The organism is Rhizobium sp. LjRoot258 (genome assembly GCF_964254185.1).
GTDB lineage: Bacteria > Pseudomonadota > Alphaproteobacteria > Rhizobiales > Rhizobiaceae > Rhizobium.
On sequence record NZ_CAXUST020000001.1, the window covers coordinates 2352858 to 2408896 of the forward strand.

Genomic DNA, 56039 nt, shown 5'->3' on the forward strand with positions numbered 1-56039 from the left:
TCGAGGATCGAAATGCCGCTGATCGTCAGAACCTGATCGACGCCCGGTGTCGCCTCAGCGATCTCGCTGACCCGCAGCATCACGGCATCGGTGCGCTCCTTCGACGCACCATCTGGCAGTTGCGCGCTGATCAGCACGTAGCCTTGGTCCTCGATGGGAAGGAAGGCCGTCGGAAGCCGGGCGAGCCCCCAGAAGGCAACACCAATCAGCGCCAAACCCACGAGGACTGCGATCGCACTATTGCGCACAAGGCCGCCAACAAGCCGGGAATAGCCGTTCTCCGCGGCATCATAGATACGGTTGAAGCCGCGATAGAAAATGTTGCGCTTCTCGGGCGGAACGGGCGGCCGCAGCCAAAGGGCGCATTGCGTCGGTTTCAACGTTATCGCGTTGATGGCGCTGATCAAAGCGGTCGCGGCAATGACCAGCGCAAATTGTCGGTACAGCTGCCCCGTCAACCCAGGCAGGAAGGCAGCCGGAATGAAGACTGCCATGAGAACCAGCGTAATACCGATGACCGGGCCGAGAAGCTCGTCCATCGCCTTCTCTGCCGCTTGCCTGCCGGGCATCCCCTCCTCGACGTGACGTGACACGCCCTCGACGATGACGATCGCGTCATCGACAACGATGCCGATCGCAAGGACGATCGCAAACAATGTCGACAGATTGACGGTGAACCCAAGGGCTGCCATCGCCGCAAAGGCACCGATGATCGTCACCGGAACGGTCGTCGCCGGCACGAGCATGGCGCGCCAATCCTGCAGGAAGAGCAGGATCACGATCAGCACCAGAACACCGGCCTCGATCAGCGTCACGTAGACTTCGCGAATCGACGCCTTCACGAATTTCGTCGTATCGAACGGCATGTTGTATTCGAGGCCAGGCGGAAAGCCCTTTGAAAGCTCCGCCATCTTCACCCTGACGGATTCGGCGACCGCGATGGCATTTGCTTCCGGCAACTGGAAAATGCCGATGCCGGTGGCGGGGCGCCGGTTCTGCAGGAATGACTGGCTATAGGTTTGAGCGCCAAGCTCGACACGCCCAATGTCGCGCACCCGCGTTATCCGGCCGCCACTGTCGGAATCGACCTTGACGATGATGTCTTCGAAGTCGGCGACTTCGTTGAGACGTCCGCTGATATTCAACGTGTACTGAAAATCCTGGCCGCTTGGCACTGGCGGTAATCCCACCTGCCCGGCCGTGACCTCCTGGCTCTGCTGCTGAATGGTGTTGACGACGTCCTGCGGCGTCAGTCCCCGGGCCTGCAGGAGACCCGGGTCCATCCAGATACGCATTGCGTACTGGCCCGCGCCGAAGACGCTGACATTGCCGACGCCCGGAAGCCGGGCGAGTTCATTCTGCAGGTTGATGACAGCATAATTTGACAGAAAGAGGCTATCGTAGCGGCTATCTGGCGAGGTGAGGCTGACGAAACCGAGGATCGATGTCGACTTCTTCTGCGTCGTCACGCCTTGGACCTGCACCGCCTGTGGCAGTGAGGGCATGGCAATGGCGACACGGTTCTGCACGAGGACCTGCGCCTGGTCGGGGTCCGTGCCGATCGCGAAGGTGACGGTCAACGAATAGGTGCCGTCGCTGGCGCTGGTCGACTGCATGTAGAGCATGTTTTCGACGCCGTTGACCTGCAATTCGATTGGCAGTGCAACGGTGTCCACCAGGGTCTTGGCGCTCGCGCCCGGATAGCGCGTCGTCACCTGCACGGTGGGCGGAACCACATTCGGATATTGCGCAACCGGCAACTGGAAGAGCGCGACGGCACCAATCAGGACGAAGACCAGAGCAAGGACATTTGAGAGCACCGGCCGCTCGATGAAGAAGCGCGAAATCATCTTGTTCGCCTCCTGGATCGGGTCCGGTGCCGTCTCATGGGAGCTTCGATCCGCTGGGACCCCCTGTTGCGGCGGCGGCGTCTATCGTGATTTTCTCTGGCGTGACCTTCATGTCGGGTACGGCCCGCTGGATGCCGGCCATGACAACCCAGTCGCCAACGTCGATACCCTGCTCGATGACCCGCATCGAGCCGTCGCGCTGGCCGATCTTGACCGGTCGCTGTTCGATCACGTCGTCCTTGCCCAGCACGAGCACATAGTTCCCCTGCTGATTGGTGCCGATCGCATCATCGCGAACGAGAAGCGCCTTGTCCTGATGGGCCACCGGAACACGAACCCGAACGAAAAGGCCCGGCAGGAGGGCGTGGTCCTTGTTGTCGACAATACCCCGAACCGAAAGCGTGCCTGTCGAGGCATCGATCTGCGGAGCGACATAGTCGAGATGGCCCTTGTGCGGATATCCCTCCTCGTTCCCCAGCCCGATTTCCACCGGTATGGTTGGGAGATCGACTTGTGTCAGCTTGCGCCCTGCCTTTGCGAGGCTCTGCTTGATCGTCAGCACCTGCGCTTCGCTGACGTTGAAATAAACGTACAGCGGATCGGTTTGCACGATGGTGGCAAGCTTTGTCGGGCCGGACACTCCGACCAGCGCGCCGACATCGACGAGATGATCGGTCACCGTGCCATCGAAGGGCGCCACTACCTCGGTGTATCCAAGATTGATGTTTGCAAGATCGAGGCTGGCCTGCGCGTTCAGAATGGAGGCGTTTGCCTCATCGAGCGTCGCCTTGGCGCTGTCGACAGCCGTCTGCGTCGTCACCTGCTGCTTGTTGAGATTGAGTTGCCGGTCGTATTCCTGCTTCGCACCGACCTGCGACGCCTGCTGCGAGGCCAACTGCGCCTGAGCTTGATCGACCTGCGCCTTGTAGGTATCCCGCTGGATGCTGAAGAGCTTGTCGCCCTTCTTCACTGCAGTGCCATCCTTGTAGTCGACCGACTCAAGAAAGCCCTGGACGCGCGCTTCGATATCGACGGCGCTGATAGCATCCGTATTGCCTGTCAGCTCGAAGTATTCAACTACCGGCTGTTGCAGGGGTTGCGCGACATTGACCTTGGGCGGCGGCGGCGGCACATACGCATTGCCCCCGCTGTCGCACGCCGACAAGCCGGCGACCACTGCCAAAATCCCGACGAACTGTAGCCCTCGATACGATCTACCACGCATTTCCCTGCCCCGATGAATGCACGAGCTTCGGATTTCATGCGTGCCTCGCAGTGGATCCCAACACTCCTGGGGCCGAGGCGGAGTGTAGTATGGGACAATATTTCCGCGAAAGGCAATAGCAACGCACGCGATAAATAGTTGCCGATACAAGCCGGGATGTGCGAGAAGTAATGAACTTACAGTTACATTTCGGCAGCAAGAAAAAGAAACGTGCAGTAGCTGCGCCTGCGTCCGATCGGGCGGAGGTTGCCGAGCCGTTTTCGAGTGTCTCAAGGCAGGTCTAAAGGAGTGGGCTCGCCGACGCCTTGCTAGCGATGGCAATGCCGCCGGCAACCTTAACGTACCCAGCATTGAACGCGTACCCAATCAACCGTTGCCAAAGTGAGGGCCGTGACATGTCGAAATTCATCTTGCCGACGCGCTTCAAGCTACTGGTTGGCGTGTGCGCGGTAACCGCCGGATTGAGCGGCCCGACCGGGGCATGGGCGGACGACTCGAAGGAACTGCTGAAGGCAATGTCCGACTATATGGCGGCTCAAAAAACGTTCTCCTTCGACTATGTCTCGTCGGTGGAAGCCGTGACGCCGGCTTTTGAGAAGCTAAAGTTCATCAGCTCCGGCACCGCAACGGTCAGCCGGCCGGACAAGATTCGGGTGACACGGACGGGAGGCTTTGCCGACCTTGACGTGAGCTTCGACGGGACGAAATTCACGGTTCACGGAAAGAATCTCGATGCTTACGCCCAGGTCGACGCGAAAGGCAGCCTCGACGAACTCTTCGACCGGCTCGAGAATGCGGGCGCCGAGATTCCAGGTGCCGACCTCTTGCTGTCGAACAGTTTCGATACGCTGATGGACGGTGTCACCGAGGCCAAGCACATCTCAAGCGCCGTCGTCGACGGCATCGAATGCGAATACCTGACCTTCCGAAAGAATGATGTCGACTGGCAGATCTGGATCGAGACGGGCTCGAAGCCGATTCCGAAGCGCTATGTCGTCACCAGCAAGCATGTCGTGCAGGCACCCGAATACACGCTTGAGGTCCGGAATTTCCGCACGGGAGAAGATGTGAAGCTGGCAAGTTTCGCGATCGACATTCCTGGCGATGCAAAGAAGGTCGACCTCAGTGAACTCGGTCAGATCGATGAGCTGCCGGCGCCGGCAGGCCCAATGGGAGACGCACAATGAAAACTGTCGTACGGATTTTCGCCTTTGCGCTCGCAGTCGCCTTTGCCTCTCTTGACGTCAGCATTGAGGGCAATGACCTGACAACCCTGACCTTCAGGGCGTCCACCCCGGCCGAGGCCGTGATCGGACGCCCGCTGACGCCGCTCTCCTACGCGGGCGTCGCCCGCCGGACCACCCGCCGTGTCGTGCGCAGGACAAACGTCTACATCAGCACTCTGCCTGCGGGCTGCGTCTATGGAGCGTATTATGGGGGCTACTATTACCGCTGCGGATCGCTCTACTACGCCAAGAGCGGCGCTACCTATGTGCAAGTGGTGATCGAATAGAGCTCGCCAGGTTTCCTGGTGGCAGTCGGTATAGGTTGCCACTGCTGGGCTCGGAACCAGCGACGGCGATGGCGTTTCATGCTCACTGTGGGCAAAAGAGCGACCTATAAACAGCAACTTGACGAGAAACTGGCGGCCACGCTCAGCCAGGCATCGGCTCTAGCGATCTGGTTTTCATCGCGAACCTGGAGACCTGTATAACCAGGCGGGCCGGCAAGAATGGATTTCCCTTTTACCACCAAAGGCACGCGCATCAGCGATCCGACGGAACTCGAGAGACTCTCGGCTTTAACCATTCCACCCGCCTACACCGAGGTTCTTACCTCTGCCGACGAAAATTCGCACCTTCAAGCTTGCCAAGCTCGCCGGTGCCCGGTTGCCGAAGCGCCAGGTTGTTGCGCTGGATGGACCAGGGTAAAATCCTTTTGCTAGGCTGGTTGAAAGGCCTCAACGGGCGCTGATAGCGGCTGTTCCCTGCATTCGCACGCTTCACGACGATTGCAATGGAACCAAACCGCACCTCAGGCCGTTATGGGCCATTGCCGCGAATGCGGCCACGGGAGATGGCGCCAGGGCGCCAGGGCGCAAATGGCACGTCAGACCTATTGGAAGGGCTATCTCAAGCTGTCACTCGTCACCGCCGCGGTATCGCTGACGCCGGCGACAACAGACAGCAACCAGCTTCGATTTCATGTCCTGAACCGAAAGACGAAGAACCGCGTCGAAAGCCGCTACGTCGACAGCGTCACCCACAAGCCGATTGCCGACAGGGATCAGGCCCGAGGATACCCGCGCGGCGAGGACGACTATGTCATTCTCGAAGACAAGGAACTCGAGGAAGTCGGGTTGGAAAGCACGAAGACAATCGACATCGATACGTTCGTGCCGCGCGGCTCAATCGACTGGATCTGGTACGACAAGCCACATTTTCTCACCCCGGAGGACAAGGTCGGCACCGAAGCTTTCTGCGTGATCCGCGAATCGATGAACGCAAACGATGTCGTTGGCATCGCCCGGCTCGTCCTCTACCGGCGCGAGCGGGCAGTCCTGCTCGAGCCGCATGGCAAGGGCATCATTCTCTGGACGCTGCATTTCGGCGACGAGGTTCGCCCGCCGGCAGCGACACTGGACAGCCACAGCAAGGTGGATGACACCGTGCTCTCGCTGATGAAGAAGCTGGTCAAGGACCGGACCGAGGAATGGCAACCGGCCATGGTGCAGGATCCCATCCAGAAACGGCTGAGAGCAATGATCCGAGCGAAGCAGAAGAGCCTCGTCAAAGCCACACCGCCATCCTCCAAGCGGCTGCCACCGAAACCGACGGGCAACGTCGTCAATATCATGGACGCACTGAAGAAAAGCCTCGCCAAGGAAACAGGCCGTCCGAAATCTCACTGAGACATCGCAACCAGCGGTCCGTTACTTTTGCTTCTGGAGCGGGACGGCGGCGGCAAAGAAGTCCGCCCACGGATCGCTTCGCAAGGTATAGAGACGGGCCGGAGCGTTGTCGACCGTGAAATAGGCCGGACCGATTTCCTCGGTCAGCTCGTTCCACTCAAGCGGCATGGAGACGGCAGCCCCCGGGCGCGCACGCGTCGAATAGGCGGCAACTGCCGTGTTGCCGCGTCCATTGCGCAGATAGTCGATGAAGATCTTGCCGTTCCGCTTCGCCTTCGTGGCGGTCGCCAGATATTTATCCGGCTGATCTTTCGACATACCATCGGCGAGCGCCTTGGCGAAGGCCTTGACCTGCGCCCAGCTGGCCTTCGGTTTCAGCGGCGTCACGACATGCAGTCCCTTGCCGCCGGAGGTCTTGACGAAGGCCGCGAGACCGGCCGCTTCGAGACGCTCCTTCAGTTCATGGGCGGCGGCGATCACATCCGTCCAGCTGACGCCATCGGCCGGGTCAAGATCCATCGTGATCATGTCGGGCCGTTCCCAACTGCCTGTCGTGGCACCCCAGGGATGGATCTCCAGCACCGCGGACTGGACAAGCGCAATGATCCCGTCGAAGTCCATGATGCGCAGCAATTTCTCGCCGCCCTTGTCCTTCGGATCGGTGATCTGTTCGATATTCGAATTCATGCCCTTCCAGGCATGCTTCTGAAAAAACCGCTGTCCGCCGATACCATCAGGACAACGCAGCAGCGCCAGCGGCCGCTTGGTCACATAGGGTTCGATGAAGCGCCACACCCGCGCATAATAGCTGGCCAGCCCCTGTTTCGTGATGCCCTCCTCCGGCCAGTAGATGCGATCCGGGTGGGTGAGCGTGACGCTGGACTGAGGCAGTTCCTGAGCGGTCTTACTTGTTGCTTCGGGCATCACATCCTCTGGCGCCTTGTCTTGCCTCAAGCCACGAAACGCAGCATGCCGCAAATTGCCGTCGGCCGACCAGGCCTGAAACGCGACCTCGGCAACGAGCTCCGGCCTGACATAGACCAGCCCGCGGCGCTCTTCGGCCGTGAGTTCATCGTCAAACGAATTCTCACTCTGCTCCATCGCCGACAACGTGTCATAGAGCTCTTGTGCGACATTGACGCTGAAGCCCGTTCCTACCCTGCCGACATGCTCAAGCTTGCCACTGCGGTTGACGCCCATGGCAAGCGAGCCGATCGCATTTTTCATCGAGGTCGACGGCACATAGCCGCCGATAACCAGTTCCTGCCTCTGCAGGCATTTTGATTTGACCCATTCGCCAGTGCGCCCGGGCACATATTCACTGTCGGCCAATTTCGAAATGATGCCCTCAAGACCGAGCTGGCGGGCATGGTCCAGCACCAAGGCACCCTTCTCGGCAAAATGCTCGCTGTAGCGGAGCCTTCCGTCAGCGTCTGCCAGCAGACAAAACAGCAACTCCTTGCGGCTGGTGAGCCGGGCTTGCTGCAGGCCGTATCCGTCGAGATAAAGCAGATCAAAGGCGTAAAAGACGAACCGATCGTGACGCCCTTGGCTGAGATCGTTCTGGAGGGCCGAAAAGTCGGAGGCGCCGTTTTCCCGCTCGACGACGATCTCTCCATCCAGGATCGCTGACTTGGCCGACAGTGCCGCGAAAGCATCGACGATCTGCTGGCCGAACTTCTCGGTCCAATCGAGCCCGCTGCGCGTGAGCAGGGCAGCCCTGCCATTCTCAAGCCGTACCTGCAGCCGGTATCCGTCAAATTTGATTTCGTGGATCCACCCTTCGCCCGACGGCGGTTTTGCCTTGAGCTTGGCAAGCTCGGGCTCGACAAAGGCAGGCATCGCGGCCTTTTTGGCTCCCTTCGGCCACTCATGGCGTTTCGGCTTCGCCAGGGTCGCCGCAGGCTTCGGGGAGGCCGGCTTTGACGTGCCCGTGGAGCGGGAGTTCCAGGTGGCGTCAGGGTGCTTGGCAACCTCGTCGATCTTGCGGCCGCTCTTCACCGATTCCGGCCGCTGTTTGAGAATGTCGCCCTTGCGGCGCGCTTCCTCGTCCTCGGCCTTGATGAGCAGCCAGTTTTCCTGTCTGTCGGTTGGTTTGCCGTGCATCCGAACCAGATGCCAGCGGCCGCTGAGTTTCTCACCGTCGAGGTCGAACTCCAGATGGCCCTTCTTGTAGCCCTTATGCGGATCGCCATTCGGCGTCCAGGTGCCCCGATCCCAGACAAGCACCGTGCCGCCACCATATTGCCCCTTGGGGATGATGCCTTCGAAGTCGCCATAGTCCAGCGGGTGATCCTCGACGTGAACGGCAAGCCGCTTTTCATCCGGATTGAGGCTTGGCCCGCGTGTGACTGCCCAGCTTTTCAGCGCGCCATCGAGCTCAAGCCGGAAGTCATAGTGCAGTCTCGTCGCATCGTGTTTCTGAATGACGAAGCGGAGCGCTGCTGGGGTCGCAGACTTGGAGCCGCGCCGGCTTCCTCGCGGCTCGGGCGTCACCTTGAAATTGCGCTTTGCCTGATAGGCCTCCAGAGCCATGGTCAGCTCGCCTTCGTCTGCGAGCTTGCGGCGCGTTTGCTGGCCGGTGGCTTAGCACTCAGCTTGGCGCTCTGGCGCAGGGCGTCCATGAGATCGACGACCTTGCCCTGCGGCTTTGGCTTCGCTCTCGGCAGCTCCCTGCCCTCGATTTTCGCCTTCACCAGCTCCGACAGCGCCGTCTCGTAGCGATCGTCGTATTCCTGCGGATTGAAGGCGCCCTTTTTCGTGCCGATGATATGGCCGGCCAGTTCGAGCATTTCGTTGTCGAACGTCATCTCCGGAATGTCCTTGAAGGCCGTATCCGGCTTGCGGACCTCGTAGTCGAAGCTCAACGTCGTCGCGACGACATAGTCGTCCTGCGGCCGGATCAGGACCGTGCGGTTACGGCGGAACAGCACGGCCTCTGCGATCGCCGCAACCTTCTGATCGTGCATGGCGCGAGCGATCAGCCCGAGCGCCTCCTCGTCATCTTCGCCCGCCGGCGCCAGATAGTAGGGCCGATCGAAATAGAGCTTGTTGATTTCATTGTAGGGTACGAAGTTCTGCACGTTCAGGACTTTGTCGCTCTCCGGCATGACGCCGGCGATCTCGTCGCCCTCGATGACAATGTATTCGCCGTTGTCCAACTGATATCCCTTGACCTGGTCATCCCGTTCAACCGGCTTGCCGTTCTCGCTGTCAACGAACTGGCGCTCCACGCGATGGCCAGTCTTGCGGTTGATGATGTTGAATGAGATGCGGTCCGAGGTGGAGACGGCCGTGTATAATCCGACGCCGCACACGAGGTCTCCGACCTTCAGATGGCCTTTCCAGCTTGCCCGAGCTGCCATGACATTCCCCTCAGTTGTCGTTTTGCAGTTTACGCCGGCGCCTTTCATCCAAGGCTATGATCTTCTCAACGGATGCGACGTCGTCGCTCGTCACCACCGGAACCGGGTCGGCAGCGATGGCTTCGAGCACATCCTTCGATAGTCCTCCGTTGCGGATCACCCATTCAAGGGTCTCACGCGTCTGGCGTTCGGCCTTGAGCTGCGCATAGAGCGCAATAATCAGCCGGTCTCGGGCATCCATCTGCCCGCTCTTGCGATTTATCTTTCGGATGTGAGGCACGTGATCACCCGCCCGCGTTTGCAACGAGAGGATTCAACAGATTGGAGGCAAAAAAGTTCCGGGACCGGCGGGCTGCGGCACTCTTTTTGCGTTTGATGGCAACCCTAAAACCGCAGCGGAGCAGAAGAAACGATCTCCTGCTTGCCCTCTCACTGTCTTGGGAATGACCTGTGTGCCGACGACCCGCATGACGCTGGCATGACGCTGACTTCCCCTTTTCTTCTTCCGAGAGACAGAAGCCACAAGCCAATGTTCCGCGTTGCGACCAGCGGGGCGGTGTCCAGCGCGCAAAAAAATAGCCACCGCTTGCACGGTGGCTGAGAGTATGAGGTCAAGGACCTCCAGAGGGAACAGTTGCGTCATCGACCGGGAGGATGGTCGACATGCGTCAGCAACCGTTGCCAATATGCAGCTTTGGCGCCGTCCGCTCAATCAACCACGGACCGAAATCCGCCATTTGCTGAAACCATCTTTCCAGATTTTCGTGCAAACGCGCGATATTCTACCCGCACATCCGTCCCGGGCGGCCCAGCAGTCGGAGCCCCTGGCACCGAAACGAGGAGGATCAGGGCTTGGACGGCCTCGCCGGCCCTGTCGATTCCCGCAGGATGAGTTCGACAGGCCACAATTCGTGGATCTCCAGCGGCGACCGCCCCGACAGCAGCTGCAAGACAAGATCGGCGCAACGCGATCCGGCCGCCCGCATCGAAGACCGCGTCGCCGAAAGCGACGGCACCATATTGTCTGCTGTCAGGTACGGAAAAACGTCGTCGTGGGCGATCACCGAGACATCCCGGCCGATCTGCAGCCCCAGCGATCGAACCGCGCGATAGACGCCGAGCGCCGTCATCATGGATCCCGCCACAAAGGCAGTCGGCGGGTTCGCTTGTTCCAGGAAGGACCGCGCGAAACGAAAGCCAAGCTCGTCGGTGAAGTTCCCGTTGGCGATCAGCTGCGCATCGGGCTCTATACCGTGGCTTTGAAGGGCCTTGCGAAACCCGCTGTCTCGATGAAGGGCGTAGGTGGCGCCCGGCCGGCCATTGATCATTGCAATACGCCGATGGCCGAGGTCGATCAGATGCGATGTTGCTCGTTTGATCGCGGCTTCGTTGTCGATGTCGAGCCAGGCATGCGGCACGTCGATGGTGGATCGGCCATGCACAAGAAACGGCATGCCGAGTTCGTGGAGTAGCGCAATGCGCTCATCCTCGGGTTTGGGCGAATGCACGATGATCGCGTCCACGCGTCGACTCTCCACGAGTCGTCGATAAAGCTGCATCTCGTCTTCATGGTTCGGATCCGACATCGGGATGACGAGAATGTCGGTCTCCTCCGCCACCAGTCGCTCCGCCATACCGGCCATGAACTCGGCGAAGTGGAATTCGCCGGCCCGCCCCATCACCACTCCGATCGCCCCGGCCCTACCGGTCTTCAGCCGCACGGCATTGACGTTCGGGCTGTAACCCAGCCGGACAGCAGCTTCCGCAACACGTGCACGTGTGGTCTCGCTCACCTCGGGGTAGCCGCTCAGCGCCCGACTGACGGTTGTCGGGGACAATCCCACCTGCTTGGCGAACTCTTTAAGCTTCATACGACATTGTGTCTTTCGTCCTGGCCTACCTGGCTGGACGCCAGCAGGTGCTGTCTTCCTTATGGCCTAAGCCTAGCAGTTCGCAAACAGCCAAACCGTTTTCAATTCTAGATATTCCTCGGCGGGCGATCCTGTTCTTTTCCCACAACCAAAACCAGCGCCATCTCTATGATTTTTCTTTGTTATCAATATGTGATGGCGGTTGTACGACTTTGACACGAGTGCCCGCTTGACTCAATATCGACCTTCTGACAGTTTTTTCCAGCCAAACCGTTTTCAATTTTCTCAATGTTTGGTTCTTTTGGGAGGAAGATATGAAGTTTCGTTTCACAGCGGTCGCCATTGCTGCCGCGTTGATTGGCGTCGCACAGCCGTCCCTCGCCGCCAACATCAGCATCTCCGCCAGCTCCACCGGCAAGAACCTGGAGCTGTTCCGCAAGCAACTCGACGCCTTCGAGAAGGCAACCGGCAACAAGGTCAGCATCGTGACCATGCCATCCTCCTCGACCGAGCAGTTTTCGCAGTATCGCCTCTGGCTTGCCGCCGGCAACAAGGACGTCGACGTCTATCAGACGGACGTCATCTGGGCGCCGCAGCTGGCCGATCAGTTCGTCGACCTGAAGGATGCGGCGAAGGATGTCGTCGGCGATTTCTTCCCGTCGATCATCGCCTCGCAGACCGTGAACGGCCGCCTCGTCGCCATGCCGCTCTACACCGATGCACCGGCGCTGTTCTACCGCAAGGACCTGCTCGACAAGTACGGCAAGCAGCCGCCGAAGACCTGGGACGAAATGGCGGCAACCGCCAAGGAAATCCAGGAGAAGGAACGCGGCGCCGGCCGGAAGGATCTCTGGGGTTTTGTCTTCCAGGGCAACGCCTATGAGGGTCTGACCTGCAACGCGCTCGAATGGGTGAAGTCGTCGGGCGGCGGTCAGATCATCGAAGCGGATGGCACCATCTCCATCAACAACGAGAAGGCTGCAGGCGCGCTCGACCGTGCCAAGGCATGGATCGGAACGATCTCTCCTCCTGGCGTGCTGGCCTATCAGGAAGAAGAGTCCCGCGGCGTCTGGCAGACCGGCAACGCCGTCTTCATGCGCAACTGGCCCTATGCCTACGCGCTCGGCAATGGCGCAGACAGCGCCGTCAAGGGCAAGTTCGACGTAACGACGCTTCCGGTCGCCAAGGAAGGCGACACCCCGTCCTCGACGCTTGGTGGCTGGAACCTTGCGGTTTCCAAGTATTCGCAGAACCAGGACGCCGCGATCGCGCTCGTCAAGTTCCTAACCTCCAAGGAGAGCCAGAAGCAGCGCGCCATCGAGCTGTCCAACCTGCCGACCCTGCAGGCGCTCTACGATGACAAGGACATCGCTGCCGCGCAGCCGTTCATGCCGAACTGGAAGCCGATCTTCCAGAACGCCGTTCCGCGTCCCTCCGCTTCGGCCAAGGTCAAGTACAACGAGGTTTCCTCGAAGTTCTGGACCGCCGTTCACAATTCCCTCTCCGGCAACGGTACTTCCGCAGAAAACCTCGAGCTTCTCGAAGCCGACCTGATGTCGCTAAAGGGCGACAACTGGTGATCGACGGTACTGGCAGCGGCGGAACTCCCGCCGCTGCTCTCTCCTGAAGACGCCATCGTCAATCGCCTCAAGAAGCGGGGACCTCATGACTGAAGCCGCAGTTTCTCAAAGCGTCGGATCGCGAGCGCGCGCCCTAAGCACCTCGTCGGATTTGCGCGCCGAGCGCGTCCACTCTGCCTGGATGTTCCTGGCTCCGACCCTGTTCATTCTGGCAGTCGTTGCCGGATGGCCTCTTTTCAGAACCATCTATTTCAGCTTCACGAACGCATCGCTCACCAGCCTCGGCGACGCGCAGTTCGTCGGCTTCAAGAATTACCTCTCCTGGATCACGCTCAAGAGCGGACGCACCGTCTATAGCGGCCTGCTGGCCGATCCCGCCTGGTGGGGCGCCGTCTGGAACACGATGAAATTCGCGTTTCTGTCAGTGACCATCGAAACCGTCCTCGGCCTCGTCGTCGCCCTGGTGCTAAACGCACAGTTTCCAGGCCGCGGCATCGTGCGCGCCGCCATTCTCATTCCCTGGGCGATCCCGACCATCGTTTCCGCCAAGATGTGGGCCTGGATGCTCAACGATCAGTTCGGCATCTTGAACGACATCCTGCTTGGCCTCGGTCTGATCAGCCAGAAGATCGCCTGGACCGCCAATCCCGACACGGCGATGATCGCGGTGCTGATCGTCGATATCTGGAAGACGACGCCCTTCATGGCGCTGCTCATTCTCGCCGGCCTGCAGATGGTCCCCGCCGATATCTACGAGGCGGCCAAGATCGACGGCATCAACCCGATCCGCGTCTTCTGGCGGCTGACGCTGCCGCTGGTGCGCCCGGCCATCATGGTCGCCGTCATCTTCCGTATGCTGGATGCCATGCGCATCTTCGACCTCATCTATGTGCTGACGCCGAACAACGCACAGACCAAGACCATGTCCGTCATGGCGCGTGAAAACCTCTTCGATTTCGACAAGTTCGCCTACGGGGCAACCGCTTCAACCGTGCTCTTCCTGATCATCGCAACGGTTACCGTGCTCTACATGTGGCTCGGTCGCGTCAAACTCGGTGGGAGCGAACGCTGATGTTGCTGACGCTGACCAAGAACACGCTCTTCTATCTGCTCGTCACCGTCATCGTCATCGTTGCGGTCTTCCCGTTCTACTATGCGATCCTGACGAGCTTCAAAGCCGGCACGGCCCTTTTCGAGGTGAACTACTGGCCGACGTCGATCTCGCTCACCAACTACACGACCGTCCTGACCACAGGCAGCTTCATCCGCAGCCTGGGAAATTCTCTGCTCGTCGCCTGCCTCGTCGTCGCAGCCTCGCTGCTGCTCGCCATCACCGCGTCCTATGCGCTTGCCCGCGTCAATTTCCGCGGCCGGGCACTGCTGATGCTGACGATCCTGTCGGTCTCGATGTTCCCGCAGATCGCCGTGTTGGCTGGCCTGTTCGAGCTGATCCGCTGGATCGGCATCTTCAACACGCCTTTCGCGCTGATCTTCTCCTACATGATCTTCACCCTGCCCTTCACGGTCTGGGTGCTGACCACCTTCATGCGCGATCTGCCTATCGAAATCGAGGAAGCGGCGATCGTCGACGGCGCCTCCCCCTGGGTCATCATCACGCAGGTTTTCATGCCGCTGATGTGGCCTGCTTTGGTCACCACAGGCCTGCTTGCCTTCATTACGGCCTGGAACGAATTCCTCTTCGCCCTAACATTCACCTCGTCGGACGCTCAAAGAACCGTTCCGGTTGCCATCGCCCTGCTTTCGGGCGGCAGCCAGTTTGAAATCCCTTGGGGCAACATCATGGCGGCATCCGTCATCGTCACGGTACCCGTCGTTGTCCTGGTCCTGATATTCCAGCGACGCATCATTTCCGGCCTGACAGCCGGCGGCGTCAAAGGTTGAAGAAAGCAAGATATGGCACAGATTCGACTCGATAATATCCGCAAGAGCTTTGGCGCGCTCGAAGTCATCAAGGGCGTCTCGCTTGATATCCGCAAGGGCGAATTCATGGTCTTCGTCGGCCCGTCGGGCTGCGGCAAGTCGACGCTGCTGCGGCTCATCTCCGGATTGGAGGACATCTCGTCGGGCACGCTGTCCTTCGATGGCGAAGCCGTTAACCGCTTTGCCCCTTCCAAGCGTGGCATCGCGATGGTGTTCCAGTCCTATGCGCTCTATCCGCACATGACCGTGTTCGAGAACATGGCCTTCGGCATGAAGCTATCGGGCCGCACCAAGGACGAGTGCAACGCGCGTGTCGAGCAGGCCGCCGGCATGCTGCAGCTCAAGCCTTATCTGGAACGCCTGCCGCGCCAGCTGTCGGGCGGTCAGCGCCAGCGCGTGGCGATCGGCCGCGCCATCGTCCGCGATCCGAAGGTGTTCCTGTTCGACGAGCCGCTGTCGAACCTCGATGCTGCGCTGCGTGTCGCCACCCGGCTGGAGATCGCCAAGCTTCATCGCAGCATGCATGGCACGACGATGATCTACGTCACCCACGACCAAGTCGAAGCAATGACGCTGGCCGACCGCATCTGCGTGCTGCGCGACGGCGTCGTCGAACAGGTCGGCACGCCGCTCGAGCTTTACGAGACGCCGAATTCCGTTTTCGTCGCCGGCTTCATCGGCTCGCCGAAGATGAACTTCCTGACGGGCGAATTCTCGGCACCCTACAACGCCCACACCATTGGCGTGCGGGCCGAACACATGGAGATCGTGCAGCAGGCGCCCGCCTGGACGGGAACCGTCATCCATTCGGAAATCCTCGGCTCGGACAGTTTCGTCTATCTCGACATTGGCATCGGCGAACCGCTCGTCGTTCGCGAAACGGGCGTATCGAGCCACCGACCCGGCGAGAAACTGGGCGTCGCCCCGCTTCAGGGCTGCATTCACCGGTTCGACCAATCCGGACGCGCGCTCGAGAGGATGCCCCTCAAAGGCGCGGCCTGACACCAACCAAACCACAGGATCCGACCGCTTCCCATCGGTTTCGGTCCACTATCGCATGAAGGAGCAGTAACTTGGCTATTCGCACCATTGTCTGGGGTGAAAACATCCACGAAACCACCAATGCCATCGTTCGGGGCATCTATCCGGAGGGCATGCACACCACCATCGCCAATGCGCTGAACACCGATCCAGGTATCAGCGCGACGACGGCGACGCTGCAGGAGCCTGAACACGGCCTGACTGAAGCCCGCCTCGCCGAAACCGATGTCCTCACCTGGTGGGGCCACAAGGACCACGGCGCCGTTTCCGATGTCGTCGTCGAGCGTGTCGCCAAGCGCGTCTGGGAAGGCATGGGCCTTCTCGTTCTGCACTCCGGCCACTTCTCGAAGATCTTCAAGCGCCTGATGGGCACGCCCTGCGCGCTGAAGTGGCGCGAGGCCGGCGAGCGCGAACGCCTCTGGACCATCAACCCGCGCCACCCGATCGCAGCCGGTATCGACGAGAATTTCGTGCTGGAAAACGAGGAAATGTACGGCGAGCAATTCTCCGTACCGGAGCCGCTGGAAACCGTCTTCATTTCCTGGTTCCAGGGCGGCGAAGTCTTCCGATCCGGCCTCACCTGGCGCCGTGGCGCGGGCAACATCTTCTACTTCCGCCCCGGCCATGAAACCTATCCGACCTATCATGATGCCAACGTCCAGAAGGTACTCATCAACGGCGTGAAATGGGCTTATAACCCGCAGGGCGATCTCAAGAGCATCACCGATGCCCCGAACGTTCCGGTCGAAAAGGCGCTCGAACCGATCGTCGAGCGCGGTCCGAGACTGCACCAGGCCGGCGAAGCCGGTTACCGCTGAGGAGCATAGCAATGCGTCTACTCGTTCTTGGCACAGGCGTTATGGCCAAAAACCAGGTTGCCAACTTCCTCGCCATCGATGGTGTGGAGGTTGTCGGCGCCGTTGACACGGACCCGGTTCGCCTCGCCGAATTTGCCGATCACTTCCACATCGAGAAGCGTTTCCAGACGCTCGAGGAAGCGATCGCATGGGGCGAATTCGATTCCGCCACCAACGTCACGCCGGATCGCATCCACCATGCGACCAGTCTGGCGCTGATCGCCGCCGGCAAGCATGTGTTTTGCGAAAAGCCGCTGGCGGAAAACTATGCCGACGCGCTGGAGATGACGGAGACCGCGGAAGCTGCGGGCGTCGTCAACATGGTCAACCTGACCTATCGCAATGTGGCTCCTCTGCAGCGCGCCCGCGAAATGGTGCTGGCCGGCGAGCTCGGCACGATCCGCCATGTCGAAGCCTCCTACCTGCAGAGCTGGCTGGTTTCTCGCGCCTGGGGTGACTGGCGCACGGAATCGCGCTGGCTATGGCGCCTGTCGACCGGTCACGGTTCGAACGGCGTGCTCGGCGATGTCGGCATCCACATCCTCGACTTCGCCGCCTATGGCGCAGCAACCGATATCGACCATGTCTTTGCCCGCCTGAAGACCTTCAACAAGGCACCGGGCGGCCAGATCGGCGAATATCTCCTCGACGCCAACGACAGTTTCACCATGTCGGTCGATTTCACCAACGGTGCGCTTGGCGTCATTCACGCCACTCGTTGGGCGACCGGCCACCTCAACGAACTGAAGCTGCGCATCTACGGTGAAAAGGGCAGCCTGGAAGTGATCCATCGTCCCGATGGTTCGGACCTTCGCGGCTGCTTCGGCGAGGACATCGAGACCGCCACTTGGCGCGACCTCGAAGTGCCTGCGGTTCTCACCAACTACCAGCGCTTTGCTGAAGCGGTCAGAACCGGAAAGCAGGACGACCCGACCTTCCGCCACGCTGCCAACCTGCAGAAGGTCATCGACCTTGCGATCGTGTCGGAGAAGGAGCGGCGGGAGCTCAATCTGCTGGAGGCCTCCGAACAGGATAGCCCAGCAGACAAGCGGATACCGCCGCTGACTGTCGTGGTCTGATAAAAGAGACGAGCTACGAGCCAGAAGCAATAAGGGGCCCGCTCATGCGGGCCTTTGTCGCCTTGGGTTTGCTATTGAAGGCGCTCTGCGAGGAGACCAATCAAAGCAGCATCGGCATTTGCGAAAGCGAGCCTCAGATAACGCTCCTGCCCTTCGCCGAAATAGCTGCCCGGCAAGCAAACGACGCCCGCCTCTTTCGCCAGCCGCTCCGCGACGGCCGATGAGCCGAGCTGTTCGAAGGGATGACGGATGAAGGCGAAGTAGGCGCCGATCGCGCCGATCTCCCAACCGGGCAAGACTGCCATTACGGCCCTGAGCGCATCCGCGCGGCGCGCGATTTCCAGACGGTTGCCTGCACGCCAATCGGCGAGGATTGGCATCGCCTCGGCAACGGCAATCTGCGCAGCGCGAGGAGCGCAGATCTGCATATTGTCCATCACCTTGGTGATTTCGGCAACGACACTCGCACCGGCCGTGATCGCACCGAGGCGATGGCCGGGAATGCAGAAGGACTTCGAAAAGCTGTAAAGCAGGATCAGCGTGTCTTCCCAGCCCGGAATTGTCAGCAGCGGATGCGGCGCGCCGTAGCCATCCGGCAGAAAGTCGCGATAGGTCTCGTCGACGATCAGCCACGCCCCGTGCTTGCGGCACACCATCAACAGGTCGTGCAGCAACGCCGGCTGATAGATCGCGCCGGTCGGATTGTTCGGCGTGACGATCGCCAGCACCTTCGCACCTGCGGCCAGAGCCTTTTCGGCGGACCGAACGTCTGGCAAGAAACCGTTCTGCGCATCGCACTCGACGAGGGCACGCTTGATGCCAAGCATCGACAGCGTCGTTTCCTGATTGAAATAGAACGGATTGGTCAGCGCCACCGTATCGCCGGAGCCGGCAAGCGCAATCGCCGCGGACATGAAAGCCTGATTGCAGCCGGCGGTTATATGGATGTTGTCTGACGACACCGCGGCGCCGTAGAGCGCCGACATATGCCGCGCATAGGCTTCGCGCAGCACGCCCTCGCCCTCGATCGGCCCGTAGCCGGTCATCTTCGGTGACGACGCCGCTTCGCCCAACAGCCGCAGCATATCGGGGTGCGCGGGATAGCCGGGCACGGCCTGCGAAAGGTCGACCAGCGGCCCCTTCCCGCCCCTGTATTCACGAGCCCAAGCGAGGACGGACGGGATCGGCGGGGGAGACAGTCGGGAAACAAGCGGATTGGGTTCGGCAGACATGCGTATCTCTTATGGAACGAGGTGGACCAGCACTCCTGCACCAAATGGGCTGCCTCGGCAACATGCATTCGAGCGTGCCGCCGAGAGGTTGTCAGGAACCGCAGAAAGCCTTGAGCTTTGAAAGCTTCGGCACGTCGATATGCCGATTGGCAACGATCCCGATAATCCCATCGGCCTTCAGCTTCGACATTTGACGGGAAACGGTTTCGATCGTCAGCCCGAGGAAGTCCGCAATATCCGCCCGCGAAAGCGGCAGGTCGAACTGGCGCCGGTCACCGGTCGCCTCGGGATCGAGATGCGTCGCGATCAGGAGCAAGAAGCTTGCGACCTTCTCGGCCGCCGTCTTTCGCCCCAGCGTCACCATCCAGTCGCGCGCCTCGTCCAGCTCGCGCAGTGTCTGCGTCATCAGTCGTTCGGCAAGCGCGGGATTGGTCTTGACCATGCGCTCCAGCGCAACTTTCGGAATGCGACAGAGGTTGACGTCGGATGCCGCCTCCACCGACACGGCATTCTCGTCGGCATTCAGTCGGCCAAGGAGATCGGGAGCGAATTGCAGTCCAACGATCTGTTGGCGTCCGTCTTCCAGGGTCTTCGTGAGCTTCACGACGCCACGGATCACAGTGGCGTAGGATTCGGCCGGCATCTTCTCGCCAGCCAGCTCATCGCCGGCTTCGTGGTTGACGAGGCGCGTATGCGCAGAAAGCGCCAACAGCTCATCGGCGCTGAGCGCGCCGCACACGCCCTTGTGGCGGACCTCCGCGCAAAAGCAAAGACTACAGCCACGGCGGGACAACAGCGTTTTCTTGATCGAAATCAAGGTGTCACGGTTCTTGGCCGGTTAGCGCTTCTCCGAAAGGACACGCATGAACACCGAACTCATCGCCCGCTAAGCCGCTCCCGTGCCGCGCGACCGGCTATCCAACCGCGGCGCAGTTTCACGCCGGCGTCGGCGAAACCATCTATCGGGAATGGCTCGGCCAACCGGCTGATGCATCACTGTCACTCTACCTGCACATCCCTTTCTGCGATCGGCTCTGCCTTTATTGCGGCTGCCACACCAAACAGGTGCGCCGCTACGATCCGATTGCTGCCAGCAAGGTCAGCGCCATCCGCTTCGGCGGCGGATCGTCGACGATCGTGAGCCCACGAGATCTGCAGAGATTGCGCGACACGCCGATCGTCATTTCGATATCCAGCCGGACTGCGAGATCAGCGTCGAAATCGACCCAACGCATGTGGATGCGGAACGCTTGCAGGCCTCGAGATCGTCCGGCATCACGCGGGCAATCGCCGGCTGCACGATTTCGAGCCCGCCTCAGGCCACCGCGCCGCAGCGTCTGCCATCGCCGAATTTGCGCTCGCGCTTCGGACGCGCAGCGATGCCGTCTGCACCGACGCCATGCGAGCGCATATTCTCAACGACGACGGCCTGACGAGCTCCGACGGCAACACCTTCGCCATCACGCCGAAGGGCGGCCCATTCGTGCGGGACGCCGCGACGTTCGACCGCCACCTCAACCAGGAACAGGCGAAACATTCCCTCGCCGTTTGATCCAGATCGGTTTTGCCGCGCCGCATCTTCCCATGACGCACCGCGACACCAAATTGCCGCAGCCCTCACTTGCCGATTGCCGATGGAACCGACCCAGTTATAGTAATTTCAGAAATTTCTGAAATCACCGACATAACGGAAACCGAGATGAACCTTCCGCCGCTTGTTCAATCCTTCGTTCTGCACTTTGGTGAAATGGGCTCGCGCTGGGGCATCAACCGCACGGTCGGCCAGATCTACGCGCTGCTCTACGTGTCGCCCTCGCCGCTCTGCGCTGAGGAGATCACCGACGCTCTCGGCATCTCGCGATCGAACGTGTCGATGAGCCTGCGCGAACTGCAGACCTGGAACCTCGTCCTGCTGAAGCACCGACCTGACGACAGGCGCGACTTCTTCACGACGCCAGATGACGTCTGGCTGATCCTGCGCACGCTGGCGGAGGAGCGCAAAAAGCGCGAAGTCGATCCGACGCTCTCGGTGCTGCGGGAAATCCTCATGCAGCGGCCTGCAAGCGAGGCCGAGCGCCATGCCCAGGAGCGCATGAGCGAGATGCACGCGCTGATCGAACAGCTAACGCATTGGTATGAGGACGTAAAACAACTTGAAACCGAACGGCTTGCAACGTTACTCTCGCTCCGAGCGAAAGTGACGAAGCTGTTGGAGGCCAAGGACCGAGTCGTTTCGCTCGGCCGCAGCCGCCGGCCCAATCCTGCGAACAAGAGTTAGCGCTATGAGTGCTTACTTAGACGCAAAAGGAAAGCAGGCTTTCGGCAAGCCGGTAAATACTGTGCCCGGACATGGTGGGTTGCGAAAGACAGCCGCGATCCAGACCCTGGCATCGCTCATGTGGATCCCACAGGCGGCACTTCTCGCCACGGCAGTCGGCCGCATTGCCGATGGCGGCGGCTTCAACAATGTTCTGTGGCTCGCCGTCTCCATCGCTCTGCTCGGCACGGCAAAAAGCTGTCTCGAGGCGGCCGGCGGCCGCCTGGCATTTCGCGCCGCGCGTGCCGAACTGACGGCGCGGCGTGAACTGGCCGCCGCAGCCCTTGCCCGACGCTCGCCGATCGACAGCACGAAGCCGAGCTCCGGCGAGGTCGCAAGCGTTCTCGGCGAGCAGGCCGAGATGATCGTTCCCTATCTCTCGCGCTTCCAGCCGGCCCGCTTCAAGGCGAGTGCCGTGCCGCTGGTCATCCTTGCCTGCGTCTTCCCGATTTCGTGGATTGCGGCCCTCATTCTCTTTATCACCATGCCGTTAATCCCGGTCTTCATGGCATTGATCGGCTGGCGCGCGCAGGCGGCAAGCGAAAAACAGCTGGCAGCGACCGGCGGCCTCAACGGTTTCCTCCTCGACCGGCTGCGCGGGCTGGCCACCCTGCGCGCGCTTGGTGCCGTCGACGCGACCGCCACGAGGCTCAGAGCCGACGCCGTTTCGCTGAAGGTCCGGACGATGGCTGTGCTGAAGATCGCCTTCCTGTCGTCGGCCGTTCTGGAGCTTTTCGCGGCTCTGGGTGTTGCGCTGGTCGCCGTTTACATCGGCTTCTCGCTGCTCGGAGAAATCCGCTTCGGCGCCTGGACGGCCGGCCTCGACCTGACGACCGGGCTCTTCGTGCTGTTGCTTGCGCCCGCCTTCTTCGAGCCGCTGCGCGAGCTCTCGGCTGTCTGGCACGACCGCGCCGCTGGCGAAGCTGCGATCAAGGCTATCGATGCGCTGAGCACTGGCGGCCTCATGCTTCCCGAGGACGCCGACCCGCGCGCGGGCAAGCCAACCGCGCCAGCTGGCGCCATTCGACTGCAGAATGTCGGCTTCCGCTACGGCAAGGATACCGACATCGCGATCGACGCCTTCGATCTGAACATCCGTCCCGGCGAGCATGTCGCACTGCTCGGCGCCAGCGGCTCGGGAAAATCGACCCTGCTCGCCCTGATTGCCGGCCAGGCTGCCTGCGAGACCGGCAGCATCAGCATCGACGGACAGCCAGCCAACCCCGCCCTGCGGGCCAAGATCGCCTGGGTCGGCCAGAAGCCGCACATATTTGCAGGCACAATCGCAGGCAACATTTCGCTCGGCCGGCCCGGCGTTTCGATGCAGGCCGTGGTGAGGGCGCTCGAGTTCGCCAAGCTCGGCCGCTTCGCCCGCAGTCACGCTCGACGCCGGCTCGGCGATGGCGGCATGGGGCTTTCCGGCGGCGAAGCGCTGCGCCTCGCAATCGCCCGCGCCGCCTGCAATAGAGACGCCTGCATCGTGCTTGCCGACGAGCCGACGGCACACCTCGACGCCGAGACCTCAAGCGAGATCACCGAGGGCCTGCTTGCTCTTGCAAGGGGACGCACGCTTGTCGTGGCGACCCATGACCCGCGGCTTGCCGCGCGCATGGACCGGACGATCGTCCTCGATCCCGAAACTGCACGGGAGGCAGCCGAATGAGCGCATCGCTTTCCAACCTCAAGCCGATCGTCAAGCTCTTCCTGGCCGAACGACGCCGCGGCATGCTCCTCGGGGCCGCGCTTGCGGCGACCACGGTATCTGCAGGGATTGCCCTGCTCGGCCTCTCCGGCTGGTTCATCACGGCAACCGGCATCGCCGGGCTTTCGGCAGCAACGGTCGCCACCTTCGACGTCTTCATGCCGTCGGCCGGCATTCGCCTGCTTGCGCTCGGCCGGACCGCTTCGCGCTACGGCGAACGGCTCACCACCCATGACGCAACGCTGAGCGTGCTCGCCGCTCTGCGCGAACGCCTGTTCCGCGGATGGGCAATGCCCGGTGCCGCGCAAGAACTGGCACGCCGGCCCGCCCGCCTGCTCTTCCGATTGACGGGCGACATCGACGCGCTCGAGCCCCTTTACCTGCGCGTGCTGGTTCCGGCCGGCGTTGCGATCGCCGCGGCGATTGCCGCGAGCATCGCGCTCGGCCTCATGCATCCACTCTTCGGACTGGCCGCCGGCATCGGGCTGCTTGCCGCCGGTCTCGGCATTCCCCTCGTCGGCGGACGTCGGGCAGCAAAGCATGCTCGCCGCCGTGCCTATGGCATCGAGGCCGTTCGCGCTCGCACCGTTGATCTCGTCGCCGGCCAGACGGACTTGCTGATGGCCGGGTGCCTCGATGCGCAGCGTTCGGCGATCGCCGATGCCGACCGCTATGCCGCCGGCGCCGACGACCGCCTCAACCGCGTCGAAGCCGGCGTCACATTCGGCTTCGGCCTCACCGCTACCGCGTTGCTCAGCGGTTCGCTCATGGCTGGGGCAGCATTGAGCGGAGCGGGCACAATCAGCCCGCCGGTCGCCGCGCTCGGGGTGCTGATTGCATTCGCCGCAGTCGAGCCCTTCGGTGCGCTGCGCCGTGGTGCGATGGAGCTCGGCCGAACCCTGCTTGCCGCCCGCCGCATCGCGCCGCGCTTGTCGGCAGATGAAGGCGCACAGCGCAACGCTGCATCGGCGCCCGGTCTGGCTTTTCGCCTGAACGAAGTGACCGCGGGATATGACGCTGAAATGCCTGTGCTAGGCGACATCAACCTCGATCTGAAGACCGGCGAAAAACTTGCATTGATCGGCGCAAGCGGTACCGGCAAATCGACACTCCTATCGCTTCTCGCAGCCGAAATAGAGGCCAGCCACGGAGCCGTCGAATGCGTCGACGCGACCCTCTTGACGCAGCGCACGGAGCTTTTCCAAGATAGCGTTCGCGGCAATCTGCAGCTCGCGAGCCCCGATGCAAGCGACGTCGCGCTGCAGGGGGCGCTCGCCGCCGCCGGTCTCCTCCGCGACGTCGTCGCTCTGCCGCGCGGCCTCGACACGCCGCTTGGCGAAGGCGGCATGGGGCTCTCGGGCGGTCAATCGCGCCGCCTTGCCCTCGCCCGCCTCTTCCTGCGCGACGCGCCGCTCTGGCTGCTGGACGAGCCGACGGAAGGCCTCGATGGCGCAACCGCGCGCGATGTCATGAGCCGTCTGGTGGAGAAGGCGCAGGGACGCTCGCTCGTCATCGCCACGCATATCCGTCGAGAGGCCGAAATCGCGCACGTCATCGCGGTCATGGAGGATGGGCGCATCACAGACGTTTCGCGCCGCGGAGAGGCAGCGTTCGAAAAGGCCTTGAACCGACTGAGACCGGACTGAGCCACACCGCATGACCGCCAGGCAATCCGGTTTGGCGGAAACCTTCCTACCCCGTGGGACCGTGGGAGAAAGACAATGGAACTAGACATCGTCGCGCTATCGCGCTTCCAGTTTGCGCTGACTGCGCTTTACCACTTTTTATTCGTGCCTTTGACGCTCGGGCTCTCCGTGCTGCTCGCCATCATGGAAACCGTCTACGTCATGACGGGCCGCCAGGTCTGGCGGCAGATGACGAAGTTCTGGGGCATACTCTTCGGCATCAACTTTGCAATCGGGGTCGCCACCGGCATCGTCATGGAATTCCAGTTTGGCATGAACTGGAGCTACTACAGCTACTATGTCGGCGATATTTTTGGCGCACCGCTGGCCATCGAAGGGCTGATGGCCTTCTTCCTTGAGGCAACCTTCGTCGGCCTGTTCTTCTTCGGATGGGACAAGCTTTCGAAGGTCGGTCACCTCGTCGCGACATGGTGCGTGGCACTCGGCTCCAACTTCTCGGCTCTGTGGATCCTTGTCGCCAACGGCTGGATGCAGAACCCGGTCGGCTCGGCGCTCAATCCGCAGACAATGCGCATGGAAATCACCAGTTTCTTCGACGTGGTCTTCAATCCGGTCGCCCAGGCGAAGTTCGTCCACACCGTATCGGCCGGTTATGTCTGTGCATCGATCTTCGTGCTCGGCGTCTCGGCCTGGTACCTGCTGAAGGGTCGACACCTCGAAATCGCCAAGCGTTCAATGACGGTTGCGGCATCGTTCGGTCTGGCATCGGCGCTTTCGGTCGTCGTCCTCGGTGACGAAAGCGGTTACCTCGCAACCGAGAATCAGAAGATGAAGCTCGCCGCCATCGAGGCGATGTGGGAGACGGAACCAGCGCCGGCCGCCTTCACCGCCTTCGGCTTCCCCGACCAGGACGCGCGCGAGACGCATTTTGCCGTCCATATTCCCTGGGTCATGGGTTTGATCGGCACACGCTCGCTGACGACGGAGATCCCCGGTATCGACAAGCTCGAACAGCAGGCGGAAGCCCGCATTCGCGACGGTATCAAGGCCTACGACGCGCTGATGCAGATCCGCGCCGCAGCAACGCCGGACGGCATCGCACCTGAGGTCCGCACCTCGTTCGAGGAACTGGGACACCAGCTCGGCTACGCTCTTCTTCTGAAGCGCTACGTCGACGATCCGCGCCGGGCCACCGACGCACAGATCACCCAAGCCGCACGAGACACGATCCCGCATGTACCGACGCTCTTCTGGTCGTTCCGCATCATGGTCGGGCTCGGCATGTTCTTCATTGTCTTGACGGCCACCTTCTTCTGGCTCTCGGCACGGCGTCATTTGGACAAGTACCCGCTGCTGCTGAAGATTGCCGTCTTCGCGATCCCGCTTCCCTGGATTGCCATCGAATCGGGTTGGATCGTTGCTGAAATCGGCCGTCAGCCGTGGGTCATCGAAGGCGTTCTCCCGACGGCTATGGCGGTGTCGAGCCTCGGCGCAAGCACGGTACTGCTGACGATCATCGGCTTTGCTGCCCTCTACACCACGCTCATCATCGTCGAGATGACGCTGATGATCAGGGCCATCCAGAAGGGGCCGGAGCCGGACGACGAGCCGGAAGCAGAGCTTATTTCCGAAACCCTCGTTTCCGCTGCGGAGTAACCATCATGATCCTGCACGAACTGATAGACTACGAAATCCTGCGCTTGATCTGGTGGCTGCTTCTCGGCGTCCTCCTGATCGGCTTTGCCGTCACCGATGGCTTCGACCTCGGCGTCGGCACGTTGTTGCCTTTCGTCGCCAAGACGGACACGGAGCGCCGCGTCGCCATCAACACGATCGGCCCTGTCTGGGAAGGAAACCAGGTCTGGCTGATCGTTGGCGGGGCCGCGACTTTCGCCGCCTGGCCGCCGCTTTATGCAGTGTCGTTCTCGGGCTTCTACCTCGCGATGTTCGCGATCCTGTTCGCCCTCATCCTGCGCCCGGTCGGCTTCAAGTATCGCTCCAAGCGCGAGAGTGCCCGCTGGCGCAACAACTGGGACTTCGCGCTGTTCGTCGGCGGTTTCGTACCGTCGCTGATCTTCGGCGTCGCCGTTGGCAACGTGCTGCAAGGCGTGCCGTTCCGCTTCGACCCGGCTGACATGCGCATCTTCTACGAGGGCTCGTTCTTTGGCCTTCTCAACCCTTACGCTCTGCTTTGTGGCCTGCTCTCGGTCGCCATGTTCGTCATGCACGGCGCTTCCTGGCTGGTCCTGAAAGCAAGCGGCACGGTCGCCGAACGGGCAAGAAGCTATGGCAGCCTCGCCGCGCTCATCGTCATAGTCCTTTTCGCACTCGGCGGCATCTTCCTGGCGCTTGGTGTGAGTGGCTACGCCATCACCAGCGAGATCAACCGGGCCGGCCCGTCGAACCCTCTGCTCAAGACGGCCACCCACGATGGCTCCTGGCTGGCGAACTATGGCACCCACTCGTGGATGCTGATTGCGCCGGTCCTCGGCTTCCTCGGAGCAGCCGCCGCCTTCCTCGCCCTTCGGGCAAAATGGGAAGTCGCTACCCTGCTCTTCAGCAAGCTCTCGATCTTCGGCATCATCTCGACCGTCGGTCTCTCGATGTTTCCGTTCATCCTGCCCTCCTCACTCGACCCGAGGTCGAGCCTGACGGTATGGGATGCCTCGTCGAGCCACACGACGCTGTTCGTCATGCTTGTCGTGTCGCTGATCTTCCTGCCGCTGATCGTCGCCTACACCGCCTGGGTCTACAAAGTCCTCTGGGGCAAGGTCGATGAAGAGACCATCACCGACAAGAGCGGCCACGCTTACTGAAGGAGAAAGACGATGTGGTATTTCGCATGGATCCTCGGCCTCCCGCTGGCCGCCGCCTTCGCCGTCCTCAACGCCATGTGGTATGAGCTGATGGACGACGAAGCCAAGAAGCGAAAGCAGTAGCGTTTAGGCTTGCTGTTTGAAAACAACGAAGGGACGGTCTGCGCAGGCTCGTCCCGTTTTGCCTGAGAGACGTCGGCTTCGAAACTCTGATGCTCGCAGCTTCAAAGGCCAATGGCTGGGGCTAATAGCTGGCCTCGACGAAAATCCGGGCCAGAGCTTCGACGCCGGACTGATCGGCGACGTCGAAGCGCGACGCGGTCGGGCTGTCCAGATCGATGACGCCAAGAATTTTACCGTTATGTTGCAGCGGCACCACGAGTTCCGAACGCGAGGCGGCGTCACAGGCGATATGCCCGGGAAACGCATATACGTCCTTGACGAGGATCGAAGTCCCCTTTTCCACAGCCGTACCGCAGACCCCGCGGCCGACCGCGATTCGAACGCACGCAGCCTTGCCCTGGAATGGTCCAAGAACCAGCTCCTTGTCCGATTTCAGGAAGTAGAAGCCCGCCCAGTTGAGATCCGGCAGCATTTCGAACATCAGAGCCGATGTATTCGCGGCATTGGCGATCGTATCGCTTTCGCCATGCAGCAGCCCTTTCAGCTGCTGGCAAAGCTCCTTGTAGAAATCGGCCTTGTTGGCGGAACTTATGGTCGCGGCTTGAAACATATCCGTTATCGCTTCCGTTTGCGTGGTGAGCGTCGATATAGGGGTACGCATCCCGATTGCCAAACGCAATCGTGAGGAGCAGGATGGACCATCATGTCACTAGATGGTGATAGTTATCAGCAACCATCTTGTCGGTCGACGATCCGACTCTATGTAGTGCCCTGTCGCGACCTATTGCGGCTCGCGAATTAAGCGGCCGGCAGTTGCGGTTTGCGCGCACGGCGATATCGGGCGACGGTCAGGTAAAGCGCCTGCCGCCCCTCATTGTTAGGGCATTGCGACGAGCGGAGCAGCTATCTCGGCAGAGCTGCGCAAGACGTCATGAAGCCGCTTCGGCTGGGCAGATTGATCCATTGATTTCAAGCAGAGGTAAGGACGATGACACCGGAAGACAGACGGGCGGTCTTTAGCCACCGCCAAATAGCGGCAATCATTGAAGGCATCATGCAGGAAGACGGCACCGAGGAGCCGATCACGGGAAAATCGCTTGGCGAAGCGATCCTCTTCGTATCGGAAGAAGCGGCGACCAGCGCATCCAGCGCCCATGTCATTTACGGCGAGAACGGCTCGCTTAGCTATACCGATTGCCTGAGCGTATACCGCGACTACGGCGTGGCTCTTCGCCAGACGCCGAATTGAGACAGCGCGTGGGCGCGCGCCGCGCCCAGCGCTCTTGCCCGTAAGCAGAAGGATGCAGTCGATATGGCGAAGCGAAGTGCAGGCCTGCTGATTTACCGCCTCCATGATGGTGGCTACGAGGTCCTCCTGGTTCACCCGGGGGGCCCCTACTGGGCAAAGAAGGACATCGGTGCCTGGTCTATCCCCAAGGGCCTCGTCGACGAGGATGAAGATGAACTTGATGCGGCAAGACGTGAAACCCGCGAAGAGCTGGGCGTCGACGTCGAAGGAAGCTTTCACCATCTCGGGGAATACAAGCAACCCGGTGGCAAGATCGTTGCTGCCTGGGCGGTCGAGGCCGACATCGATCTCAAAGCAACGGCCAGCAATCGCTTCCAGATGGAGTGGCCGCCGCGCTCCGGTGTGATGGTGGAATTTCCCGAAGTGGATAGAGCCCAATGGTTCACGCTGGCGGATGCGGAGCGAAAGATCCTGAAAGGTCAGCACCCCCTGCTCGTGGATTTCCTTCGGCGGCGCTCGCAAAGTCCCCTGGAGGCATATGCGAGCTGATAAATGATGACAGCCGGGCTTGCGATTGTGCATGGCAGCTATTCGCAATCGGCTCTCGCGTTGCCGCCGGCGGTCCGTAAGAGTTCAAAGACTCTCCTCCGGACGAATCTAGAGCCATGACAGCCCATTCTTCGCCGCTGCGCGGTGTTCTCGTTGCGTTCGGCGCCTATGCCGTATTTGCCTTCAGCGATGCATCGATCAAGATATTGCATGGCGGCGTGCCGGCCTATCAGATCGCCTTCATCGGTGCGCTGTTCGGCTGCGCCGCGCTGCCCTTCATCAAAGGCAGAGATGACACCTGGGTCGATATCGTCAGGAGCACGAACCGCACCCTTTGGCTGCTGAGGTTCGTCTGCGGCGCCATCGGAGCAATCGCTTCGATCATCACATTCACAAAGCTGCCGATGGCTGAGGCCTTCTGTCTGCTGTTCCTTCTGCCGTCGTTCGTGACCATTCTGTCCGTCATCTTTCTCGGGGAAGACGTACGCTGGCAGCGCTGGGCCGCCGTCATCGTCGGCTTCATCGGCGTTCTGGTCGTGCTCCGTCCGGGCTTCCGCGAGTTGTCGGTCGGTCATCTTGCGGCGGCGATCGGCGGCCTGGCTGCAGCAATTTCGATCGTTATCATGCGAAAGATGGGGCCGGGCGAAAAGCGCCTGTCGCTGTACGGCGCAGCCTTGCTCGGCACGCTTGCCGTCAGTGGCATGCTGATGCTGTCGGAGATGGTTGTTCCAACCCCGCGCCAGTGGCTGTTCATCGCAAGCTATGGCCTGCTTGGCGCGGCCGGTAACGTGCTGCTGATGACAGCCGCCCGGCTGGCACCGGCAAGCCTGGTCGCCCCTCCTCAGTACAGCCAGATGCTGTGGGCGATCGCGTTCGGATATCTGATCTTCGACGACACCATCGACCTTCCGATGGCTGCCGGCATCGTTCTCATTATCTGCTCGGGCTTGCTGACGCTGGCCCGTGAAAAGAAGCGTGGTACGCCGCTGCCGCGAGCCGTCGTTTCGGCTGACAGCCAGGCGCCGCTTGCAACATCGACCGACGAGACCGGCGACGTGGAGCGACCAGCTCAATCGGCCTCGCACGCGATCCCCTAAGTGCCAAAAAACCGCCTTTGCCGGAACCGAATGACGTTGGCAAAGGCGGTTTTCTGGTTTTCAGAGTCTGGTGATCGGGACCGTTAGCGGCGCAGGACCGGGCAGCCGCGGATATTGCCGAAGCTGATTTCATCGGCGCCACGGCGCGTCCAGCCCTCGACGATCACGCGGCGGGGCGTGACGTCGACCACGCGGGCACGACGAAAGCCGTAGTCACGCGCGATATCTTCTGCGAGCCGCGGGTCACAGCCACGCGGACGCGGCCGCGGGCGATCATAGTCAGGCGGTGGCGGGCGATAGTAACCGGGAGGCGGTGGCGGGCGACCACTGCCAATGTAGACGTCTACCTGAGCGGATGCCGGTGCAGCTACCCCGGCAACAGTGCCGGCGGCGAGCAGCGTCGCAAGCCCCGCCTTGGCCAGAAATTGCATCATCGAAAGTTCTCCATCGGGGTGCGGCAGAGCCCTTCCCCATTCGATACACTCTTACCGGCAAGGTCAGGTCCAACCTTTCCGGATCTGCGCATTCATATGCGATTCGCACAAAGCAGGGCGAAAATGGCGAGGCCAAGGCAAGCTGACGGCGCCATTGTGGACGACGCCAATCAGCGGCGGATCAAGGGGCATCCGCCAACGTTGGCGAACACGATCTGGTCCCAGCCCCGATGATTGCGGCCGGAAATGACCACGCGCCGCGGCGTGACGTTCGTGACGCGCGCGTAGCGCAGACCTGTCCAACGTGCCTTCTGGAAAGCGTGCACGGGCGAGCAGGCATAGACGGGTCGGTATTGGACATCGACAACCGGCGCACGTCCCCATTCCGAAGCCGAGGCGGTCGGTGCCCCGAACGGGTTCGAGGCCAATGCGATGATGGCGGCAAAGGAAGCCTTGGCGACGAAATGGGTCATGACACGAGCTTTGAACGGTTCCTTACATCTCCCACGCGGGATTGTGGCGACGATAACCCTCTGAAAATGAATGATCTTCGCACCGGCCGTTCAGTTGCGGTTCAGCCGCTGAGATGCAGCACGATCTCGCGCCGATGCGGCCGGTCACGGTGTTCGAACAGGTAGATCCCCTGCCACGTGCCGAGCGCGAGCCGCCCGCCGACAACCGGAATGCCGAGGGAAACCTGCGTCAACGCAGCCTTGATATGCGCCGGCATATCGTCCGGTCCTTCGGTCGTATGAACGATCCAGCGCATCGAAGGATCGGACGCGGGAGGCACCAGTCGGCGAAAGAATGCATCGAGATCGGTTCGCACGTCCGGATCGGCGTTTTCTTGAATGAGCAGCGAGCACGAGGTGTGGCGCACGAAAACGGTCAGCAGCCCCTCGGCCGCGCCATTGGCGCGAACGAAGGATGCTGCCTCCGCCGTAAACTCGTAAAGGCCCTGGCCCCTGGTGGAAATACTGATGATCTTCTGGGGCATCGCTGCTGTTCCGCTTACGTCTCCGTTATGAGACGTGGCGCGCAGAAGCCCTCATGTCAATGAGGGCTTCTGCGCCGCTGCTCAAAGCTGCAGAAAGGGAACGAACCCACCGAAAATCATGCGCTTGCCATCGAAGATCGACTTCCACTCGTCGCCTTCAAGACGAGGGTCTGCCATCACCTTCGCCATGATGTCATCGCGCTCCTGGCGTGAGCCATAAACGATCCAGGAAAAAACCACGACTTCGTCGTCCGCCGCCTGCACAGCGCGCGGAAACGAAGTCAGTTCCCCATACGGCACGTCGTCGGCGATGCATTCCACGTACTCTTTCGCACCGTAAGACTTCCAGATCGCACCGGTTGTCGCCGAAAACGCCTTGTACGCCTCAATGTTCTTCTGCGGCACGGCCACGACGAACCCATCGACATAGGACATGGTTTTCTCCCTTTTGCGTTGTTGCACGTCCAAGGACGAACGGCGTTGGCTTGGACCGACAGCCCTCTTCAAACTAAGATTAGGCGGGATCGGCGATAGGCAAGAGAATTGCCGCGACCTTCCGATCGGGAATAATTGCCTGGTCGTTGTCGGCAACCCTCCTCTTTCGGCGTCCTTGCCACAGATTAAGCGCCAGGAGGACAACCGATGCAGAAGATCACGCCTTGCCTTTGGTTCGATAACCAGCTCGACGACGCCATCAGCTTTTATAGGGCGATATTCAAGAATGCCGGGGACCCGCAGGTGAAGCGAGGCCCGGATGGAAAGGCATTCGCCGCGACGTTCGACCTGGAAGGCCAGCAGTTCATGGGCCTGAACGGCGGCCCTCAGTTCAAGTTCAGTGAGGCCGTCTCATTCTTCGTTCGTTGCAAGGATCAGGCAGAGGTCGATTATTACTGGGAACGGTTGCTTAATGGCGGCAAGCCGCAGCAATGCGGCTGGCTGAAGGACCGGTTCGGCGTCTCCTGGCAGATCATACCCGACGCGCTGATGCGCTATCTCAACGATCCGGACGCAGAAAAGGCGATGCGCGTGCAGGCCGCGATGATGCAGATGGTGAAGATCGATATCGCGGCGCTCGACGAGGCCTACGCAGGCTGAGCGCCGGACATCTCGACAAGCCGGGTCTGACCACCCTTCGCCTGTGCCCGTGTCTCGGCCTCCTGGCACTGCGTGGCGGCGCGCAGGCTTCGGAACTGCTCGACGAGAAAATCGACGAGCGCGCGAACGGCTGTCGGCAGTCCTCGCGTTGCGGTGAAGACAAGGTAGATCGTCGCCTGGGACATCTGGTGATTGGGCAGAAGGCGCACGAGCCTGCCATCGCGAATTCCCTCGGCGCAGATATGGTCGGGCAGAAGCCCGACCCCTACCCCGGCGTATATCGCTTCCAGCACGGCCGCCACGCTGCGGCAGCTCATGCGCGGCTTGTGCTGATGCCGATATCGGCTGCCATCGGGTCCGGTGAACTCCCAGACATCCCAGTCCTGCCACTCCGTCAGCGGCCCGGCAAAAGACACCGTCGGAGCGTCAGCCAAGCATTCGACACCTTCGATCGACGGCAGCGAACTCGCAACGTTCTGGTTCGCCACAAGGATCAGATCCACCTTGCTGAGCACGCGCATCGTCAGTTCGGAATCCGTCTCTTCGGCCAATTGCGCGCGAATTGCGAGATCGAGGCGCTCGTTGATGATGTCGACCCGTCGATCCGTACTGAGTATCTGCAGCTGAACCTTGGGGTAACGGTTGAGAAACGCCGGGATCATGGCGCCAAGCGAGCCATCCAGCAATCCGTGAGGCACGCTTATACGAATCTGCCCCTGCGGTTCGCCGGTCGCATCGTTGATGGCCTTCGCGGCGCGTTCTGCCTCGCGCATCATGTTTTCGCAGTGATTGTAGAAGGCGCGTCCGATTTCCGTCACCCGGAATCGATTGACCGTCCGCTCCAGTAGCCTGACGCCGAGTCTTGCCTCCAGCGCTGTTATGTGCCGGCTGAGCTTCGATTTCGGCATGTTCAGCACCCGCCCGGCGGCGGAAAAGCCATTGTGACGGACGACTGCGGCAAAATAGACGAAATCGTTCAGATCCTGGAAAACGCCCTCTGCGTTCAGCATCGGGGCACCCCTTTCAGTAAGCACGACAGGCCTGCGATCGTTATCGCTTACCGCTACTAGGGGGTGATGCCAACCGCATGGAACGAGATTTCGTTCCAAATTTGGAACACTGCGTTCCAATCAGTGCCCTTCAATTTGGCCTGCGGCGGGACTATCTGCGGTGGGATTTCCTTTGGCGCCGTTGCAATGATGGCGTCACACGCGCTCCCACGAGCCCCCGAGAACAGCATAAGGATTGGCATGCGCCGCACAACTGCGACGCAGAGGAGTCATGTGTTTAAGTATTTGATATTGTTACATAAAAACAACAGAACACATCAAAGAACCGTCGCAAACAGGGATTTTGTCACCGGGAGAATTGATAGATTTAATCAAGGATGAAATTAAGGCTCCAGCGGTTCGCTGATCCGCCAGCCGAAAGGCAAACTATCGGAACGGCCCCATCTCCCCTGGCGGCGGTTCAATCGAAAAGGAAATGGATTTCAAATGAACATACGGATGGCTTTGTTGACCTCCGCGGCAGCGTTTGCTGCTGCCACGACGCCGGTCTTTGCTGCGGACGCAATCGTCGCAGCTGAACCCGAGCCGGTTGAATACGTCCGCGTCTGCGACGCGTACGGCACGGGCTATTTCTACATCCCGGGCACCGAAACCTGCCTCAAGGTCAGTGGTTACATTCGTTTCCAGGTTGACGGCGGCCCGGATGAGAAGGGTACGTCGGACTGGAACGCCTTCACACGCGCCCAGGTTCAGTTCACGGCCAAGAGCGACACGGAATATGGTCCGCTGACCGGCGTGATCGTTTTCCGTAACAACGGCGACAACACTTCGACCTCCACCATTCTGGACTCGGCATACATTGATATCGCCGGTTTGCGCGCTGGTCTGTTCTACAGCTGGTGGGATGACGACCTTTCGGGCGAGCCAGACGTCCTGTCCAGCTTCGAGACGCTGCACAACTCCATTCGCTACCAGTACGAAAACGGCGATTTCTACGCCGGTATCAGCGTAGACGAGCTTGAAGACGGCTATTACAAGACTGGCGAAAACCCGAACAACGTCGGCGTTGCCTTCGGCATCGGCGGCAAGGCCGGCGCGATCAGCTACCAGTTTATCGGCGGTTACGACACCGACAACGAAGAAGGTGCTGTCCGCGGCATGCTTTTCGCTGATATCGGCCCGGGCACGCTCGGCCTGGCAGCTGTCTATGCGTCTGGCCCGAACTCCTACTACTCTCAGTCGGAATGGACGGTTGCCGCCGAATACGCGATCAAGGCTACCGACAAGTGGACGATTACCCCGATCGCCCAGTACTTCGGTAACTATGTGCCTGATCTTAACACCTTCCACGGCGATTCCTTCGACGGTCTGGGCGATGCATGGAAGGTCGGCATCACCGTCGACTATCAGATTGTCGACAACCTCTACGCCAAGGCAACGGTCGATTACACCGATCCGGACGACGCCGACGAAGTGACCAAGGGCTTCTTCCGCCTGCAGCGCGCGTTCTAATTCGAAATCCCGGCGCCCTGGATCAACCTTGGGCGCCGCCCAGTATTGCGTTTTCTGATCCGATTGACCTCCGATCAGTTACGGGGACTGGTCCGGTTTCCCTGCCGGACCGGCCTTGCTTTTCCCAAAGCATGCCACGCTTCGGCAGCAAGATATCTCGATCAATCAGATGCCATGGGGCAGAACGGTTCCGATATCGAACAACGCCGCTTCAACTCGCCACGGGTGGCTTTGCACCACACTAACCCGGGAACTCCTCGATCGAGTCCACCCGATCGGGGTAGAAGGCGAGATGCGCCTTGATCTCGCTGACAGCAGCATACGGATCTTCATAGGTCCAGATCGCGTTCCCCGCGGTGTCACCACCCGAAACGATGTTGAAATACGAGGCCTCCCCCTTATAGGGGCAAGAGGTATGGTGGTCACTTCGGGTCAGAAGCGCCATGTTGACATCAGCGCGCGGTATGTATTGCACGCCGGGATAGGACGCTTCCTTCAGCGTCAACGCGTTGCGACTGTCGGCAATGACCTGACCGCCGAACTTTACGACGACGCGCGCCGGATTGGGCCTGACGGTGATTGGATGATCGGGACCAGGTATCTTCATCGGTTGTGCAGACATCGACAGCTCCTTTCGGCCAGAAATCAGATATAGGGACCGACGTGGCGAATTTCATGGGCCGGTCAGACGAACGCAATCGCGCTGGCTTCATCCGAGTGGCGAACCTGCGCACATCGTAGTGTGCCTTGGCCGTGTTCTACCTCACCATTGTCGCCCGCCGCTGAAGCACCCCAAGCCCAAAGACAGCCGCCAGCACGCATCCGACCCCGCCGATCTGGTATCCCGATAGCGGTTCACCGAGGATCCAAAAGGCCAGCAACAGCGCTGAGACCGGTGCGACTGCGGTGAAGAGCGACGCCTCAACACCACTCACACGCTCGGCCCCCGCATACCAGAGAATGAAGCCGGCAACAGTCGGCACGAGTGCGTAGTAAATCACCGCCGACATTGCACTCGCAGGCAATGCGCTCGGCACGCCCTCAACCAAGAGGGCCGCGACCATAGCGACAATGAAGCCGATCCCCGTCATCAACGCGGATTGTGTCAGCGCCGGGATCGGTGAACTGAGGTTCTTGTTCAGGAGTATGAACAGGCTTTCGCAGATCACGGCTCCGAAAACCAGCGCGTTGCCAAGTAGGGATCCACTCCCTGCGTCGGGCGAAAGAGCAATGAAGAGAACACCGGCTGCCGCCAGCGCGATCGCCAACACCATCGATGAATGTGGCCGCTCGCCCAAAACCGCGACGGAAAGCGCCCCGGCGACGACTGGCAGCGTTCCAATGATGACGCCCGCGTCGGCGGCGGTCGTCAGCCTCAGGCCCGAGATCAGCAAGGTTGTGTAGCCAACGCTACCGGCACCAGCCTGAACGACCAGGATGATCCAGTCGCGAGGCGGCAAGCCCGGCAAGCGCGTCCGGGTCATCCACATCAACAGCACGAAGAACGGGAAGGCTGTGGCGAAGCGCAAAGCTGTTGCCGTGAGTGGCGGCATGCCTGATGCAATGACCCGGCTTGCGATCACCGTGCTGCCGACTGTGATCATCGCCAACGTCAGATAGAGGTAACCTTGCACATGTCGCTGCATCGTCTTCTCCTGTTTGCGCAGAAGAAAGACGAAAACCGCACGGCGATCTTGTATGAAATTGCAGCGCAGTCAGGCGAGCGCATTGGCATAGGCGCGCGGGGAAACTCCATATTTGCGCACGAACACGCGCGTCATGTGGCTTTGGTCGACGAAGCCGCTGGCAACGGCAGCCTCAGCCAAGGGCGCGCCGCCGGCGATCATGCGTCGGGCAAGATGGATACGGCGCTGGACCAGATAGGCATGTGGTGTCATGCCGGTCGCCTTGGCAAAACCGCGCAACACCTGAAATCGGCTGAGGTGGCTTGCGCGGGCGAGATCGGACAGCGAGATCGCGACAGCCGGATCGCAGTCGATCATTTCCTGCGCAGTCCGGATGGACTGAGGGGCCGTCTGCCCGTCATTCGGCACGACCTCCGCAACGACACGGGCGACGAGTTCAAGAAGGACTTCCTCAAGCTGCAGTCGATGCTCTCCCGCACTGGTCACCACCGCAAAGGCTGCCTCGAAGCACGCGGCGATCGCCGTGTCATGCAGGACCGGATGGGAAATCTCGACCGCCGATCGCCGCCCCTCCGTGATCTCCGACACATTGGCAGCGATCATATCAGGATCGAAGTAGAGTATCCGCCACGATCGGCCCTCACCGATCGGCGTGCCATCATGCACTTCGTTCGGATTGACCGTGATGATATCGCCGGCACCCGCCTCAACCATCCCGCGGCCGCTCAGGGACTTTTGCGCCCCTGACGAAACCAGCCCGATGCCGAATTGCTCATGCGTATGGCGCGCGAAGCTTTGGTTGCTATCGGCAGCCACGGCCTCGATGCCGGGAACGACCGACCTGAACATGCGAAATTGACTGCGAGTCATGTCTGCGCTTCCGAGGTAACAACGCATAGTGCCAGCGCAAGCCACTGAAAACAACGGTGAGCGAAATCGGTCGATGCAGCGATCGCGTCAAGCCATCAAGACTGGTCAGCCTGACTGCTCAATGGATCGTTTCGCGAAAATCGTCGTCGGCAAGGATCGCAAAGACATCCTCAAGCGCGGCGACCAGGATGTCGGTGAGCTCGTCCCCGCGATTTTCGACAAAGGCCGCCTTGGTTGCCTCATCCTGCAATTCGAAGAAGCGCTCGATCTCGTTCGACATCTCATTGTCCTTTCAGGCGCCACCGACATGTGGCGATGAGACAAAGCTAAGGCCCCATTCTTGCGTCGAACTGGATCCAAGGTCCGCCGCAATTTTCAAAAATCAGACACGTCCATGATGTTCCTCAATGCCACGCGACGGCATCTAGAAGCTAGGGAGCCTGCGGCTCTTCCATTTGCTTTTTGGAATCGGATTTCCCACGTCGTAGGCAAAGGATACGACTTTTGTGGCACCGGCATCGACTTCACACCGAAAGCTCACATCATACCAACGGGCACTGGCGCGGAACGCAACCCCCTTTAATTCAAGGACCGTCCCTTGCGCCAACCCAGCGCGCGGCAACATCTCGGGCCTGTAACCAGAAGGTGAGTGTATCAGTTGCTGGCGCAGTTCCGAACTACACAGTTCGGCGACACGAGCGCTGCGCGGCAAATCACCCATTGCAGTTCGCGCCACCGGATCGTTGGTCATATTCTGGGAGAACAGCGTCTTCGCCTCCGTCAATTCGGTCGGCTTGTCCACCGCGGTGGTCGCCGTCACCTCGGGTTTTGCTGCGGCGGGCGGCTTTGCCTGCTCGAAACTCGTCTTGGCTTCGCTTGCAGTTCCGGCGGCAGGGCCATTTTTCTCGGCATGATTATCCGCCAGGTCGACCTGCGGGAGTTCGACATCCTCAGGAACCGGATTGGCTGGCGGTTCCTTGCTTTCGGGTGCCTTGGCTGCTTCCGCGGTTTCCTCTGGCTTCGCTTGATCCTGAAGGGGTTCCGGCTTGGGCTCGGCTGAAGGAGGCGCCACATCTGGCTTCACGCCCGCGACGGAGGCATCCCCCTCATTGGATTTTTCTGGTCCGGTATCCTTGTCGCCAAATTCGACCACCGGTCGCAGCACCGACAGTGGTTGCGACTTGCCGGCCTGCTCCTTGGATTGGGCATTTTCTGCAGCAGCCGTCTCCGGCGGCTTTTCCGGTGGCTTCTCTTCCGGCGCCTTTGCCTCCTGCGACGGGGGTGGTGGCGGCGGTGGCGGAGGTGGCGGAGGTTGCTCGGCCTTTGCTTCCTTCGGCGGTTCCGCAGGCTTCTCGGCCGGCTTTTCTTCCGCCTTCTTCTCCTCCGGCTTCGGCTCCTCGGGCTTCGGCTCTTCCGGCATCTTCAGCTCCGGCGGCTTTTCCTCGGGCTTCTTTTCCTCAGGCGGCGGCACGAGGTCGACGCTGACGGTTTCCTCCTCCGGCTGGGGAGCAGGCACGGGCAGCTTCACGAGAAAGAAGGCGACGACGGCAAGGTGCAACAGCACGGAGGCAAAGATGCCCCAGCCCAACGCTCCCCATTTTTTTGCCGAAACCTGCTGCATGCCTACGAACGATGCCCTACGCCACGCTACCGATGTGGCCTTTTAAGAAGGCATCATCAAGCCATAAAACAAAAAAGCCTCGCGCTCCACGGACGCAATGCGTCGGCGCAGGACATGATCCACATATTTGCCAGCAGCAGGCCCGGCAGCCCGACAAATCAGCCCAGCGAACCTATGATCTCGCGATAGGCGGCCTCCGGAAATGCCTTCAATGTCCGCGTGCGCACATTGCCGGCCATTCCAAGAGACAGGTTGAAACGGGCCATCACGGCATCGTCAGGTGCCTCGCATACGGCGACAAGGTCATGATCGCCCATCGTCAGGAAGAAATTTTGGAAGGAGCCGCCCATGTCGCCAAGCAGCTTCTTTGCCGCGTCCAGGCGCTTTGTCGAGTCGCGAACGTTGCGAATGCCCTGATCCGTCCAATTGATAAGCACGATGTAAGTGGTCATTGCACACCTCCCAACGGAGGGTCTTGGCCCACGCAACAGGCTATGGCGACCTCGCTCATGCGCTGTGGTCGGTCCCTTCCCCCGTGGGGTGTACCTTACTCCTGTCCCCGTTCGACAACAAGAAACACCCCGGCCCGCAGATGCGCGCCAAACGTAAAAAGCCGGGCACAAGGCCCGGCTCTCGGATGCGTTTGGTCGAAGACAAAATCCTAACTGTCCAGGAAGCTGCGGAGCTTTCTGGAGCGGCTCGGATGCTTCAGCTTGCGCAGTGCCTTCGCTTCGATCTGACGGATACGCTCGCGGGTGACCGAGAACTGCTGGCCGACTTCTTCGAGCGTGTGGTCCGTATTCATGCCGATGCCGAAACGCATACGCAGAACGCGTTCTTCGCGCGGTGTCAGTGATGCCAGAACGCGGGTCGTCGTTTCGCGCAAGTTCGCCTGGATGGCGGCGTCGATCGGCAGCAGCGCGTTCTTGTCCTCGATGAAATCGCCGAGGTGTGAATCTTCTTCGTCACCCACCGGGGTTTCGAGCGAGATCGGCTCCTTGGCAATCTTGAGGACCTTGCGGACCTTTTCGAGCGGCATTGCGAGCTTCTCGGCCAGTTCTTCCGGCGTCGGCTCGCGGCCAATCTCGTGCAGCATTTGGCGCGACGTGCGGACGATCTTGTTGATCGTCTCGATCATGTGCACCGGAATGCGGATCGTGCGGGCCTGGTCGGCGATCGAGCGGGTGATCGCCTGACGGATCCACCACGTCGCATAGGTCGAGAACTTGTAGCCGCGGCGGTATTCGAACTTGTCTACCGCCTTCATCAGGCCGATGTTGCCTTCCTGAATGAGGTCGAGGAACTGCAGACCGCGGTTCGTGTACTTCTTGGCAATGGAGATGACGAGGCGAAGATTCGCTTCGACCATTTCCTTCTTGGCGATGCGCGCTTCGCGCTCGCCCTTTTGCACCATGTGCACGATGCGGCGGAATTCCGAGATCGAAATGCCGGTTTCCGTTGCGAGATTCTGGATCTCCTGGCGGATGTCGCGGATCGTCGTGTTTTCGCCCTTGGCGAATTCCTTCCAGCCGCGGGCGGCCAGATTGCCGATCGACTTCATCCAGTTCGGATCGAGCTCGGCGCCCTGATACTGTTCGAGGAAACTATCGCGCTTGACGCCGTAGGATTCAGCCAGACGCAGCAGGCGGCCTTCGTTCTGAACGAGGCGCTTGTTGATGTCGTAAAGCTGCTCAACGAGGGCGTCGATGCGGTTCTGATTCAGCGACAGAGACTTGACGGCCTTGATGAGCTCATCCTTGAGTTCCTTGTAGCGGCGCTCCTGTGCGGACGACAGCGTGCCGGTCGCGGCAAGGCGCTGTTCGACCTGCTGGTCCTGAAGCTTGCGCAGCTTCTTGTAGGTCTCGGCGATGATGTCGAGCGTTTCCATGACCTGTGGGCGCAGTTCCGCTTCCATGGCGGCGAGCGACAGGTTGGACTCGTCTTCGTCCTCTTCCTCTTCCTCAGGAGGCAGGCCCTCGCCGCCGACATTGGTAATGTCGTCGTCGCCGGAACGGACGCGGCGCGTCTTTTCCTTTTCTTCGGCAGCCTTGCGGTCAGCCTCGATCTTCTCAGGGCTCTGGAACTGCGGCGCAGCCTTGGCTTCGGGACCGGAATAGGTCGTTTCCAAGTCGATGATCTCGCGAAGCAGCGTCGTGCCTTCGTTCAGTTCATCACGCCAGATGATCAGCGCCTGGAACGTCAGCGGGCTCTCACAGAGACCACCGATCATCGTTTCGCGGCCGGCCTCGATGCGCTTGGCGATCGCAATTTCGCCTTCGCGCGACAGAAGCTCTACCGAGCCCATCTCGCGCAGGTACATGCGCACGGGATCGTCGGTACGATCGGTCGGCTCCTTCTTCTTGGCGGTCGCAAGGGCGGTACCGCCAGAAGGGGCCAGTTCGCCGCCTTCGCTTTCGTCGTCGGAGCTGGAATCGTCGTCGTCGCCGCCGCTAGCGCCCGCCTCTTCGGCTTCCTCGTCCTCGATGACGTTGATGCCCATATCGGACAGCATCGACATCGTGTCTTCGATCTGCTCGGACGTCACCTCTTCGGACGGCAGGACAGCATTCAGCTCGTCCATCGTCACATAGCCACGTTTCTTCGCGGCCTTGATCATCTTCTTGACCGCGTCATCGGAAAGATCGAGAAGAGGGCCGTCGGTGCCGCCGTCGCGTTCGACTTCCGCTTCTTCGTTCTCTTTGACCTTGGTTGCCATTTATGTCGTCGCCTTCCTGACGCTATTCAAACTCGCCGCAGTGAACGGCCGCACGCAGCCGATACGCGGCAAACGACCGTCTCGAATCACCTAGTCCCACCTAACGGGATGAGATTTAATGCCTGATTAACCACGATTGCCGGCGACGGACGACAGAGCTTAAAAGTCATCATATGTCCGGCCATGGTTGTGCGATCCGCCCTTGACCCAGTTCACCGCTTTCCAAGTCGAACGGTGATTCCCATATTTTTTGTTCTCGTCAAGCTTTTCTAGCAAAAAACCCTCAGAAAACCCGGAAAAAGCCTTATCCACAGGCCCGGAACCGCTCAAGCGATTGCCAAGCATAAATAGGATGTCACCACAAGAAGACAAGAGCAGCAGGCATTCTTCTTGAACGGCAAAGTTGCCACCAAGATTCGCTTGCCCGCCGCTAGTTGTTCGATCCGGGTCGAAAGCTCAGTGAGACTGCCCATCCCAGGGTTGGATCTCTAGACCTGCAAGATCGACAGCGGGAATGCAGCGCACGTTGATGCACGCCATCTCGGCACCATTCGGCATTTTGGCTTCGGCGAAAGGAGCAATGCCGCACGTGTCGCAGAAGCGGTGCTGAATGGTGCGCGTATTGAACGTATAGGTCGACAGGTTCTCACGCGGCGTTTTCAGCGTGAACTTGTCGCGCGCAACGAAGGCGAGCAGTCCTCCACGCCGCCGGCAAAGTGAACAATTGCAATCAAGGGCGGAGGTGAACTCCCCGTCCACTTCAAATGCGATTTTGCCGCAATGGCAGCTTCCCTCGTAAATCATTAATCCCCCTCAGTTCCAATCCATAACCACCTTGCCGGAATTGCCGGAGCGCATCGCCTCGAACCCCTCACGGAAGTCATCGATGCCGATCCGGTGCGTAATGACGGGTGACAAATCCAGCCCGCCTTGCACGAAGGCTATCATCTTGTACCAGGTCTCGAACATCTCGCGACCATAGATGCCCTTCAGGTTAAGCATCTTGAAGATGACTTTGTTCCAGTCGATCTCGAAGCCGGCGGGTGCGATGCCGAGGATGGCGATCTTGCCGCCATTGTTCATCTTGTCGATCATGTCGCGGAACGCCGGAGCGGCGCCGGACATTTCCAGCCCGACGTCGAAGCCCTCGGTCATGCCGATCGACTTCATCACATCGGCAAGGTTCTCCTTCGAGGCGTCGACGACATAGTCGATGCCAAGCTTGCGGGCGAGCGCGAGCCGGTGCGGGTTGATATCGGTGATGACGACCTTGCGCGCCCCCGATCGCTTGGCGACCAGCGCCCCCATGATGCCGATCGGGCCAGCGCCGGTGACAAGCACGTCCTCGCCGACGAGATCGAAGGACAGCGCCGTGTGCACGGCGTTGCCGAATGGATCGAAGATCGCGGCTATCTCGTCCGGAATATCATCCGGGATTGGCACCACGTTCGCCTCGGGAATGCAGACGAACTCTCCGAAGGAACCGGGGCGGTTGACGCCGACGCCCAGCGTATTGCGGCACAGATGCCCTCTCCCGGCACGGCAGTTGCGGCACTTGCCGCAGACGATATGTCCCTCGCCGGAGACCCGCTCGCCGACATGATATTTCGTTACCGACGAGCCGATCTGTGCGATCTCGCCGCAGAATTCGTGGCCAACCACCATCGGCACCGGAATGGTCTTCTGCGCCCACTGGTCCCAGTTCCAGATATGCACATCGGTGCCGCAGATCGCGGATTTTTTCACCTTGATCAGCACATCGTTCGGCCCGACCTCGGGAACGGGAACATGCTCCATCCAAAGCCCGACCTCCGGCTTTGCCTTGACCAGTGCCTTCATCATGTTCGACATGATCTTACGCTCCCAAACCCTTTAGATGACACCGAGTTCGCGGCCAGCTTCCGCGAAGGCTGCGATCGTCCGCTCGACGTCGGCACGCGAATGCGCGGCCGACATCTGCGTGCGGATGCGTGCCTGCCCTTTCGGCACAACCGGGAAGGAGAAGCCGATCACGTAGACCCCCTTTTTCAGCATCAGCGCCGCCATGTCCTGCGCCAGCTTGGCATCGCCGAGCATGACCGGAATAATCGGATGCCCCTCGCCGGAAAGGGTGAAGCCAAGCTTCGTCATCTCGGAGCGGAACAGCATCGCATTGGCCGCCAGCCGCTCGCGCAGCGCAGCACCATTCTCGATGAGATCGAATACCTTGAGGGATGCAGCGGCAATGACTGGCGCCAGCGTGTTCGAAAACAGATAGGGACGCGACCGCTGGCGGAGCCACTCGACCGTTTCCGCCTTGGCCGCGGTATAGCCGCCGGAAGCACCCCCGAGTGCCTTGCCGAGCGTGCCGGTGATGATATCGACCCGGCCTTCGACCCCGCAATGCTCTGCTGACCCGCGCCCATGCTTGCCGACGAAGCCGACGGCGTGGCTGTCATCGACCATGACCATTGCACCATATTTTTCGGCAAGATCGCAGACGCCCTGCAGATTGGCGATGATGCCGTCCATCGAAAAGACGCCATCGGTGGCGATCAGCTTGAAGCGACTGCCCTGCGCCTTCTTCAGTTCCTCCTCCAGGGCCGTCATGTCGTTGTTGGCATAGCGGAAGCGCTTGGCCTTCGAGAGGCGCACCCCGTCGATGATCGAGGCATGGTTCAGCGCGTCCGAGATGATCGCATCCTCCTCGCCGAGCAAGGTCTCGAAGAGGCCGCCGTTAGCGTCGAAACACGAGGAATAGAGGATGGTGTCTTCCATGCCGAGGAAGGAGGAAATGCGCGCCTCGAGCTGCTTGTGCTCCTCCTGCGTGCCGCAGATGAAGCGCACTGAGGCCATGCCATAGCCATAGCGGTCGAGCGCCTTCTTCCCCGCCTCGGCAAGCTCTTCGTTGTCGGCGAGCCCGAGGTAGTTGTTGGCGCAGAAATTCAGAACCCGCTCGCCCGAAGCAACGGCGATCTCGCCCGCCTGCTTCGACGTGATGACACGCTCGGACTTGTAAAGCCCGGCATCCTTCAGTGCAGCAAGTTCGGTACGCAGGTGGGAGAGAAATTGCGAGGTCATTGAGCGCCCTTCTTGTGATGTTTCCCGATGCCCTGCACTAGCACATAGCCAAGCGCCTGTCTTGCCGTCGTCAACGCTGTGCGGCGATCAACGAAAACATCGGCCGGTCGGTCTCGTCTGCCCATTCGGGACGCGCGCGCAACTGTTCGTCGCTCGGCCGCCACTCCTTCTCGTGGCGGAGCCAAAGCCAGCAGCGATCAGGTGGCAGACCGGCGGGTAAAATCCTCGAGATCGTGAAATGCCGACGAGCTACAGGCCAGATCGAACGAAGCCGGCGGCAACTGCAGCTCTCCAGGTTCGCCGCCGGGCAATGTGGATGAGTATGCGCGTCGGATCACTCCAGATCACTTCGCTATTATAGGCGTTCGCAGCAGGTGCGTTTTTGAAGGTGCGACATCGTACGAGCGTTCTTCATTGACACCTCATATAGCGTCGTTGCTATCCTTCCTGCTCATTCAATCGTCGCTGCCTAGTCGTGGCTGAGGATCACATCCAGAAACGCATCGCCGTAGCGTTCGAGCTTAGACTGGCCGACGCCTGAGATGGCGAGCATCTCCTTGTGCGTGCGCGGCCGCTCGGTCGCGAAAGCGATGAGGGTCGTATCGGGAAAGACGACATACGGCGGCACGCCGAGCGAGCGTGCAATCGCCGTCCGCTCCGACCGCAAGGCTTCGAACAGTACACCGTCGCCACCGGAGAGAACGGAGCGCCGCTCGACCTGCGCCGTTCGTTTCGAGCGACGTTCGCCAGCCGGACGATCCTTGCGGAAAAAGACCGGTCGTTCGCGCTTGAAAACGGCACGGGCCTCCGGCTCCAGCTTCAGGGCGCCGAAGGCCGCGTGATCGACGCGGACCAGTCCCATCGCAAGCAGTTGCCGAAATACCGATTGCCACGTGCGGGCCGGCAGATCGTTTCCGGCCCCGAAGACCGGCATCGTGGTGTGGCCGAAGCGTTCCGTCTTCTCGTTGACATGACCGAGCAGCACGTCGACCACATGTCCAGTACCGAACCGCTCGCCCGTCCGGTAGACCGCGGCAAGCGCCTTGATCGCCGCCTCCGTCCCGTCCCAGGTTTCGACCGGCTTCAAGCAACTATCGCAGCCGCCGCAATTGCCCGCATGGGCCTCGCCAAAGTGCGCAAGGATCGCCTGGCGGCGGCACGAAGCGGTCTCGCAGATCGCCAGCAGTGCATTGAGCTTGGAGCGCTCGACACGCTTGATCTCGTCGGCGGCGGCTCCCTCGTCGATCATCCGTCGGCGCTGGATGACGTCGGCCATGCCGTAGGCCATCCACACTTCCGAAGGCAGGCCATCGCGCCCGGCGCGGCCGGTTTCCTGATAATAGGCCTCGACGGAGCCCGGCAGATCGAGATGCGCCACATAACGCACGTTCGGCTTGTCGATCCCCATGCCAAAAGCAACGGTGGCGACAAGGCACAGGTCTTCCTCTTTCAGAAAGGCATCCTGGTTGGCATCGCGAAGCGCCCGGTCCATGCCGGCATGATAGGGGAGCGCGCGAATACCCTGCCCGTTCAGCCACTCGGCCGTATCCTCTACCTTGGCGCGCGACAGGCAGTAGACGATACCGCTGTTGCCTTTGTGTCCGGAGAGAAAGCGCAGCAGCTGCTGGCGCGGCTGGTCGCGCTCGACGATTTCGTAGGAGATGTTCGGTCGGTCGAAACTGGTGGTGAATACCTTCGCATTGCTCAGGCCAAGCCGTTGCGCGATGTCGTCGCGTGTATGCGGATCAGCCGTCGCCGTCAGCGCGATGCGCGGCACCCCGGGATAGTGTTCCGCAAGCCTGCCGAGTTCGCGATACTCCGGCCGGAAATCATGTCCCCATTGGGACACACAATGCGCCTCGTCTATGGCAAAGAGCGCGATCTTCGAATTGCCGATGGTGTCACGGAAGCCATCCATGAGAATGCGTTCCGGCGTCACATAGAGAAGGTCGAGCTTGCCCGCCGATAGCGCCCGTCGAACGTCCATGAACTCCTCTCGCGACAGGGAAGAGTTCAGCGCCGCCGCATTGATACCGAGCTGCTTCATCGCCTCCACCTGATCGCGCATCAGCGCAATCAACGGCGAAACGACAATGCCGACGCCCTCGCGGCAGAGCGCTGGAATCTGGAAGCACAGCGACTTGCCGGCCCCCGTCGGAAAAAGAACGACGGCATCGCCGCCGGAGACGACATGCTCGACCACCTGCTGTTGCTTGCCGCGGAAGGCGGGATAGCCGTAGACACGGTTCAGAATGCCAAGGGGCGAACGCTCGGCACCGAACAACGCATCGCCAGCGGCAAATTGCCGATCTGCCGAATCCATCAATGGCTCGCCGCTCCCTTGACGCGGCCGGAGAGCACGCCGAACCCATCGATGATCGCTTCCTGGTTCTCGAGGCGAAGCCCCTCGAAATGGACCTCCTGCAGCGCGCGCATCAGCTGGTCGATCACCTCGCCATTGCCGGCCTCGGTCGCCTCGGCGATCTCGCGCTCGAGCTCGATCTTTTGGAAACGCAGAGCTTTGGCGCGCTTGTGGAAAGCGAGCGCCTGCCGGTAGCCCTCGCGCGCATCCTCCATCGCTGCCTCGGCCGTGGCGATCCAGAGGCGGGCATTGCGGATCTGCTGCTCGAGCCCCTGCAACAGCGAGCCAAAGCCCTGCTCTTCCATGCGCTCCAGCAGATACTCGCGCGTCAGATGCGGCCCGGCGACGGCGGCCGCAGCCCCGAGCATGACGGACCAGAGCCGCTGAAGCTCGCGGTTGTCATAATCGATCGAGGCGATCTCGTCATATTCGTCCTGCATCAAGGCTGGATGATTGATGACCGTCAGCGCCAGCACGCTCTCTCGCAAAGCAGGTGTTTCCTGATGGCCACGAACCAGACCGGAGCGGGCCAGCCGATCGGAAATGCCGCCGCCGGAAAGGCGCGGGCCGCGTGGCCCCTCGGAGCCGCGACCGCGACCCTGGCCAGCGCCGCGATCGAAGCTTCGCCGTTCGCCGCCGCGGCTCTGGAATTGCGGCTGGAAGAAGCCGTTCAGGCGCTCGCGCATGTCCTGCTGGTAGTGACGACGCACGTTTTCATCGGCGATGACCGCCACCAGCTGCTTTAACCGCGCTTCGAGCTCGGCCTTGGATTCGGGCGTTTCGAACTGCCCCGTATTGATTTCACGGCTCCAGATCATCTCGGCCAGCGGCTTGGCCTGGCTCATCACCTTGTCGAAGGGCGCGCGGCCTTCGTTGCGCACCAAATCGTCCGGATCCTTGCCGTCGGGCAGCAGGGCAAAGCGCACGGTGCGGCCCGGCTTGATATGCGGCAAAGCTAGATCGGCCGCGCGATTGGCGGCGCGAATACCGGCGCCATCGCCATCGAAGCAAAGCACCGGCTGCGGTGTCATCTTCCAGAGGAGTTCGAGTTGGTTCTCGGTCAATGCGGTGCCGAGCGGCGCCACGGCATTCTCGACGCCCGCCTGGTGCAGCGCGATCACATCCATATAGCCTTCGACCGCGATGATCGTGCCCTCGCTGTTCGCGCCTCCTGTCGCCCGGCGGGCACGTGCGAAATTGTAGAGTACATTGCCCTTGTGGAAGAGCTCCGTCTCATTGGAATTGAGATACTTGGCTGGAGCGTCCGGCGACATGGCACGGCCACCGAACGCAATGGGCTTTTCGCGGGACGACAGGATCGGAAACATGATGCGGTCGCGGAAACGATCGTAGGAGACCGGCACCTCGGGTCCGTGCACAACAAGCCCGCAGGCCTCGATCTGTTCCTTCGCAACCCCCTTGCCCGCCAGGAACTCCTTCAGTGCATTGCGACTGTCCGGCGCAAAGCCAAGCCGGAACGTCTCGATCGTCCGTCCCGTCAGCCCGCGATCGCGGAGATAGGCACGCGCCCGCGCGCCGTTTGCCGTCTGCAGCTGATCCTGGAAGAACTTGGTCGCAAGCTCCATCACATCGAGAAGCGAGGTGCGCTCCTTCTCGCGCTTTTCCATGACCGGATCGGCAACCGGCATGGCGACGCCCGCCATGTCGGCGATCTGTTGTACGGCCTCCGGGAAGCTCAACCCTTCCAGATCGGTGAGGAATCGGAAGTGATCGCCGGTCACGCCGCAGCCGAAGCAGTGGTAGCGCCCCTTCCGGTCCTCGCAGTGAAAACTCGGCGACTTCTCGCCATGAAACGGGCAGCAGGCCCAATAGTCCCCGCGCGAGACATTGGTCTTGCGCTTGTCCCAGCTCACACGACGGCCAATCACGTCCGAAATCGGCACGCGATCGCGTATCTCGTCGAGAAAGGAATTGGAAAAGCGCATGTGAACCTCTTAACAGGGGTCCATATAAGCAGGTTCATCAGCACATGCCACGGCATTTGGCCAAAAGACGCGCTATTCACAGGACTGCCGCGCCTTCAGAACCATCATCGGATGAGCGTTCAAAAATACGTTACCACGCCTGCGACAGGGGGTGCGACACTGAGGATCGCGGCCCCCCGCTTTGCGTGTATGCGAGCCGGCGCCTTGAGCGCGCCAACTCTTGGCTTTCGTCAAAAACTGGTTGCAGAACAATAGCTTCCTATCTGCTCAGAACGACGAATAGCCATCATCAAACGGCAGCCTTCAGCACGAAGGACACATCTAAGGCAGCCTCCGTCGCCAATCATTATTTTTTTGTAATTTGAATCACTTGCCGCATCGCAATAACTTCATCTGCAACAAAGCGATCCCCAAGCGAGGCACCATCCCTACCCCCGGCGCCGCCTCGCAAGGGTGTCTTTGCGAATATTCGCTGGCTTGGATCTCGGTCCTGCGTCGCCACCGGACGCAAAGAGCAAGAAGGCAGGAGCACCCCCAGCTCCTGCCTTCTTTAATTTCACCCGACGGTTTTATTTTTGATGTTTCCGCGTCCACTATTGGCCCTGGAAGGCATTGACAGTCACCATCCTATGCCTAATGAAAGCGACCTATCGGGATGGTCGCATGCCACATAAAGTTGAAAATTTTCTAGAAAGCGACGTCTTCTTCGTGGCCGTGTTGCATTGCGCTCGCGAAATGCTGTCGATCTATCGCGAGAGCCCGCGCATCGCATCGATCTTTGCCGCGCAACAGCGCTGGCTGATGGCCCATGCCGGTTTCGCCCTTCATTTCGGCTACCCTGGCGAACCGGAACTCGGCCTCTATTCGGGCCGTTTCATCGCCTTCGTCGTGGCCAACAAAATTGCAAGCCGCAATACCGCCGCGGCCTTTATCCAGGAAATGCGCGCCTACCGGTTCCTTCGTCCGGTCGAGAGTACAAGCGACAAGCGCACGCGCCTGTTGGAGCCGACGGAAACCGCCCACGAGCACTTTTTCAGGTGGCTCACCACCCATCTTCTCATTCTCGACAGCCTGGACGGCGGCCATCGGCTGGACCGGATCAACGCCGATCCGTCAGCCTTCTCCAAGCTGCAGCCGCTGATTTCCAAGGCGATCATCGATAGCGACGCCGTGCGCGACCCCGGCCCAACATACAATCTGTTCAACTGGGCCAATTCCGGCGGTCTCATCATGGACTACCTCATGAGCCGCATCGGCAACTTCGATCGCACCTCGGAACGGGCCTACATCGGGCCGCTGTCGCTCAAGGAAATCCGCGACCAGTTCATGATCTCCAACACGCACCTCAAGCGCCTGCTGACGCAGGCGTCTGAAATGGGAAGTGTGGGCTGGACGCAGCCGCCCTACAAGGGCGATACCTGGCTCTCGCGCGGCTTTGTCATGGAGTACTTTGGCTATCAGGCGGCAAAATTCGCGGTCGTCGATGCCGCCGCAGAGGCAGTGCTGGGGCCCGCCGCCAGAAAAGCGGCGAGCGTGTGCTGATCAGTTCAGCAGTTCCTTGACGGCGCCGGAGGCCTTGGAGAAGTCCATCTGGCCGGCATAGCGCTCCTTCAGGACAGCCATCACCTTGCCCATATCTTTCGGGCCGGCGGCACCGATCTCCGCGATGATCGCGGCGATGTTGCTGCGAACCTCTGCGTCGGAGAGCTGCTTGGGCAGGAAATCCTGGAGCACGACAATTTCGGCGCGTTCCTTGGCTGCCAATTCCGGACGTGCGTTTTCTTCGTAGATCTTCGCCGATTCGTCGCGCTGCTTCACCATCTTGGCGAGGATCTGCAGAATCTCGTCGTCGCTCGCCTCTTCCTTTCCGGCGCCGCGATTGGCGATATCCCGGTCCTTGACGGCGGCCTGAATCAGGCGAACGGTCGAAAGCCGTTCGGCATTCTTGGACTTCATGGCATCCTTGAGGGCGGCGGCGAGTTGATCGCGCAACATTATAATCACTCCTGTTTGAATGCCGCTTCATAAACCACGCGAATGCCTGGGATCAAATAAATTGCGGAAAATGGCGGCAGAAAGCGCGAGAAAACCCGCAGAATGTGCGGTACAAAGATTGACCTCGCGCAATAGCGTGGCTATTTACCGCCACCTGCACCAAAATTCGTGATCAGGCCTGAGAGCGCGCGCCTTGCCGCGCGCATACGCTTGCGAACCAAATGGCCGGCCAACGTTGCCCAAGAACGTGTGGCTGCCGGAAACGGGATGAAGATGACCGCAACAGCACCCTGGACAACCGAAAAGCCGACCGCCCTGCTCGTTCTTGCAGACGGAACCGTCATCGAAGGCAAGGGCATCGGCGCGACCGGCAAGGTACAGGCCGAAGTGGTCTTTAACACAGCACTGACCGGCTACGAGGAGATCATGACCGATCCCTCCTATCTCGGCCAGATCGTCACCTTCACCTTCCCGCATATCGGCAATATCGGCACCAACGACGAAGATATCGAAGACCTGACGCCGGCAGCACGCCACGGCGCCGTCGGCGTCATCTTCAAGGCCGACATCACCGAACCGTCCAACTATCGCGCCGCCAAGCATCTCGATGCCTGGCTGAAGGCCCGCGGCATCATCGGCCTCTGCGGCGTCGACACCCGCGCCCTGACGGCCTGGATTCGCGAGAACGGCTCACCCAACGCCGTCATCGCCCACGACCCGAACGGTGTCTTCGACCTGGAGACGCTGAAGGCCGAAGCCAAGGCCTGGAGCGGCCTCGAAGGCCTCGACCTCGCCAAGATCGCCTCCTCGGGCCAGTCCTCGCAGTGGGCACAGACCCCGTGGATCTGGAACGAGGGCTATGGCGAGCTCGCCCCCGAAAATGCCAAGTACCACGTCGTCTGCCTCGACTACGGCGTCAAGCGCAACATCCTGCGCCTGTTTGCCGGCCTCGACTGCAAGGTCACGGTGATGCCGGCAACGACCAGCGCCGAGGACGTGCTGGCCATGCAGCCGGACGGCATCTTCCTCTCGAACGGCCCCGGTGACCCGGCAGCAACTGGCGAATATGCCGTTCCCGTCATCCAGAAGCTGATCAAGACCGACATCCCGGTCTTCGGCATCTGCCTTGGCCACCAGATGCTGGGCCTGGCGCTTGGCGCCAAGACCGAGAAGATGCACCAGGGGCATCACGGCGCCAACCATCCGGTGAAGGACCACACGACAGGCAAGGTCGAGATCGTCTCGATGAACCACGGCTTCGCAGTCGACACGAAGTCTTTGCCCGATGGCATTGAGGAGACTCACGTTTCGCTCTTCGACGGCACCAACTGCGGCCTGCGCGTCGCCGGCAAGCCGATCTTCTCCGTCCAGCACCATCCGGAAGCCTCCCCAGGCCCGCAGGACAGCCACTACCTCTTCCGCCGCTTCATCAATCTGGTGCGCCAGAAGAAGGGTGAGGAAGCCCTCGCCGAGCGCTGAGACGCTATTTGCTCACTCAATTCGAAAGCCCGCTTCCGAGCGGGATTTTCCGTTTGAATGGCGTCGGGACTACTGATTTACTGACCTTCGGTTACGGAGGCAGCCATGAGATGCGTGGTTCTGGCAGTTGCGTGCTTGCTCCCGACGGTATCTCTTGCCGCCGGGCCAGTGAAGGTCGATGCGAAAGACTACAGCTGTGCTCAGCTCGCGCAGATTATTCGCCAATCCAAGAAGGTCTATGTACGCCTCGGCTTCGGGGGCCGCAATTTCCGCTATCCGCCGGCCCGATGCGGGCCCGGGGATAAGCTGAGCACTGCCAGTTTGCGTGACGGCACCGGCAGGCAGTGTCTCCTGGACTACGCCTGCGTGAATGATCCGATGTCGATGTACAATTACTAGCGACGGCAAACTGGCTGGGGGTGAGAGGAAGCGCGCGCGCGCGCGCCCCGAGCGCCGCGACCGTCCATTCGCTTAGTTGAAAGCCGGCTCTCGGGCGGTTTTTTTGTTTTCGGCCTGTTGACCTCAACCTAACTTGAGGAATTACACCCGCCTTTGTGACATCGAAGCAAAGGAGATGAGGATGAACGGAGCGTTTTACCGGATCGACAAGTTTGCTGTTCCGCAGGCCGCGCGCGAGGAGTTCCTGATGAACGTGCTGAAGACGCACGAGGTCTTGCAGGCGCAAGAAGGCTTCATCAGCCATCAGGTGCTGGAACAGGTTTCAGGACCCGGCGAATTCAACTTCGTGACGATCGCCCAATGGGAAAGTGCGGAGGTGATCGACCGGGTAAAGGCCGTCGTGCAGGCCGCCCATCGTGCCCGAAACTTCGATCCGCAAGCACTGTTCGAACGGCTCGGCATTCGCGCCGACCTTGCCAATTACAAACCGATCGCGGCTTGATCTGAATTGGCCGGCTAGGCGCCGGCCATGTCCTTCTCGCGGCGGACAAGCAGGTAGAAGCGTCCGCAGAGCATCACGGCTGCCGCCGCCAGTCCGACCAGGAAGCCGAACCAGATGCCGATGCCGCCGAAGCCAAGCGGGAACGCAAAGGCCCAGGCAAGAAAGAAGCCGATCGGCCAATAGGCAATCAGCGCCATGATCATCGGCACGCGCGCATCCTTCAGGCCGCGCAGCAGCCCGTTGGCGATTGCCTGCAGGCCATCGACCAGCTGGAACAGCCCGGCCACAACGATCAGCGGCCCGGCATAGGCAAGCACCTGCGGCGCCTCTGGCAAGGTGGTATCGAGGAACCAGCTGCCCAAAAATTCCGGCGCGACAGCGAACAGGATGCCACCGGCCATCGCGATCACGCAGGAGATGACAAGGACGGAGACCGAGGCCCTGATAAGGGCGGTGTAGTCACCTTGCCCGTGCGCCACGCCAACCCGAACGGTCGCCGCCTGCGACAAGCCGAGCGGGATCATGAAGGCGATCGAAGCCCATTGCAGCGCGATACCGTGAGCGGCGAGCTCAATCGTCCCGATATGCCCCATCAAGAGCGATGCCACGGTAAAGAGGCTCACTTCAGCCAAGATCGTTATACTGATCGGCAGACCAAGCCGCACGACCTCCCAAAACGCCTTCCAGTCGGGACGCCAGAACCGCACGAAAATCTCGTAGCGCCGCGTCTCCTCCCTGCTCTGCACATAGGCAACGATAAACAGGAAGCCGGCAGCCTGCACGACGACCGAAACGATCGCGGCTCCCTCCAGCCCCATTGCCGGAAAACCGAAATGCCCGAGCACCAGCGCATAGGCGAAGAAGGCATTGAGCACCAGCATCGCGATCGTCACGTTGAGAACGACCGCCGCTCTGCCGATCGCACTGACGAGCGCGCGCATGACGTTGTAGAGCAGGCCGGGCAGCACGCCGAACTGACCGATCAGGATGTAGCCATGCGCCAGTGCCGCCACTTCGGGCTTCTGCCCGGCGGCCAGCAGGATACGCTCGGAGTTGAAGAACGCCGGCAGCATGATCACCCAATAGGCCAGCACGACCCAAAGACCCATGCGCAGTGACCGGCGCACGCTGACGACGTCACCCTTGCCGTATGCCTGCGCAACCATCGGGATGACCGCGATCGCAAAACCCGAGCCGAAGACGAGGATGGTGAACAGGAACTGCGCCGAAAGCACCATGGCGGCCAGATTTTCGGCGCCGAGGCGGCCGACGATCATCACGTCGGTCGTATTGATGCCGAGCTGGGCCAACTGCGCGCCGATCAGCGGGATTCCGAGCGCCAGCGTGGCGCGAAAATGCGCAGCCCAATGGTTATCGGTTTTCGGCGCAAGCTTGCGCGCGTCGATCGGCGTGTCCATGACACTGTTCCTGTGATTGAATCGGCAACAGCCGCAAGTTGCGGCGAAACATCAAGAGGGAATAGATCAAAGCCCGGCAAAGAACCACTCAAAACTATGCAAATGATGAAAAATTCATCATCGCATCACGAATTCTGATGGCTCACTCCGCCGGCTGCTCGACGATCTCTGCGGCCTTAACCGTGCGCACCTTCGCCAAAAACACCATGGCCGCGATCAGGATGATGATGGCCGACAGCAGATACGGCGCTCCGGCAAAGCGCACCGGCGCCTCGGGCTTTGTGAAGTAGCCGAACAGCTGCGTGAAGATCAGCGGCCCGATGATCGTGGTGATGCTGCTGAGGCTTGTGAGCGCCCCCTGCAGCTCGCCTTGGGCCGACGGCGGCACTTTGCCGGCTGCTATACTTCGCAGCGGCGGATCGGCGACATTTTCCATCACCGTCAGCACGATCACCGTGTAGACCATCCAGCCCTCCCAGGCGAAGGCGTAGCCCGTCAGTCCGACGACGGAAAAAGACAGGCCAAG

At 60.8% G+C, this 56039-nt stretch carries 56 protein-coding genes (2 of these 56 cut by a window edge); 25 read left to right on the forward strand and 31 right to left on the reverse strand.

Going from position 1 to position 56039, the window contains the following annotated elements:
* Nucleotides 1–1850 carry the 5' portion of an efflux RND transporter permease subunit gene (locus tag ACSQ9D_RS11660; RefSeq protein WP_436282361.1) on the reverse strand. Its footprint begins 1303 nt before the window's first position, so the window shows 1850 of its 3153 coding nt (coding positions 1–1850); its start codon is at nucleotides 1848–1850; its stop codon lies beyond the left edge, outside the window.
* Nucleotides 1851–1884: 34 nt separating this feature from the next.
* Nucleotides 1885–3075, reverse strand: a complete 1191-nt coding sequence (locus tag ACSQ9D_RS11665; RefSeq protein WP_436282362.1) for an efflux RND transporter periplasmic adaptor subunit — start codon at nucleotides 3073–3075, stop codon at nucleotides 1885–1887.
* A gap of 395 nt (nucleotides 3076–3470) precedes the next feature.
* Between ACSQ9D_RS11665 and ACSQ9D_RS11670 the strand changes: the two genes are divergently transcribed.
* The 4 genes from ACSQ9D_RS11670 to ACSQ9D_RS11685 all read left to right on the forward strand — a co-directional run bounded on the left by ACSQ9D_RS11670 (nucleotide 3471) and on the right by ACSQ9D_RS11685 (nucleotide 5986).
* Nucleotides 3471–4262 carry a DUF2092 domain-containing protein gene (locus ACSQ9D_RS11670; protein WP_047519901.1) on the forward strand — a complete coding sequence of 264 codons (792 nt, stop codon included), beginning with the start codon at nucleotides 3471–3473 and terminating at the stop codon, nucleotides 4260–4262.
* Nucleotides 4259–4588 (forward strand): hypothetical protein, encoded by a 330-nt coding sequence (locus ACSQ9D_RS11675; RefSeq protein ID WP_436282363.1) that lies wholly within the window; start codon nucleotides 4259–4261, stop codon nucleotides 4586–4588. The genes ACSQ9D_RS11670 and ACSQ9D_RS11675 overlap by 4 nt, the downstream gene beginning before the upstream one ends.
* Nucleotides 4589–4807: 219 nt before the next feature.
* Nucleotides 4808–5020, forward strand: a complete 213-nt coding sequence (locus ACSQ9D_RS11680; RefSeq protein ID WP_436282364.1) for a hypothetical protein — start codon at nucleotides 4808–4810, stop codon at nucleotides 5018–5020.
* Nucleotides 5021–5176: 156 nt separating this feature from the next.
* A complete protein-coding gene (locus ACSQ9D_RS11685) occupies nucleotides 5177–5986 on the forward strand; it encodes a Ku protein (protein WP_436282365.1) in 810 nt (269 codons plus the stop codon).
* Between the two features lie 21 nt (nucleotides 5987–6007).
* On the opposite strand, the gene ligD is transcribed toward ACSQ9D_RS11685, so the two are convergent.
* The 4 genes from ligD to ACSQ9D_RS11705 form a co-directional block, all read right to left on the reverse strand.
* Nucleotides 6008–8521: a DNA ligase D gene (ligD, locus tag ACSQ9D_RS11690; protein ID WP_436282366.1), complete on the reverse strand. Its 2514-nt coding sequence runs from the start codon at nucleotides 8519–8521 to the stop codon at nucleotides 6008–6010.
* 2 nt (nucleotides 8522–8523) lie between these two features.
* Entirely contained in the window at nucleotides 8524–9351 is an 828-nt protein-coding gene (locus ACSQ9D_RS11695) for a Ku protein (protein ID WP_436282367.1), read from the reverse strand.
* 10 nt (nucleotides 9352–9361) lie between these two features.
* Nucleotides 9362–9592, reverse strand: a complete 231-nt coding sequence (locus ACSQ9D_RS11700) for a hypothetical protein (RefSeq protein WP_436282368.1) — start codon at nucleotides 9590–9592, stop codon at nucleotides 9362–9364.
* 604 nt (nucleotides 9593–10196) lie between these two features.
* Entirely contained in the window at nucleotides 10197–11222 is a 1026-nt protein-coding gene (locus ACSQ9D_RS11705) for a substrate-binding domain-containing protein (protein WP_436282369.1), read from the reverse strand.
* A gap of 314 nt (nucleotides 11223–11536) precedes the next feature.
* On the opposite strand from ACSQ9D_RS11705, the gene ACSQ9D_RS11710 reads away from it, so the two are divergent.
* From ACSQ9D_RS11710 to ACSQ9D_RS11735, 6 genes are all read left to right on the forward strand, one after another.
* The gene (locus ACSQ9D_RS11710) at nucleotides 11537–12802 is read left to right on the forward strand and encodes an ABC transporter substrate-binding protein (protein ID WP_436282370.1); all 1266 of its coding nucleotides are present in this window, start codon (nucleotides 11537–11539) and stop codon (nucleotides 12800–12802) included.
* 85 nt (nucleotides 12803–12887) lie between these two features.
* On the forward strand, nucleotides 12888–13874 hold the full coding sequence (locus tag ACSQ9D_RS11715; RefSeq protein ID WP_436282371.1) for a carbohydrate ABC transporter permease: 987 nt from the start codon (nucleotides 12888–12890) through the stop codon (nucleotides 13872–13874).
* The gene (locus ACSQ9D_RS11720; RefSeq protein WP_436282372.1) at nucleotides 13874–14704 is read left to right on the forward strand and encodes a carbohydrate ABC transporter permease; all 831 of its coding nucleotides are present in this window, start codon (nucleotides 13874–13876) and stop codon (nucleotides 14702–14704) included. Before ACSQ9D_RS11715 ends, ACSQ9D_RS11720 begins: the two co-directional genes overlap by 1 nt.
* Nucleotides 14705–14716: 12 nt before the next feature.
* Entirely contained in the window at nucleotides 14717–15745 is a 1029-nt protein-coding gene (locus ACSQ9D_RS11725; RefSeq protein WP_436282373.1) for an ABC transporter ATP-binding protein, read from the forward strand.
* Between the two features lie 71 nt (nucleotides 15746–15816).
* Nucleotides 15817–16602, forward strand: a complete 786-nt coding sequence (locus tag ACSQ9D_RS11730) for a ThuA domain-containing protein (RefSeq protein WP_436282374.1) — start codon at nucleotides 15817–15819, stop codon at nucleotides 16600–16602.
* Nucleotides 16603–16613: 11 nt separating this feature from the next.
* On the forward strand, nucleotides 16614–17720 hold the full coding sequence (locus ACSQ9D_RS11735) for a Gfo/Idh/MocA family protein (RefSeq protein WP_436282375.1): 1107 nt from the start codon (nucleotides 16614–16616) through the stop codon (nucleotides 17718–17720).
* Between the two features lie 71 nt (nucleotides 17721–17791).
* Here the strand turns inward: ACSQ9D_RS11735 and ACSQ9D_RS11740 are convergent, their stop codons facing one another.
* From ACSQ9D_RS11740 to ACSQ9D_RS11755, 4 genes are all read right to left on the reverse strand, one after another.
* The gene (locus ACSQ9D_RS11740) at nucleotides 17792–18952 is read right to left on the reverse strand and encodes an aminotransferase (RefSeq protein WP_436282376.1); all 1161 of its coding nucleotides are present in this window, start codon (nucleotides 18950–18952) and stop codon (nucleotides 17792–17794) included.
* A 91-nt stretch (nucleotides 18953–19043) separates the two neighbouring features.
* Entirely contained in the window at nucleotides 19044–19691 is a 648-nt protein-coding gene (locus ACSQ9D_RS11745) for a Crp/Fnr family transcriptional regulator (protein ID WP_436282377.1), read from the reverse strand.
* A 334-nt stretch (nucleotides 19692–20025) separates the two neighbouring features.
* Nucleotides 20026–20187, reverse strand: a complete 162-nt coding sequence (locus ACSQ9D_RS11750; protein WP_436282378.1) for a hypothetical protein — start codon at nucleotides 20185–20187, stop codon at nucleotides 20026–20028.
* An 80-nt stretch (nucleotides 20188–20267) separates the two neighbouring features.
* Entirely contained in the window at nucleotides 20268–20489 is a 222-nt protein-coding gene (locus ACSQ9D_RS11755; RefSeq protein WP_436282379.1) for a hypothetical protein, read from the reverse strand.
* Nucleotides 20490–20651: 162 nt separating this feature from the next.
* On the opposite strand from ACSQ9D_RS11755, the gene ACSQ9D_RS11760 reads away from it, so the two are divergent.
* The 6 genes from ACSQ9D_RS11760 to cydX all read left to right on the forward strand — a co-directional run bounded on the left by ACSQ9D_RS11760 (nucleotide 20652) and on the right by cydX (nucleotide 27556).
* On the forward strand, nucleotides 20652–21230 hold the full coding sequence (locus ACSQ9D_RS11760) for a GbsR/MarR family transcriptional regulator (protein WP_436282380.1): 579 nt from the start codon (nucleotides 20652–20654) through the stop codon (nucleotides 21228–21230).
* 4 nt (nucleotides 21231–21234) lie between these two features.
* Nucleotides 21235–22932, forward strand: coding sequence for a thiol reductant ABC exporter subunit CydD (cydD, locus tag ACSQ9D_RS11765; protein WP_436282381.1), 1698 nt, complete (start codon nucleotides 21235–21237; stop codon nucleotides 22930–22932).
* Complete coding sequence (cydC, locus tag ACSQ9D_RS11770) at nucleotides 22929–24617, forward strand: thiol reductant ABC exporter subunit CydC (protein WP_436282382.1); 1689 nt, start codon at nucleotides 22929–22931, stop codon at nucleotides 24615–24617. The genes cydD and cydC overlap by 4 nt, the downstream gene beginning before the upstream one ends.
* Nucleotides 24618–24692: 75 nt before the next feature.
* Entirely contained in the window at nucleotides 24693–26273 is a 1581-nt protein-coding gene (locus ACSQ9D_RS11775) for a cytochrome ubiquinol oxidase subunit I (RefSeq protein ID WP_436282383.1), read from the forward strand.
* Between the two features lie 5 nt (nucleotides 26274–26278).
* Nucleotides 26279–27433, forward strand: coding sequence for a cytochrome d ubiquinol oxidase subunit II (gene cydB / locus ACSQ9D_RS11780; RefSeq protein WP_436282384.1), 1155 nt, complete (start codon nucleotides 26279–26281; stop codon nucleotides 27431–27433).
* A gap of 12 nt (nucleotides 27434–27445) precedes the next feature.
* Nucleotides 27446–27556: a cytochrome bd-I oxidase subunit CydX gene (gene cydX, locus ACSQ9D_RS11785; RefSeq protein WP_007790147.1), complete on the forward strand. Its 111-nt coding sequence runs from the start codon at nucleotides 27446–27448 to the stop codon at nucleotides 27554–27556.
* A 121-nt stretch (nucleotides 27557–27677) separates the two neighbouring features.
* Here the strand turns inward: cydX and ACSQ9D_RS11790 are convergent, their stop codons facing one another.
* Entirely contained in the window at nucleotides 27678–28166 is a 489-nt protein-coding gene (locus ACSQ9D_RS11790) for a GAF domain-containing protein (RefSeq protein ID WP_436283821.1), read from the reverse strand.
* A gap of 378 nt (nucleotides 28167–28544) precedes the next feature.
* Between ACSQ9D_RS11790 and ACSQ9D_RS11795 the strand changes: the two genes are divergently transcribed.
* From ACSQ9D_RS11795 to ACSQ9D_RS11805, 3 genes are all read left to right on the forward strand, one after another.
* Nucleotides 28545–28805, forward strand: coding sequence for a hypothetical protein (locus ACSQ9D_RS11795; protein WP_024317561.1), 261 nt, complete (start codon nucleotides 28545–28547; stop codon nucleotides 28803–28805).
* 63 nt (nucleotides 28806–28868) lie between these two features.
* Complete coding sequence (locus tag ACSQ9D_RS11800; protein ID WP_436282385.1) at nucleotides 28869–29354, forward strand: NUDIX domain-containing protein; 486 nt, start codon at nucleotides 28869–28871, stop codon at nucleotides 29352–29354.
* A gap of 116 nt (nucleotides 29355–29470) precedes the next feature.
* Complete coding sequence (locus tag ACSQ9D_RS11805; protein WP_037118028.1) at nucleotides 29471–30451, forward strand: DMT family transporter; 981 nt, start codon at nucleotides 29471–29473, stop codon at nucleotides 30449–30451.
* Between the two features lie 83 nt (nucleotides 30452–30534).
* Here ACSQ9D_RS11805 and ACSQ9D_RS11810 read toward each other — a convergent pair whose 3' ends face one another.
* The 4 genes from ACSQ9D_RS11810 to ACSQ9D_RS11825 form a co-directional block, all read right to left on the reverse strand.
* A complete protein-coding gene (locus ACSQ9D_RS11810; protein WP_037118029.1) occupies nucleotides 30535–30885 on the reverse strand; it encodes a hypothetical protein in 351 nt (116 codons plus the stop codon).
* Nucleotides 30886–31055: 170 nt separating this feature from the next.
* On the reverse strand, nucleotides 31056–31358 hold the full coding sequence (locus ACSQ9D_RS11815; RefSeq protein WP_436282386.1) for a hypothetical protein: 303 nt from the start codon (nucleotides 31356–31358) through the stop codon (nucleotides 31056–31058).
* Nucleotides 31359–31459: 101 nt separating this feature from the next.
* Complete coding sequence (locus tag ACSQ9D_RS11820) at nucleotides 31460–31882, reverse strand: secondary thiamine-phosphate synthase enzyme YjbQ (RefSeq protein ID WP_436282387.1); 423 nt, start codon at nucleotides 31880–31882, stop codon at nucleotides 31460–31462.
* A gap of 81 nt (nucleotides 31883–31963) precedes the next feature.
* Nucleotides 31964–32317: a DUF1428 domain-containing protein gene (locus ACSQ9D_RS11825; protein ID WP_436282388.1), complete on the reverse strand. Its 354-nt coding sequence runs from the start codon at nucleotides 32315–32317 to the stop codon at nucleotides 31964–31966.
* Between the two features lie 207 nt (nucleotides 32318–32524).
* Between ACSQ9D_RS11825 and ACSQ9D_RS11830 the strand changes: the two genes are divergently transcribed.
* Entirely contained in the window at nucleotides 32525–32977 is a 453-nt protein-coding gene (locus tag ACSQ9D_RS11830) for a VOC family protein (protein ID WP_436282389.1), read from the forward strand.
* On the opposite strand, the gene ACSQ9D_RS11835 is transcribed toward ACSQ9D_RS11830, so the two are convergent.
* Complete coding sequence (locus ACSQ9D_RS11835) at nucleotides 32965–33987, reverse strand: LysR substrate-binding domain-containing protein (protein WP_436282390.1); 1023 nt, start codon at nucleotides 33985–33987, stop codon at nucleotides 32965–32967. The genes ACSQ9D_RS11830 and ACSQ9D_RS11835 overlap by 13 nt on opposite strands.
* Before the next feature lie 486 nt (nucleotides 33988–34473).
* Between ACSQ9D_RS11835 and ACSQ9D_RS11840 the strand changes: the two genes are divergently transcribed.
* Nucleotides 34474–35499 (forward strand): porin, encoded by a 1026-nt coding sequence (locus ACSQ9D_RS11840; protein ID WP_436282391.1) that lies wholly within the window; start codon nucleotides 34474–34476, stop codon nucleotides 35497–35499.
* Nucleotides 35500–35740: 241 nt separating this feature from the next.
* On the opposite strand, the gene ACSQ9D_RS11845 is transcribed toward ACSQ9D_RS11840, so the two are convergent.
* From ACSQ9D_RS11845 to dnaG, 12 genes are all read right to left on the reverse strand, one after another.
* On the reverse strand, nucleotides 35741–36121 hold the full coding sequence (locus ACSQ9D_RS11845) for a DUF427 domain-containing protein (RefSeq protein WP_436282392.1): 381 nt from the start codon (nucleotides 36119–36121) through the stop codon (nucleotides 35741–35743).
* 136 nt (nucleotides 36122–36257) lie between these two features.
* Nucleotides 36258–37145 (reverse strand): DMT family transporter, encoded by an 888-nt coding sequence (locus ACSQ9D_RS11850; protein WP_436282393.1) that lies wholly within the window; start codon nucleotides 37143–37145, stop codon nucleotides 36258–36260.
* Between the two features lie 69 nt (nucleotides 37146–37214).
* Entirely contained in the window at nucleotides 37215–38015 is an 801-nt protein-coding gene (locus ACSQ9D_RS11855) for an AraC family transcriptional regulator (RefSeq protein ID WP_436282394.1), read from the reverse strand.
* 118 nt (nucleotides 38016–38133) lie between these two features.
* Nucleotides 38134–38295: a hypothetical protein gene (locus ACSQ9D_RS11860; protein ID WP_167371551.1), complete on the reverse strand. Its 162-nt coding sequence runs from the start codon at nucleotides 38293–38295 to the stop codon at nucleotides 38134–38136.
* A 144-nt stretch (nucleotides 38296–38439) separates the two neighbouring features.
* On the reverse strand, nucleotides 38440–39636 hold the full coding sequence (locus tag ACSQ9D_RS11865) for a DUF930 domain-containing protein (RefSeq protein WP_436282395.1): 1197 nt from the start codon (nucleotides 39634–39636) through the stop codon (nucleotides 38440–38442).
* Nucleotides 39637–39794: 158 nt separating this feature from the next.
* Nucleotides 39795–40088, reverse strand: a complete 294-nt coding sequence (locus tag ACSQ9D_RS11870; RefSeq protein WP_007790116.1) for a GYD domain-containing protein — start codon at nucleotides 40086–40088, stop codon at nucleotides 39795–39797.
* Nucleotides 40089–40297: 209 nt separating this feature from the next.
* A complete protein-coding gene (rpoD, locus tag ACSQ9D_RS11875; RefSeq protein ID WP_007790109.1) occupies nucleotides 40298–42352 on the reverse strand; it encodes an RNA polymerase sigma factor RpoD in 2055 nt (684 codons plus the stop codon).
* Nucleotides 42353–42808: 456 nt separating this feature from the next.
* Nucleotides 42809–43156 (reverse strand): GFA family protein, encoded by a 348-nt coding sequence (locus ACSQ9D_RS11880; RefSeq protein WP_037118051.1) that lies wholly within the window; start codon nucleotides 43154–43156, stop codon nucleotides 42809–42811.
* A gap of 9 nt (nucleotides 43157–43165) precedes the next feature.
* Nucleotides 43166–44203, reverse strand: a complete 1038-nt coding sequence (tdh, locus tag ACSQ9D_RS11885; protein ID WP_436282396.1) for an L-threonine 3-dehydrogenase — start codon at nucleotides 44201–44203, stop codon at nucleotides 43166–43168.
* A gap of 21 nt (nucleotides 44204–44224) precedes the next feature.
* Nucleotides 44225–45412: a glycine C-acetyltransferase gene (locus ACSQ9D_RS11890; RefSeq protein WP_436282397.1), complete on the reverse strand. Its 1188-nt coding sequence runs from the start codon at nucleotides 45410–45412 to the stop codon at nucleotides 44225–44227.
* 469 nt (nucleotides 45413–45881) lie between these two features.
* Complete coding sequence (gene recQ, locus ACSQ9D_RS11895) at nucleotides 45882–47735, reverse strand: DNA helicase RecQ (RefSeq protein WP_436282398.1); 1854 nt, start codon at nucleotides 47733–47735, stop codon at nucleotides 45882–45884.
* On the reverse strand, nucleotides 47735–49720 hold the full coding sequence (gene dnaG, locus ACSQ9D_RS11900; RefSeq protein ID WP_436282399.1) for a DNA primase: 1986 nt from the start codon (nucleotides 49718–49720) through the stop codon (nucleotides 47735–47737). The genes recQ and dnaG overlap by 1 nt, the downstream gene beginning before the upstream one ends.
* A gap of 663 nt (nucleotides 49721–50383) precedes the next feature.
* Between dnaG and ACSQ9D_RS11905 the strand changes: the two genes are divergently transcribed.
* On the forward strand, nucleotides 50384–51262 hold the full coding sequence (locus ACSQ9D_RS11905) for a hypothetical protein (RefSeq protein ID WP_436282400.1): 879 nt from the start codon (nucleotides 50384–50386) through the stop codon (nucleotides 51260–51262).
* On the opposite strand, the gene ACSQ9D_RS11910 is transcribed toward ACSQ9D_RS11905, so the two are convergent.
* Nucleotides 51263–51715, reverse strand: a complete 453-nt coding sequence (locus ACSQ9D_RS11910; protein ID WP_436282401.1) for a GatB/YqeY domain-containing protein — start codon at nucleotides 51713–51715, stop codon at nucleotides 51263–51265. It lies immediately after the preceding gene.
* 273 nt (nucleotides 51716–51988) lie between these two features.
* On the opposite strand from ACSQ9D_RS11910, the gene carA reads away from it, so the two are divergent.
* The 3 genes from carA to ACSQ9D_RS11925 all read left to right on the forward strand — a co-directional run bounded on the left by carA (nucleotide 51989) and on the right by ACSQ9D_RS11925 (nucleotide 54095).
* A complete protein-coding gene (gene carA, locus ACSQ9D_RS11915; RefSeq protein WP_436283822.1) occupies nucleotides 51989–53194 on the forward strand; it encodes a glutamine-hydrolyzing carbamoyl-phosphate synthase small subunit in 1206 nt (401 codons plus the stop codon).
* Between the two features lie 105 nt (nucleotides 53195–53299).
* Nucleotides 53300–53593, forward strand: a complete 294-nt coding sequence (locus ACSQ9D_RS11920) for a hypothetical protein (protein WP_047519870.1) — start codon at nucleotides 53300–53302, stop codon at nucleotides 53591–53593.
* A 181-nt stretch (nucleotides 53594–53774) separates the two neighbouring features.
* Nucleotides 53775–54095: an antibiotic biosynthesis monooxygenase family protein gene (locus ACSQ9D_RS11925; RefSeq protein ID WP_436282402.1), complete on the forward strand. Its 321-nt coding sequence runs from the start codon at nucleotides 53775–53777 to the stop codon at nucleotides 54093–54095.
* A gap of 14 nt (nucleotides 54096–54109) precedes the next feature.
* Here ACSQ9D_RS11925 and ACSQ9D_RS11930 read toward each other — a convergent pair whose 3' ends face one another.
* Together ACSQ9D_RS11930 and ACSQ9D_RS11935 are read right to left on the reverse strand one after the other, a co-directional pair.
* Nucleotides 54110–55513 (reverse strand): MATE family efflux transporter, encoded by a 1404-nt coding sequence (locus ACSQ9D_RS11930; RefSeq protein WP_436282403.1) that lies wholly within the window; start codon nucleotides 55511–55513, stop codon nucleotides 54110–54112.
* A gap of 142 nt (nucleotides 55514–55655) precedes the next feature.
* Nucleotides 55656–56039, reverse strand: the end of a protein-coding gene (locus tag ACSQ9D_RS11935; RefSeq protein WP_436282404.1) for a TCR/Tet family MFS transporter. The gene runs 864 nt beyond the window's last position; only the last 384 of its 1248 coding nucleotides appear in the window; its start codon lies off the right edge, out of view; it ends in the stop codon at nucleotides 55656–55658.

Bases quoted from the DNA above. Each gene is read 5' to 3' on its own strand.
- ACSQ9D_RS11795 (WP_024317561.1), top strand. From the start codon at position 28,545: ATGACACCGGAAGACAGACGGGCGGTCTTTAGCCACCGCCAAATAGCG.
- cydB (WP_436282384.1), top strand. From the start codon at position 26,279: ATGATCCTGCACGAACTGATAGACTACGAAATCCTGCGCTTGATCTGG.
- ACSQ9D_RS11710 (WP_436282370.1), top strand. From the start codon at position 11,537: ATGAAGTTTCGTTTCACAGCGGTCGCCATTGCTGCCGCGTTGATTGGC.
- ACSQ9D_RS11845 (WP_436282392.1), bottom strand. From the start codon at position 36,121: ATGTCTGCACAACCGATGAAGATACCTGGTCCCGATCATCCAATCACC.
- dnaG (WP_436282399.1), bottom strand. From the start codon at position 49,720: ATGCGCTTTTCCAATTCCTTTCTCGACGAGATACGCGATCGCGTGCCG.
- ACSQ9D_RS11930 (WP_436282403.1), bottom strand. From the start codon at position 55,513: ATGGACACGCCGATCGACGCGCGCAAGCTTGCGCCGAAAACCGATAAC.
- ACSQ9D_RS11825 (WP_436282388.1), bottom strand. From the start codon at position 32,317: ATGTCCTATGTCGATGGGTTCGTCGTGGCCGTGCCGCAGAAGAACATT.
- ACSQ9D_RS11790 (WP_436283821.1), bottom strand. From the start codon at position 28,166: ATGTTTCAAGCCGCGACCATAAGTTCCGCCAACAAGGCCGATTTCTAC.
- ACSQ9D_RS11880 (WP_037118051.1), bottom strand. From the start codon at position 43,156: ATGATTTACGAGGGAAGCTGCCATTGCGGCAAAATCGCATTTGAAGTG.
- ACSQ9D_RS11840 (WP_436282391.1), top strand. From the start codon at position 34,474: ATGAACATACGGATGGCTTTGTTGACCTCCGCGGCAGCGTTTGCTGCT.
- ACSQ9D_RS11775 (WP_436282383.1), top strand. From the start codon at position 24,693: ATGGAACTAGACATCGTCGCGCTATCGCGCTTCCAGTTTGCGCTGACT.
- ACSQ9D_RS11805 (WP_037118028.1), top strand. From the start codon at position 29,471: ATGACAGCCCATTCTTCGCCGCTGCGCGGTGTTCTCGTTGCGTTCGGC.
- ACSQ9D_RS11705 (WP_436282369.1), bottom strand. From the start codon at position 11,222: ATGAAGCTTAAAGAGTTCGCCAAGCAGGTGGGATTGTCCCCGACAACC.
- carA (WP_436283822.1), top strand. From the start codon at position 51,989: ATGACCGCAACAGCACCCTGGACAACCGAAAAGCCGACCGCCCTGCTC.
- ACSQ9D_RS11720 (WP_436282372.1), top strand. From the start codon at position 13,874: ATGTTGCTGACGCTGACCAAGAACACGCTCTTCTATCTGCTCGTCACC.
- ligD (WP_436282366.1), bottom strand. From the start codon at position 8,521: ATGGCTCTGGAGGCCTATCAGGCAAAGCGCAATTTCAAGGTGACGCCC.
- ACSQ9D_RS11685 (WP_436282365.1), top strand. From the start codon at position 5,177: ATGGCACGTCAGACCTATTGGAAGGGCTATCTCAAGCTGTCACTCGTC.
- ACSQ9D_RS11920 (WP_047519870.1), top strand. From the start codon at position 53,300: ATGAGATGCGTGGTTCTGGCAGTTGCGTGCTTGCTCCCGACGGTATCT.
- ACSQ9D_RS11855 (WP_436282394.1), bottom strand. From the start codon at position 38,015: ATGACTCGCAGTCAATTTCGCATGTTCAGGTCGGTCGTTCCCGGCATC.
- ACSQ9D_RS11905 (WP_436282400.1), top strand. From the start codon at position 50,384: ATGCCACATAAAGTTGAAAATTTTCTAGAAAGCGACGTCTTCTTCGTG.
- tdh (WP_436282396.1), bottom strand. From the start codon at position 44,203: ATGTCGAACATGATGAAGGCACTGGTCAAGGCAAAGCCGGAGGTCGGG.
- ACSQ9D_RS11760 (WP_436282380.1), top strand. From the start codon at position 20,652: ATGAACCTTCCGCCGCTTGTTCAATCCTTCGTTCTGCACTTTGGTGAA.
- ACSQ9D_RS11835 (WP_436282390.1), bottom strand. From the start codon at position 33,987: ATGCTGAACGCAGAGGGCGTTTTCCAGGATCTGAACGATTTCGTCTAT.
- ACSQ9D_RS11800 (WP_436282385.1), top strand. From the start codon at position 28,869: ATGGCGAAGCGAAGTGCAGGCCTGCTGATTTACCGCCTCCATGATGGT.
- ACSQ9D_RS11735 (WP_436282375.1), top strand. From the start codon at position 16,614: ATGCGTCTACTCGTTCTTGGCACAGGCGTTATGGCCAAAAACCAGGTT.
- rpoD (WP_007790109.1), bottom strand. From the start codon at position 42,352: ATGGCAACCAAGGTCAAAGAGAACGAAGAAGCGGAAGTCGAACGCGAC.
- recQ (WP_436282398.1), bottom strand. From the start codon at position 47,735: ATGGATTCGGCAGATCGGCAATTTGCCGCTGGCGATGCGTTGTTCGGT.
- ACSQ9D_RS11820 (WP_436282387.1), bottom strand. From the start codon at position 31,882: ATGCCCCAGAAGATCATCAGTATTTCCACCAGGGGCCAGGGCCTTTAC.
- ACSQ9D_RS11725 (WP_436282373.1), top strand. From the start codon at position 14,717: ATGGCACAGATTCGACTCGATAATATCCGCAAGAGCTTTGGCGCGCTC.
- ACSQ9D_RS11670 (WP_047519901.1), top strand. From the start codon at position 3,471: ATGTCGAAATTCATCTTGCCGACGCGCTTCAAGCTACTGGTTGGCGTG.
- ACSQ9D_RS11750 (WP_436282378.1), bottom strand. From the start codon at position 20,187: ATGCGTTGGGTCGATTTCGACGCTGATCTCGCAGTCCGGCTGGATATC.
- ACSQ9D_RS11910 (WP_436282401.1), bottom strand. From the start codon at position 51,715: ATGTTGCGCGATCAACTCGCCGCCGCCCTCAAGGATGCCATGAAGTCC.
- ACSQ9D_RS11675 (WP_436282363.1), top strand. From the start codon at position 4,259: ATGAAAACTGTCGTACGGATTTTCGCCTTTGCGCTCGCAGTCGCCTTT.
- ACSQ9D_RS11925 (WP_436282402.1), top strand. From the start codon at position 53,775: ATGAACGGAGCGTTTTACCGGATCGACAAGTTTGCTGTTCCGCAGGCC.
- ACSQ9D_RS11815 (WP_436282386.1), bottom strand. From the start codon at position 31,358: ATGACCCATTTCGTCGCCAAGGCTTCCTTTGCCGCCATCATCGCATTG.
- ACSQ9D_RS11715 (WP_436282371.1), top strand. From the start codon at position 12,888: ATGACTGAAGCCGCAGTTTCTCAAAGCGTCGGATCGCGAGCGCGCGCC.
- cydD (WP_436282381.1), top strand. From the start codon at position 21,235: ATGAGTGCTTACTTAGACGCAAAAGGAAAGCAGGCTTTCGGCAAGCCG.
- cydC (WP_436282382.1), top strand. From the start codon at position 22,929: ATGAGCGCATCGCTTTCCAACCTCAAGCCGATCGTCAAGCTCTTCCTG.
- ACSQ9D_RS11740 (WP_436282376.1), bottom strand. From the start codon at position 18,952: ATGTCTGCCGAACCCAATCCGCTTGTTTCCCGACTGTCTCCCCCGCCG.
- ACSQ9D_RS11890 (WP_436282397.1), bottom strand. From the start codon at position 45,412: ATGACCTCGCAATTTCTCTCCCACCTGCGTACCGAACTTGCTGCACTG.
- ACSQ9D_RS11810 (WP_037118029.1), bottom strand. From the start codon at position 30,885: ATGATGCAATTTCTGGCCAAGGCGGGGCTTGCGACGCTGCTCGCCGCC.
- ACSQ9D_RS11680 (WP_436282364.1), top strand. From the start codon at position 4,808: ATGGATTTCCCTTTTACCACCAAAGGCACGCGCATCAGCGATCCGACG.
- ACSQ9D_RS11870 (WP_007790116.1), bottom strand. From the start codon at position 40,088: ATGACCACTTACATCGTGCTTATCAATTGGACGGATCAGGGCATTCGC.
- cydX (WP_007790147.1), top strand. From the start codon at position 27,446: ATGTGGTATTTCGCATGGATCCTCGGCCTCCCGCTGGCCGCCGCCTTC.
- ACSQ9D_RS11865 (WP_436282395.1), bottom strand. From the start codon at position 39,636: ATGCAGCAGGTTTCGGCAAAAAAATGGGGAGCGTTGGGCTGGGGCATC.
- ACSQ9D_RS11695 (WP_436282367.1), bottom strand. From the start codon at position 9,351: ATGGCAGCTCGGGCAAGCTGGAAAGGCCATCTGAAGGTCGGAGACCTC.
- ACSQ9D_RS11755 (WP_436282379.1), bottom strand. From the start codon at position 20,489: ATGTTTCGCCTGTTCCTGGTTGAGGTGGCGGTCGAACGTCGCGGCGTC.
- ACSQ9D_RS11860 (WP_167371551.1), bottom strand. From the start codon at position 38,295: ATGTCGAACGAGATCGAGCGCTTCTTCGAATTGCAGGATGAGGCAACC.
- ACSQ9D_RS11830 (WP_436282389.1), top strand. From the start codon at position 32,525: ATGCAGAAGATCACGCCTTGCCTTTGGTTCGATAACCAGCTCGACGAC.
- ACSQ9D_RS11665 (WP_436282362.1), bottom strand. From the start codon at position 3,075: ATGCGTGGTAGATCGTATCGAGGGCTACAGTTCGTCGGGATTTTGGCA.
- ACSQ9D_RS11850 (WP_436282393.1), bottom strand. From the start codon at position 37,145: ATGCAGCGACATGTGCAAGGTTACCTCTATCTGACGTTGGCGATGATC.
- ACSQ9D_RS11700 (WP_436282368.1), bottom strand. From the start codon at position 9,592: ATGGATGCCCGAGACCGGCTGATTATTGCGCTCTATGCGCAGCTCAAG.